Source organism: Burkholderia cepacia (genome assembly GCF_001718835.1).
In the GTDB taxonomy this organism is placed as follows: Bacteria; Pseudomonadota; Gammaproteobacteria; order Burkholderiales; family Burkholderiaceae; genus Burkholderia; species Burkholderia cepacia_F.
The window spans coordinates 1-57,671 of sequence record NZ_CP013442.1 but is presented as its reverse complement, the minus strand read 5'-3'; the positions used below and the strand labels follow the sequence as shown (position 1 = coordinate 57,671).

Annotated in this window: 39 protein-coding genes and 1 pseudogene (1 of these 40 running past the window's edge); 22 read left to right on the top strand and 18 right to left on the bottom strand. The window is 66.9% G+C overall.

Features of this window, described 5'->3' with window-relative positions; all coding sequences use genetic code 11:
- From WT26_RS00195 to WT26_RS00165, 7 genes are all read left to right on the top strand, one after another.
- Positions 1 to 6,897, top strand: partial view of a non-ribosomal peptide synthetase gene (locus tag WT26_RS00195; RefSeq protein ID WP_069269435.1) — the 3' portion only. The gene continues 2,136 nt to the left of window position 1, outside the view; only the last 6,897 of its 9,033 coding nucleotides appear in the window; its start codon lies off the left edge, out of view; its stop codon occupies positions 6,895 to 6,897.
- Positions 6,898 to 6,923: 26 nt separating this feature from the next.
- Complete coding sequence (locus tag WT26_RS00190; protein WP_069269434.1) at positions 6,924 to 16,430, top strand: non-ribosomal peptide synthetase; 9,507 nt, start codon at positions 6,924 to 6,926, stop codon at positions 16,428 to 16,430.
- Positions 16,427 to 17,083 carry a glycosyltransferase family 25 protein gene (locus WT26_RS00185; protein WP_042585410.1) on the top strand — a complete coding sequence of 219 codons (657 nt, stop codon included), beginning with the start codon at positions 16,427 to 16,429 and terminating at the stop codon, positions 17,081 to 17,083. Before WT26_RS00190 ends, WT26_RS00185 begins: the two co-directional genes overlap by 4 nt.
- A 53-nt stretch (positions 17,084 to 17,136) precedes the next feature.
- A complete protein-coding gene (locus WT26_RS00180; RefSeq protein ID WP_060154051.1) occupies positions 17,137 to 17,616 on the top strand; it encodes a hypothetical protein in 480 nt (159 codons plus the stop codon).
- A 48-nt stretch (positions 17,617 to 17,664) separates the two neighbouring features.
- Positions 17,665 to 18,195, top strand: a complete 531-nt coding sequence (locus tag WT26_RS00175) for a YbaK/EbsC family protein (RefSeq protein ID WP_010095740.1) — start codon at positions 17,665 to 17,667, stop codon at positions 18,193 to 18,195.
- Between the two features lie 6 nt (positions 18,196 to 18,201).
- Positions 18,202 to 19,905 carry a cyclic peptide export ABC transporter gene (locus tag WT26_RS00170; protein ID WP_069269433.1) on the top strand — a complete coding sequence of 568 codons (1,704 nt, stop codon included), beginning with the start codon at positions 18,202 to 18,204 and terminating at the stop codon, positions 19,903 to 19,905.
- Positions 19,906 to 20,110: 205 nt separating this feature from the next.
- The gene (locus tag WT26_RS00165; RefSeq protein ID WP_069269432.1) at positions 20,111 to 21,076 is read left to right on the top strand and encodes a hypothetical protein; all 966 of its coding nucleotides are present in this window, start codon (positions 20,111 to 20,113) and stop codon (positions 21,074 to 21,076) included.
- A gap of 42 nt (positions 21,077 to 21,118) precedes the next feature.
- On the opposite strand, the gene WT26_RS00160 is transcribed toward WT26_RS00165, so the two are convergent.
- On the bottom strand, positions 21,119 to 21,856 hold the full coding sequence (locus WT26_RS00160; protein ID WP_059529588.1) for a BON domain-containing protein: 738 nt from the start codon (positions 21,854 to 21,856) through the stop codon (positions 21,119 to 21,121).
- Between the two features lie 372 nt (positions 21,857 to 22,228).
- Here WT26_RS00160 and WT26_RS00155 point away from each other — a divergent pair, with 372 nt between their 5' ends.
- The 3 genes from WT26_RS00155 to WT26_RS00145 all read left to right on the top strand — a co-directional run bounded on the left by WT26_RS00155 (position 22,229) and on the right by WT26_RS00145 (position 25,491).
- On the top strand, positions 22,229 to 22,489 hold the full coding sequence (locus tag WT26_RS00155) for a hypothetical protein (RefSeq protein ID WP_060120485.1): 261 nt from the start codon (positions 22,229 to 22,231) through the stop codon (positions 22,487 to 22,489).
- A gap of 231 nt (positions 22,490 to 22,720) precedes the next feature.
- Entirely contained in the window at positions 22,721 to 25,105 is a 2,385-nt protein-coding gene (locus WT26_RS00150) for a xanthine dehydrogenase family protein molybdopterin-binding subunit (RefSeq protein WP_069269431.1), read from the top strand.
- Entirely contained in the window at positions 25,033 to 25,491 is a 459-nt protein-coding gene (locus WT26_RS00145) for a (2Fe-2S)-binding protein (RefSeq protein WP_059953273.1), read from the top strand. The genes WT26_RS00150 and WT26_RS00145 overlap by 73 nt, the downstream gene beginning before the upstream one ends.
- Positions 25,492 to 25,512: 21 nt before the next feature.
- On the opposite strand, the gene WT26_RS00140 is transcribed toward WT26_RS00145, so the two are convergent.
- A complete protein-coding gene (locus WT26_RS00140) occupies positions 25,513 to 27,600 on the bottom strand; it encodes a serine/threonine protein kinase (protein ID WP_069269430.1) in 2,088 nt (695 codons plus the stop codon).
- A 579-nt stretch (positions 27,601 to 28,179) separates the two neighbouring features.
- Between WT26_RS00140 and WT26_RS00135 the strand changes: the two genes are divergently transcribed.
- Positions 28,180 to 28,398 (top strand): hypothetical protein, encoded by a 219-nt coding sequence (locus WT26_RS00135; protein ID WP_059953271.1) that lies wholly within the window; start codon positions 28,180 to 28,182, stop codon positions 28,396 to 28,398.
- Positions 28,399 to 28,437: 39 nt separating this feature from the next.
- Here the strand turns inward: WT26_RS00135 and WT26_RS00130 are convergent, their stop codons facing one another.
- Positions 28,438 to 28,671 (bottom strand): hypothetical protein, encoded by a 234-nt coding sequence (locus tag WT26_RS00130; RefSeq protein WP_045565566.1) that lies wholly within the window; start codon positions 28,669 to 28,671, stop codon positions 28,438 to 28,440.
- Positions 28,672 to 28,713: 42 nt separating this feature from the next.
- Complete coding sequence (locus WT26_RS00125) at positions 28,714 to 29,235, bottom strand: lecithin retinol acyltransferase family protein (protein ID WP_069269429.1); 522 nt, start codon at positions 29,233 to 29,235, stop codon at positions 28,714 to 28,716.
- A 480-nt stretch (positions 29,236 to 29,715) separates the two neighbouring features.
- Here WT26_RS00125 and WT26_RS00120 point away from each other — a divergent pair, with 480 nt between their 5' ends.
- Together WT26_RS00120 and WT26_RS00115 are read left to right on the top strand one after the other, a co-directional pair.
- On the top strand, positions 29,716 to 30,000 hold the full coding sequence (locus WT26_RS00120; RefSeq protein ID WP_059805898.1) for a hypothetical protein: 285 nt from the start codon (positions 29,716 to 29,718) through the stop codon (positions 29,998 to 30,000).
- A gap of 34 nt (positions 30,001 to 30,034) precedes the next feature.
- Positions 30,035 to 30,805, top strand: coding sequence for a PP2C family protein-serine/threonine phosphatase (locus WT26_RS00115; RefSeq protein ID WP_059954818.1), 771 nt, complete (start codon positions 30,035 to 30,037; stop codon positions 30,803 to 30,805).
- Positions 30,806 to 30,830: 25 nt separating this feature from the next.
- Here WT26_RS00115 and WT26_RS00110 read toward each other — a convergent pair whose 3' ends face one another.
- From WT26_RS00110 to WT26_RS00075, 8 genes are all read right to left on the bottom strand, one after another.
- A complete protein-coding gene (locus WT26_RS00110) occupies positions 30,831 to 32,153 on the bottom strand; it encodes a sigma-54 interaction domain-containing protein (protein ID WP_069269428.1) in 1,323 nt (440 codons plus the stop codon).
- Positions 32,150 to 35,221: a peptidase domain-containing ABC transporter gene (locus WT26_RS00105; RefSeq protein ID WP_059865616.1), complete on the bottom strand. Its 3,072-nt coding sequence runs from the start codon at positions 35,219 to 35,221 to the stop codon at positions 32,150 to 32,152. The genes WT26_RS00110 and WT26_RS00105 overlap by 4 nt, the downstream gene beginning before the upstream one ends.
- 18 nt (positions 35,222 to 35,239) lie before the next feature.
- A complete protein-coding gene (locus WT26_RS00100; protein WP_042585396.1) occupies positions 35,240 to 35,992 on the bottom strand; it encodes a peptidylprolyl isomerase in 753 nt (250 codons plus the stop codon).
- Positions 35,993 to 36,014: 22 nt separating this feature from the next.
- Positions 36,015 to 37,424, bottom strand: a complete 1,410-nt coding sequence (locus tag WT26_RS00095; RefSeq protein WP_059529543.1) for an HlyD family efflux transporter periplasmic adaptor subunit — start codon at positions 37,422 to 37,424, stop codon at positions 36,015 to 36,017.
- Positions 37,402 to 39,267, bottom strand: a complete 1,866-nt coding sequence (locus WT26_RS38780; protein ID WP_069269695.1) for an FHA domain-containing protein — start codon at positions 39,265 to 39,267, stop codon at positions 37,402 to 37,404. The genes WT26_RS00095 and WT26_RS38780 overlap by 23 nt, the downstream gene beginning before the upstream one ends.
- 191 nt (positions 39,268 to 39,458) lie before the next feature.
- Positions 39,459 to 40,886, bottom strand: a complete 1,428-nt coding sequence (locus tag WT26_RS00085) for an efflux transporter outer membrane subunit (protein WP_069269694.1) — start codon at positions 40,884 to 40,886, stop codon at positions 39,459 to 39,461.
- A gap of 338 nt (positions 40,887 to 41,224) precedes the next feature.
- Positions 41,225 to 41,650 (bottom strand): DUF4399 domain-containing protein, encoded by a 426-nt coding sequence (locus WT26_RS00080; RefSeq protein ID WP_045565985.1) that lies wholly within the window; start codon positions 41,648 to 41,650, stop codon positions 41,225 to 41,227.
- Positions 41,651 to 41,692: 42 nt separating this feature from the next.
- Positions 41,693 to 42,121, bottom strand: a complete 429-nt coding sequence (locus tag WT26_RS00075) for a DUF4399 domain-containing protein (protein WP_042585394.1) — start codon at positions 42,119 to 42,121, stop codon at positions 41,693 to 41,695.
- 241 nt (positions 42,122 to 42,362) lie between these two features.
- Between WT26_RS00075 and WT26_RS38975 the strand changes: the two are divergent.
- Positions 42,363 to 43,073 (top strand): annotated as a pseudogene (locus WT26_RS38975) (caspase family protein); the annotation flags it as partial.
- 6 nt (positions 43,074 to 43,079) lie between these two features.
- Positions 43,080 to 44,333, top strand: coding sequence for a formylglycine-generating enzyme family protein (locus WT26_RS00070; RefSeq protein WP_418219973.1), 1,254 nt, complete (start codon positions 43,080 to 43,082; stop codon positions 44,331 to 44,333).
- 80 nt (positions 44,334 to 44,413) lie between these two features.
- Here WT26_RS00070 and WT26_RS00065 read toward each other — a convergent pair whose 3' ends face one another.
- The 3 genes from WT26_RS00065 to WT26_RS00055 all read right to left on the bottom strand — a co-directional run bounded on the left by WT26_RS00065 (position 44,414) and on the right by WT26_RS00055 (position 47,804).
- The gene (locus WT26_RS00065) at positions 44,414 to 44,602 is read right to left on the bottom strand and encodes a hypothetical protein (protein WP_059821096.1); all 189 of its coding nucleotides are present in this window, start codon (positions 44,600 to 44,602) and stop codon (positions 44,414 to 44,416) included.
- A 32-nt stretch (positions 44,603 to 44,634) separates the two neighbouring features.
- On the bottom strand, positions 44,635 to 46,371 hold the full coding sequence (locus WT26_RS00060) for an AMP-binding protein (protein ID WP_069269427.1): 1,737 nt from the start codon (positions 46,369 to 46,371) through the stop codon (positions 44,635 to 44,637).
- Between the two features lie 284 nt (positions 46,372 to 46,655).
- Complete coding sequence (locus WT26_RS00055; protein WP_080485584.1) at positions 46,656 to 47,804, bottom strand: porin; 1,149 nt, start codon at positions 47,802 to 47,804, stop codon at positions 46,656 to 46,658.
- Positions 47,805 to 48,049: 245 nt separating this feature from the next.
- Here WT26_RS00055 and WT26_RS00050 point away from each other — a divergent pair, with 245 nt between their 5' ends.
- From WT26_RS00050 to WT26_RS00020, 7 genes are read left to right on the top strand one after another with little or no spacing between them, the layout of a single operon-like run.
- Positions 48,050 to 48,547 (top strand): bacteriohemerythrin, encoded by a 498-nt coding sequence (locus WT26_RS00050; RefSeq protein WP_080406160.1) that lies wholly within the window; start codon positions 48,050 to 48,052, stop codon positions 48,545 to 48,547.
- Positions 48,548 to 48,575: 28 nt separating this feature from the next.
- Positions 48,576 to 49,562 carry a PDR/VanB family oxidoreductase gene (locus WT26_RS00045; RefSeq protein WP_080485607.1) on the top strand — a complete coding sequence of 329 codons (987 nt, stop codon included), beginning with the start codon at positions 48,576 to 48,578 and terminating at the stop codon, positions 49,560 to 49,562.
- 33 nt (positions 49,563 to 49,595) lie between these two features.
- The gene (locus tag WT26_RS00040) at positions 49,596 to 50,897 is read left to right on the top strand and encodes a Rieske 2Fe-2S domain-containing protein (RefSeq protein ID WP_059983910.1); all 1,302 of its coding nucleotides are present in this window, start codon (positions 49,596 to 49,598) and stop codon (positions 50,895 to 50,897) included.
- A gap of 24 nt (positions 50,898 to 50,921) precedes the next feature.
- The gene (locus tag WT26_RS00035) at positions 50,922 to 52,190 is read left to right on the top strand and encodes a Rieske 2Fe-2S domain-containing protein (RefSeq protein WP_042585388.1); all 1,269 of its coding nucleotides are present in this window, start codon (positions 50,922 to 50,924) and stop codon (positions 52,188 to 52,190) included.
- An 11-nt stretch (positions 52,191 to 52,201) separates the two neighbouring features.
- Positions 52,202 to 53,029 (top strand): SDR family NAD(P)-dependent oxidoreductase, encoded by an 828-nt coding sequence (locus tag WT26_RS00030; protein WP_045565554.1) that lies wholly within the window; start codon positions 52,202 to 52,204, stop codon positions 53,027 to 53,029.
- The gene (locus tag WT26_RS00025) at positions 53,026 to 53,982 is read left to right on the top strand and encodes an alpha/beta hydrolase (RefSeq protein ID WP_231130434.1); all 957 of its coding nucleotides are present in this window, start codon (positions 53,026 to 53,028) and stop codon (positions 53,980 to 53,982) included. Before WT26_RS00030 ends, WT26_RS00025 begins: the two co-directional genes overlap by 4 nt.
- A 6-nt stretch (positions 53,983 to 53,988) precedes the next feature.
- On the top strand, positions 53,989 to 54,837 hold the full coding sequence (locus WT26_RS00020) for a MarR family winged helix-turn-helix transcriptional regulator (RefSeq protein ID WP_230461538.1): 849 nt from the start codon (positions 53,989 to 53,991) through the stop codon (positions 54,835 to 54,837).
- A gap of 18 nt (positions 54,838 to 54,855) precedes the next feature.
- Here the strand turns inward: WT26_RS00020 and WT26_RS00015 are convergent, their stop codons facing one another.
- From WT26_RS00015 to WT26_RS00005, 3 genes are all read right to left on the bottom strand, one after another.
- Positions 54,856 to 55,776 carry a hypothetical protein gene (locus WT26_RS00015; protein ID WP_069271943.1) on the bottom strand — a complete coding sequence of 307 codons (921 nt, stop codon included), beginning with the start codon at positions 55,774 to 55,776 and terminating at the stop codon, positions 54,856 to 54,858.
- 50 nt (positions 55,777 to 55,826) lie between these two features.
- Positions 55,827 to 56,150 (bottom strand): TfoX/Sxy family protein, encoded by a 324-nt coding sequence (locus WT26_RS00010; RefSeq protein ID WP_069271942.1) that lies wholly within the window; start codon positions 56,148 to 56,150, stop codon positions 55,827 to 55,829.
- Between the two features lie 225 nt (positions 56,151 to 56,375).
- Positions 56,376 to 57,671, bottom strand: a complete 1,296-nt coding sequence (locus WT26_RS00005; RefSeq protein WP_069271941.1) for an NAD(P)/FAD-dependent oxidoreductase — start codon at positions 57,669 to 57,671, stop codon at positions 56,376 to 56,378.

Below are 57,671 nucleotides of genomic sequence, written 5' to 3'. Positions count from 1 at the left end.
CGGCACCTGCTCGTCACTGGCGAAATGGTCAGCCCGGCCCTGGTGAAACAGTGGTTCGACGTGTTCCCGGACATCGCGGTGGTGAACGCGTATGGCCCGGCGGAAGCGTCCGACGATGTCGCGCAGCACCGCATGGCGCACGCGCCGAACACGCCCTACGTGCCGGTCGGCAAGCCGATCCGCAACGTGCGCATCTATGTCGTCGACCCGCAGATGAACCTGTGCCCGATCGGGATTCCCGGCGAGCTTTGCGTGTCCGGCGTCGCGGTCGGCCGCGGCTATCTCAACAACGAAGCCGGCACGCGGGAGGCCTTCGTCGAGGACCCGTTCCATCCGGCCCGCGGCGTGCGCATGTACCGCACCCGCGACATCGGCTGCTATCTCCCCGACGGGACGCTCGTGCTCCACGGTCGCAAGGATCATCAACTGAAGATTCGCGGCTACCGCATCGAGCTCGGGGAGATCGACAACGCGCTGGCCGCCATTCCGGAAATCCGCCAGGCGGCCGCGCTCGATTATCGCGACGAGGCCGGCCGCGCCGCCCTGTGCGCGTATGTCGCGTTCCGCGACGGCGCGTCGCTGAGCGACGCCGAGATCGCCGCCGCGTTGTCCGCCACGCTGCCGGCCTACATGGTGCCGGGCATCTACGTGGTGCTCGACGCGCTGCCGTTGAGCGGCAACGGCAAGATCGACCGCAAGGCGTTGCCGCCGCTGGACCGGTCGCGGCTCTCGGCCGCGGGACAGGGGCCGGCGCTGCCGCGCACGCCCACCGAGACGCTGCTGTGCCGCATCTGGGGCGAAGCGCTGGGCATTCCTTCGCCCGGCATCCACGACAATATTTTCGCGCTGGGCGGCGATTCGATTCTCAGCATGCGGATCGTGGCGCTGGCCGCCAAGGCGGGCCTGAAGATCACTACCCGGCTCATCTTCCAGCATCCGACGGTCGCCGAGCTCGCCGCCGTGGCCACTCGCGGCGAAGCCCAAGCGGCGGAGTTCGTCGCGTCGTCCGGCCCGCTGCCGCTGACGCCGATCCAGAAGCGCTTCTTTTCGCAGCGCAAGGACGATCAGGACCAGTACAACCAGGCGGTGCTGCTCGATGTCCCGCCGGACCTCGATCCGGTCGCGCTGCGCCAGGCCCTCCGGCACGCGGCCAAATGGCATGACGCGCTTCGGCTGCGCTTTCGCGCGGACGCGTCCGGCTGGATTCAGGAAGTCGTCGACGATCCGGAGATCCCCGTCGGCGTGCTCGACATCCGCGCCGATCAGCTCGCGCAGCACGTCGCGCACGCGCATGCGAGCCTGAATCTGGCGGACGGCCCCGTCTTGCGCGCGAACCTGTTCCGCGTCGACGAAGGAAGATCGCTTCGTCTGCTGCTGGTCGCCCATCATCTGGTGATCGACGGCGTGTCATGGGGCGCGCTGCTCGAAACCGTGTACGACGCCTATACCCGCCTGCGCAGCGGCAAAGCGCCCGAATTCGCGGGCAGCGGCGCGTCGTGGACCGCATGGACCCGGGCCCTGTCGAACTGGGCCGGCTCCGGCGCCGCCAACGCCGATCTCGCCCATTGGCAGGCCCTCGCGCGTTCGACGCCGCCCGGCCTGCCGCTCGATCGCGCCGCAACGGCCGACGCCAATACGGTGTCGTCCGCCGAAACGATCGTGGTCGAGCTGGGCGAATCCGCGACCGCGGCCTTGCTGGCCGCCGCGCCCCGCGCCTACGACGCCCGGATCAACGACTTGCTGCTGGCCGCGCTCGCGCGCGTGGTCAGCGACTGGAGCGGATGCGCCGACGTCCTGCTGGATCTCGAAGCGCACGGGCGCGAGGAACACGTCGCGGACCTCGACGTCTCGCGAACGGTGGGCTGGTTTACGTCCCTCTTCCCGGTCCTGCTGAAGGTCGATGCGGGCCCGCACGATCCGGCGCGCCTGGTTGCGTCGGTCAAGGCGCAGCTGCGCGCCGTGCCGGCCGCGGGCATCAGCTACGGCGTGCTGCAAGACCGGCTCGACGGCCCGGCTCCGCAGCCCCGGCTGCTGTTCAACTACCTGGGTCAGATCGACCAAGTGCTGACCGCCGCACGCGACTGGAAGCAGGCCGCCGAGCCGAGCGGAGACGGCCGCAACGCGAACCAGCAGCGCGAGCATCTGCTCGACATCAACGCGTACGTGACCGGCAACCGTCTGCACGTTGCGTGGGAGTTCAGCCGGGCCTGTCACGAAACGGACAGCATCCGGCGCGTCGCGCAGGCGTACATCGCGGCGCTCGAATCCCTCGTCGTCGACCATGTCGAGCAGTCCGCTTCGGGTCTGCCGCAGGCGCTGGCCTCGGTCATCCCGGACGAGATCGACGGCGTCTACGCGCTGACGCCGACCCAGCAGGGCATGCTGTTCCACGGCCTGTACGAACCGGCGTCGGATGCGTATTTCAGCAGCCTCGATTTCCGCATCGACGGCGCACTCGACGTCGAACGGTTCCGCCGCGCGTGGGATGCGGTGATGCACCGGCACGACATCCTGCGAACCTCGTTTCACTGGGAAGAACTCGAAAGCCCGGTACAGGTCGTGCATCGGCGCATCGACCTGCCCTGGCATGAGGAGGATCTGAGCGCGGCTTCCGCCGAGGAAGCAGAACGACGTTGGGACGCGTACCTGACGCAAGACCGGGCGCGCGGCTTCGACTTTACCCGCGCGCCGCTGATGCGCGTGGGGCTGTTCCGCGTGGGCCCGCAGGCATGGCGCTTCTACTGGAGCCATCACCACATCCTGCTCGACGGGTGGAGCTCCGCCCGGCTGCTGAGCGAAGTGGCCGCCGCCTATCAGGCCCTGTCGGCCGACGCCGCCACGCGGCGGCCCGCGCCGCCGGCCTTCCGCGATTACGTGCGCTGGCTGGAGCGTCAGGACGCCGGGGCCGCGGAGCGCTTCTGGAAGACGAAGCTCGAGGATTTCCCGACGACGACGCCGCTCGTGCTCGGTCGCCCCGAACTCGACGGAACGGCCGCACCGGGCGCCTATCTGGAGGAGCAGCTTCTGCTCTCCGAGCGCGACACGCAGCGGCTCGTCGCGTTCGCGCAAGCCAGCCGCATCACGCTCAACACGCTCGCCCAGGGCGCGTGGGCACAGTTGCTGGGCCGCTATAGCGGCGAAGCGGACGTCGTGTTCGGCACGATCGTTTCCGGTCGCCCGGCGTCGCTGCCGGACTCGGACGAGATGGTCGGGCTGTTCATCAACACGCTGCCGGTGCGGGTCCGCATCGACAAGCGCCCGACGGCCGCGTGGCTGGCCCAATTGCAGATGGATCTCGCGCAGCAGGAGGACTATGCGCACTATCCGCTCGCCGACATCCAGAAATTCGCCGGCCTGCCGCCCGGCGTGCCGCTCTTCGAAAGCCTGCTCATCTTCCAGAACTATCCGGTCGAGGAAGCGCTGGCCGATGCGCTTCCCGGTCTGCGCATCGGCGCATTCCACGTGTCCGATCCGAACAACTACCCGCTGACGCTGGTCGTGACGCCGGGCAAGCGCCTGTCGTTGCAGGTGCTGTACGACGATGGCCGCTTCGACCGCGAAACGATCGTCCGCCTGCTGCGCCATGTCGAAACCCTGCTCGTCGGCCTTGCGTCCGAAGAGGATCGCCCGACCGGAGGCATTCCGCTCCTCACCACGGCCGAGCGGGACGAGATCCTGCTGGACTGGAACGACACCTTCGCGCCGGTCCCGTCCGACCGGACGCTGCCCGAACTGATCGAGGCCGCCGCCGCCGCGCACCCCGAGCGCATCGCGGTCCGCTGCGGCACGGTGGTCCGCACCTATCGGGAACTCGTCGAAGGCGCCGACCGGATCGCCCGGCATCTGCTGCAGGCCGCGCCGATTCAGCCGGACGACCGGATCGCCGTATGGATGCCGCGCTCGCACCTGATGCTGGAAACGATCCTGGCGATCTGGAAGTGCGGCGCGGCGTACGTGCCCGTCGATCCGGCCTATCCGGCCCGGCGGGTCGAGGCGATCCTCGCGTCGGCCCGGCCGACGGTCATCGTCGCCACCGACTGCGTGCCGCCGCCGGCGCTGTCGTCCATTCCGACGGTCGATCCGTCGCGCCTGCCCGACGATCGCGGCGCCGACGCGCCGGCGCCGTCGGCGCCGCGTTGCCGGCCTGCGGACCTCGCCTACGTGATCTTCACGTCGGGCTCGACCGGCCAGCCCAAGGGCGCGATGGTCGAGCATCGCGGCATGCTCAACCACGTGCTCGCGATGGCGCGCAGGGTCGGGCTCGGCGCGCACAGCGCGGTCGCGCAGACCGCTTCGCACTGCTCCGACATTTCGGTCTGGCAATGCTTCGCGGCGCTGGTGTCGGGCGGCACGACGGTGATCTATCCCGATGCCGTGATCCTCGAGCCTGCACTGCTGATCGACAGCCTGCACCGCGACCGCATCACGGCGATGCAATTCGTCCCGTCGTATCTGGCGACCTTTCTCGTCGAGCTGGAACGGCACGCGGCGCCGGCTTTCCCGCACCTCGACACGCTGCTGACCATCGGCGAAACCCTGCAGCCCGCGTCCGTGCGAACCTGGTTCCGGCTGAATCCGGCGGTCCGGCTCATCAATGCCTACGGGCCGACCGAGGCTTCGGACTCCGTTGCGCATTACAGCATGGAATGCGCGCCCGACCTCCCCGCGATTCCGATCGGCCGCCCCATCGAGAACCTGCGCCTCTACGTCGTGGACGCCGACATGAATCTCTGCCCGATCGGCGTCAAGGGCGAAATCTGCATCGGGGGGGCCGGCGTCGGGCGCGGCTACCTGTTCGACGAAACACGCACCCGCGCGGTGTTCCGCGACGATCCGTTCAATCCGGAACCGGGTGCGCGCCTTTATCACACCGGCGATGTCGGCTGCTTCGGGCCGGACGGCAACCTTCACTTCTTCGGACGCCGCGACTTCCAGGTCAAGGTTCGCGGCTATCGCATCGAGCTGGGGGAAATCGAAGCCGCGCTGACCGATCTCGAAGGCATCTCCAACGCCGTCGTGGTCGCCCGCAATGCTGCGGATGCCGAAACGACCCTGTGCGCGTACGCGTCGGGAACCGGCTGGACGCCCGCAAGCTTGCGCCAGGCGCTGCGCGAAAAACTGCCGGCCCATATGGTGCCCGACACCGTGATGCTGCTGCCGGCGCTTCCCGTCACGCCGAACGGCAAGATCAACCGCGCCGCGCTGCCGCTCCCCGATGCCGCGTCCGCACCCGACGGCGTGCCGGCGGAACCGCGCACGCCCACCGAAGCGGCGCTGCTGCGCATCTTCGCCGAGGTGCTCGGCCGCCAGCCGAACGGTGTCGACGACAACTTCTTCGAGCACGGCGGCCAGAGCCTCAAGGCGATCCAGATGGTCAGCCGGATTCGCCGCGAACTGAAGCTGAACGTCGCGGTCGCCGATGTTTTCCATGCGCCGACGCCGCGCGAGCTCGCGAAGAAGCTGGTTTCCACCGCCACCGCCGGCGCGGAGGAAATCATTCCGGCGCTCCCTGCGCAACCGTCGTACGCGGTGTCTCGCGCGCAGAAGCGCATCTGGCTCGCGAGCCGCAGCGCGGACCCGTCCACGTACAACATGGCGGGTGCGCTGCAACTGGACGGCGCCGTCGATACGGCGCGCCTCGTCCATGCGTTCGACGCGCTGGTCGATCGCCACGAAAGCCTGCGCACCGTGTTTGCGATGATCGAAGGCGAGCTGCGGCAACGCATCCTCAGCCGCGAAGCGTCCGGATTCCGGGTCGAGCAGACGGAGCTCGCGGAAGAGGCCGGGCCGGACGCGATCGATGCGCTGATCCGCGCGGAAAGCGAGCAGCCCTTCGATCTCGCGTCGGGCCCGCTGTTTCGCGTCAAGCTGGTCCGGCTCTCGCCGGAGCAGCATCTGCTGTTGCTGAACATGCACCACGTGATATCGGATGCGTGGTCGATCCGCGTGCTGACCGACGATCTGCATGCGCTTTACGCGGGACGCGACCTGCCGCCGCTTGCCATCCAGTACCGCGACTACGCCGCGTGGCACAACGCCTGCCTGGACGATTCGCGCGCCGCCGCGCATCGCGCGTACTGGCTCGAGCAACTGGCGCCGCCGCTGCCCCGCCTGCAACTGGCGCCGGATTACCCGCGCCCCGAGCGGCTGAGCCACGCCGGGCAGACGCTCGACGTGGAACTGCCGGACCTGCACGCGGCGGAACTCGCGAAGCTGGCCCGCGCTCACCATACATCGCTGTACGCGGTGATCCTGTCGTCGTTCTGCGTGCTGCTGCACCGCTACACGGGGCGTGAGGACATCGTCATCGGCAGCGTGTCGGCCGGGCGCGACAGCGAACAGCTCGAATCGCAGATCGGCGTGTTCCTCAACACCGTCGTGCTCCGTGTGCCGCTGCGGAAATCCGCGACCGTGGACGAGGTGATCGACGCCGTGGCGAAAACCTCCGCGCAAGCCCTGGAGCACGCGTCCTATCCGTTTGACCTGTTGCTCGAAGATCTCAAGATCCGCACCCCGGCGAATCATTTCCCGATCTTCGACATTCAAGCGAACTACATTTCGGCGCCGGCGCCGCAGCCCGGCCTTCGCATCACGGACCTGTCGCCGGCGGACACCACCGCCAAGTTCGACCTGTCCTTCCAGATCGTCGAAAGCGAAGGCCGGCACCGCATCCAGTTGATCTACAACACCCGCCTGTTCCGCCCCGCGACCATCGCCGCGATGCGCGATCGGCTGCTCGAGATATTCGACGTCTTCGTGCGTGATCCGGGCACGCCGGTCGATCGCATCGCACTCTCCGGCAGTGCGCCCGCAGCCGGCCCGAAGGTCCGGGTCGGCCTTCGCCTGAAGACCGCGCCCGAACCCACCGCCGACGACGCCGTCGAGGAGAACACGTGAACAACACGTCTCAAGGAGTTTTCCCTGTGCAAGACAATAACGTCCTGGTCACCGACCATCGCTATGCGCAGACCGCGAGCTTCTGGCGCGAATGTCTTTCGTTGGTCACCGGCGTCTACCGCATCGCATCGCACGCCCCCGGCCCGCAGCCGGGCGGCCTGCTTTCCCGCACGGTGCCGCTCACGCCCGCGTCGCTCGACCTGCTGCGGCGCATCAGCGACGACGAGCTCGCCGAGTTCGCGGTCACGGCCGCGGGCATCGCGTTCCTGCTCTGGAAGACCTTCCGGGTCCCGGTCACGGTGCTCGGCACGCCGGGGCTTGCCGGGCATCCGCCGGCCCGTGCGGCCACCATTCCGCTGATCATCGACGTGCGTCCCGACGAGCGCGTCGACGACTACCTGTCGCGCGTGGCCGGAATCGTGGAAGACAGCTACGCCGAGCACCAATTCCCGCTGGAAACGCTCGTGCGCAACGAGAAGGACATGGATCTCGCGCAGCTCACGAAGGTCAGGCTGGTGGACGATCGGGTGCACCACGCGCTGTCCGGCCAGGACGACGACTTGCAGTTGCACCTGAGTCTCGCGCGCGGCGAAATCGAGATCCGCTACTCGGGCGCCATCGAACCTTTCCTCATCGACGGTTTCGCAAGCAGCCTCGGCGCGGTCCTGCAGGAATTCGAACATCTCGACAAGACGGTCGGCGACATCGAATCGATCCCGGCGGAAGAGCGGCGAATGCTGGCCGCCTTCAACGAAACCGCGGCGGCCGGGCCCAGCCACCCGACGGTCGTCGGCATGTTCGAAGCCCAGGTCGCCCGCACGCCCGATGCGCCGGCCCTGGTCACCGACAGCTCGCTGATGACCTACGCCGACCTGAACGCGCGAGCCAACGGCCTCGCGCATCAGCTGGTCAACCACTACGGCGTCGGGCCCGAATCGCTGGTCGGCATCATGCTCGACCGATCCGAAGCGATGATCGTCGCGATTCTCGGCGTATTGAAAGCGGGGGCGGCGTTCGTGCCGCTGGACACGGCGTACCCGGCCGAACGCATCAATCACATCCTCGGCGATACCGGCCTGTCGCTGCTGCTGACCCAATCCAGCCAGCTGGCGCAGTGGTACGAATACGCCGGCGTGACGCTGCTGCTCGATCAGGAACTCCCCGGCTGGACGCCGCTGCCGGACAATCCGCCTTGCCGCGCGGCGCCGGAGCACCTCGCCTACGTCATCTACACGTCGGGCTCGACCGGCAAGCCGAAAGGCTGCCTGCTCGAACACCGGAACCTGGCCCACTACATCTCGTGGGCCGTCGGGCATTACTTTCCGGAAGGCGAGACCGGCAGTTTCGGCCTGTACAGCTCGCTGTGCTTCGATTTCACGCTGACCAACGTGTTCTGCCCGCTGGTGCGCGGGAAATCGCTGCGCATCTATCCGCAATCGGAAAGCATCGACACCATCCTGGCCCGGATGTTCCAGCCCGGCAGCGGCGTCGACACGCTCAAGCTCACGCCCACCCACATTCACCTGCTCGAATACATGAACCTGGGGCGCTCCGGCGTGCGCAAGGTGATCGTCGGCGGCGAGGAGCTGACGCCCCAGCACATCGCGACGCTGCGGAAAATCGATCCCGCGATCGAAATCTACAACGAGTACGGCCCCACCGAGGCGACGGTCGGCTGCATCGTCAAGCTCGTCGAGGACGAGCCGTCCACGGTGCTGATCGGCCGGCCCATCGCCAACACCCGGGTCTACATCGTCGACGAAGCGCTGCGGCCGGTCCCCATCGGCGTGCCGGGGGAAATCTGCATCGCCGGCCACGGCCTCGCGCGCGGCTACCACAAGCGGCCCGACGTCACCGCCGCGAAATTCGTCGAGAACCCGTTGCCCGGCGAGCAGCGCATCTATCGCACCGGCGACATCGGCCGATGGCTGCCCGACGGACAGATCCAGTGCTACGGACGCGTCGACGACCAGGTCAAGATCCGTGGCTACCGCGTCGAGCTCGGCGAGATCGAGGCCGCGCTCACCGCGCACGAGGACGTCGTCGGCGCGGCCGTCATGCTGCGTGAAACCGCCCATGGGGTGCGCAAGCTGGCGGCCTACGTCAAGGGCTCCGCGAGCCTGAGCGTGCCGGACCTCCGGGCCTTTCTGGCCGGGAAGCTGCCCGACTACATGGTCCCGTCCGACATTTTCCCGATCGCCGAATTCCCGCTCAACGCCAACGGCAAGCTGGATCGCCCGGCGCTCCTCGCGATGGAGGCTGCCTCCACGCCCGACGATGCCGCCGATCTCGACGCCACGCCGATCCAGCGCGAGCTGGTGCGCATCTGGCGCGACGTGCTCGACAATCCGGCCGTCGATCTCGCCGGCCGCTTCTTCGACTACGGCGGGGATTCGCTGCAAGCGATGCAGCTGGTCTCGCGGATCTGGAGCAGCTTCTCCGTCGAGATCGGCATCGACGCGATCTTCGAACTCCAGACCATCAGTGCGGTTTCCGACCTGATCGAGGCGTCGTCGCCGCTGTCCGGCTCGATGGCCGGCACCATCACGCCCCGATCGCGCGCGAACGACCTTCCGTTGTCCTTTCCGCAGCAGCGCCTGTGGTTCCTCGCGCAACTGGAAGGCCCGTCGGCGGCCTACAACATCTCGAGCGCGCTGCGATTCGAGGGCGACCTGGACGTTCAGCGCCTGCGGGCCGCCATATCCGAAATCAGCCGGCGTCACGAGATCCTGCGCACCACGTTTCCCGCCATCGACGGCCGCGGCGTTCAGCGCATCGCCCCGCCCGCGCCGGTCGCGCTTGCCGTCGTCGACGTCGCCGGCGAATCCGACGCGCTCGCGCTGCTCGCCGACGAAACCGACCGCCCGTTCGATCTCGCCGTCGGGCCGCTCTACCGTGTCGTGCTGTATCGCGTGGATGCGCGCGTGCATGTGTTCGGCGTCGTGATGCATCACATCATTTCGGATGCCTGGTCATCTGGAACCCTCATCGGCGAACTGGCCGCGCTCTACGCGGGCCAGCACCTGCCGGAGCTGGCCGTGCAGTACGCGGATTACGCCGTCTGGCAGCACGAGCGCCTGGCGTCCGCCGACACGCATCGGGAGCTGGCGCTGCTCAGCGCGTCGCTGGCGGACGCGCCGGACCAGATCGAGCTTCCCACCGACCGCCCCCGGCCCGCCATCCAGCGTTTCGACGGCGCGGTCCTGCCGTTCCAGTTGAACGGCGAACTCGCCGACGGCGTGCGTGCGATCGCGCATGCGTCCGGCACGAGCACGTTCATGGTCGTGCTCGCCGCGTATGCGCTGCTCCTTTCGCGGTACAGCAACCAGCAGGACATCGTCATCGGCTCCCCGATCGCCAACCGGCGCTCCAGCATGACCGAGCCGCTGATCGGCTTCTTCGCCAACATGCTGGCGCTGCGCGTGGACCTGTCGGGCAATCCGGGCTTCGGCGAACTGCTGGCGCGCGTGAAGCGCGTCGCGCTGGACGGCTACAGCCGGCAGGAGATCCCGTTCGAGCAGGTGGTGGATGCCCTCAAGCTCGAACGCAATCTGAGCCGCACGCCGGTGTTCCAGGTCGTGTTCGCGTACGAGAAGGCGTCGTCCCAACCGGTGAACTTCCCCGGTCTCGTAGCCACGCCGGTGTCGGCGGAGACCCACACCGCCAAGTTCGACCTCACGCTCCATGTGCAGGATTCCGACCACGGCCTCGCGGGCTCGCTGGAATACAACCTGGACCTGTTCGACGCCGCCACGATCGAGCGCATGGCGGAGCACTTCCGCCATCTGCTCGAAGCCGTGATCGCCGATTCGAACCGGCCGCTCGGCGAGCTTTCGCTGTTGAGCGATGCGGAACGGAACACGCTGACCGTCGAGTGGAACCGGACCGACACGGATTTCGGCGCAGACGCCGAGCAACCGCTGCACCGGCTGTTCGAGCAGCAGGCCGAGCGCACCCCCGACGCCGTCGCCGCCGTTCATGACGACGCGTCGCTCACCTACGCCGAACTCAACCTGCGCGCCAACCGCCTCGCCCACCACCTCATCGCGCTCGGCGTCGCGCCCGACTCCCTCGTCGGCGTCGCCATGGAGCGCTCGCTCGACATGATCGTCGCGCTGCTCGCCATCCTCAAGGCCGGCGGCGCCTACGTCCCCGTCGATCCCGACTACCCCGCCGAGCGCGTGCGCTTCATGATCGACAACGCCCAGCTGCGCTGGCTCCTCACCCAGCAGCATCTGCTGCCCGCGCTGCCCGACACCGACGCCCGCCTGATCGTCGTCGATCGCGACGCGCACGAGTTCGCCGCCGCGCCCGCGGCCAACCCCACGCCCGCGCTGAGCGGCGACAACCTCGCCTACATGATCTACACCTCCGGCTCGACCGGCAGGCCCAAGGGCGCGCTCAATACCCATCGCGCCGTCACCAACCGCATCCTCTGGATGCAGCACGCGTACGCGCTCGGCGCCGACGATGCCGTGCTGCAGAAGACCCCGTTCAGCTTCGACGTCTCGGTCTGGGAATTCTTCTGGCCGCTCGTCACCGGCGCGCGCCTCGTGTTCGCCCGGCCCGGCGGCCAGCGCGAGACCGACTACCTCGTCGATCTCATTGCACGCGAAGGCATTACCACCGTCCATTTCGTGCCGTCCATGCTGCGCGCCTTCCTCGACCATCCGGACCTCGACGCGCACTGCGCGTCGCTGCGCCGCGTCGTGTGCAGCGGCGAGGCCCTGCCCTACGACCTGCAGCAGCGCTTCTTCGAGCGCCTGGACACCCGGCTGTACAACCTCTACGGCCCGACCGAGGCCGCCGTCGACGTGACCGCCTGGGAGTGCCGGCGCGACGACGCGCACCGCAACGTCCCGATCGGCCGGCCGATCGCCAATGCCCGCGTCTATATCGTCGACGCGCAGATGCAGCCCGTGCCGGTCGGCGTGGCGGGCGAGCTGCTGATCGGCGGCACGCCGGTCGGGCGCGGCTATCATGGCGAGCCCGAACTGAGCGCCGCGAAGTTCATCGCCGATCCGTTCTCCGCCGATCCGCACGCGCGCCTCTATCGCACCGGCGATCTCGCGCGCTACCGTGCCGACGGCAACATCGAATTCCTCGGCCGCATCGACCATCAGGTCAAGCTGCGCGGCCTGCGCATCGAACTCGGTGAAATCGAGACGACGCTGCGCGAGCATCCGTCGGTCGCCGACTGCGTCGTGATCGCGAAAACCGACGGCGACCGGACCTTCCTGATCGCCTATGTCGCGACCGCGTCAGCGGACGTCGCCGAACTTCGCGGCTATCTGAGCGGCCGGCTTCCGGGCTACATGGTGCCGTCGAGGTTCGTCGCGCTGCCGTCCCTGCCGCTGCTGCCCAACGGCAAGATCAACCGCAAGGCGCTGCCGGTGCCGGCGGACCCCGTCGACGAGGCCCGTCCGGATGCGCCTGCCGTCACGCCCCGCGAAATTCTGCTGGCATCGATCTGGAAAGACGTGCTGCAACTGCCGTCCATCGGCATCCACGACAATTTCTTCGAACTGGGCGGCGACTCCATTCTGAGCATCCAGGTGATCTCGCGCGCCAATCAGGCGGGACTTCGCTTGACGGCGAAACAGCTGTTCCAGTATCAGACGATCGCCCAGCTCGCCGCCGCGCCTGAAGAACGGGCAGCGCACGCACCGACCGTCAGCCCGCTCGGAGAGGCGCCGCTCACGCCGGTCCAGCACTGGTTCTTCGATCAGGATGTCGATGCACCTTCGCACTACAATCAAACGGTCCTGATCCAGGTGCCGGCGGACATCGACGAATCGAGGCTCGCCGACGCGATCCGGCAAGTCTATGAACATCACGATGCGTTGCGCTTGCGTTTCTCGCGCAGCGCGGGCCGCTGGACTCAGAAAGTCGTCGCCGTCGGCGATACGCCGGCGCTCTTCGCGAAGCAGGCGATAGCCGGCAACGCCGGCGAGCGCATCGCGGCCATGCGCGCCGCCGCCGCGGAAGCGGAACGCGGCATCGACATCACGCATGGCCCGTTGCTGGCGGCCCGTCTGTTCTGCTTCGACGACGAGCCGTTCGCGCGCCTGTTCGTGTCGGTTCATCACCTCGCGGTGGACGGCGTCTCATGGCGCGTGCTCCTTGAAGACCTGCATGCCGCATACCACGGCCGGCCGTTGTCCGCGAAGACGACTTCGTTCCGCGAATGGGCCCTTCATCTGCAGCAACTGGCCCGGTCGCCGGCCATCGGCGACGAAGCCCGGCACTGGCAAGCGCTGCTGTCGCAGCACGTCGAGCCGATGCCGGTCGATTACCCGGCCGCGGGCGCGGCCAACCACGTCGGCGACACGGCATCCGTTTCGTTCGAGCTGGACGAAGCCGACACCACGGCCTTGCTGCGCCGGCTGCCCCGGGCCTACGACACGCGCATCAACGACGTGCTGCTCGTCGCGCTCGCGCAGGCATGCGGGATGGTCACGGGCAACGCCCGCACCCGGATCGATCTCGAAAGCCACGGCCGCCACGTGTCGGATGCGCCGCTCGACCTCACCAGGACGGTGGGCTGGTTCACGTCGATTTACCCCGTCGTGCTCGACGTCGACGCCCTGCAAGCGCCGGAGGACGCGCTGCGCGCCGCGCGGCAGCAGTTGCGCGGCATTCCGGCCGACGGCCTCGGCTATTCGCTGCTCCGCTACCTGAGCCCCGACGACGCCGTGCGCGACAGTCTCGCCGCCCTGCCGAGCGCCGACATCCTCTTCAACTATCACGGGCAGCTCGATACCGTGCTGCAGCGCTCCGACGGCTGGAGCCCGGCTGCCGAAGACCTCGGTTCGCTGCGCTCCGAGCGGTCGCTGCGCACGCACCTGTTCGAGATCGTCGCCGCCGTTTCCAACGGCAGGCTTCACGTGGACTGGAGCTACAGCGAGCGCATCCACCAGCGGCAGACCGTCGAGAACCTGGCCGCGCACTTCAAGGACCGGCTGATCGACTTCGCGGCGTCGGTCCCCGACGCCGGCTGGGACAACGTCGAGGACAGCTATCCGCTCTCGTCCCTGCAGCAGGGCATTCTGTTCCACTCGCTGTACGACCTGGACCCTGCCGCCTATTTCCAGCAGTTCAGCTTCGTCGTCAACGGCCCGCTCCAGGTGCCGGCGCTCCGGCAAGCCTGGGCCAATGCGCTCGAGCGCCATGCCGTGTTGCGCACCGGGTTTGCGTGGACCGATCGCGATCATCCGGTCCAGACCGTCCTGCACACCGTCGACCTGCCGTGGACGTTCGTCGACTGGCGGTCCCGCGATGCGTCCCGCCGCGCGCAGGACTTCGATGCATTCCTCGCCGACGACCGGCGTCGCGGCTTCGATCTTCAAAAGGCGCCGCTGTTCCGCTGCACGCTGATCCAGGAGGCGGAGGACCGCCATCGCTTCTGCTGGAGCGCGCACCACATCATCCTCGACGGCTGGAGCACCGCGATCCTGATGAAGGAAGTGTTCGACGATTACCTGTCGATCGCCCGCACCGGCGTGCCCGCGCTCGCCTCGCCGGCGCCGGGATACCGCAAGTACATCGACTGGCTCGCGCGCCATCCCCGTTCGGAGGACGAAGCGTGGTGGCGCGCCGAGCTGGCGGGGTTCCATGCCGCCACGCCGATCGTGGCCGAGCCGGTCCGGCAAGGCGCCGGCGACGCCGCGCGGCAGGACAAGCGCAGGGAGCAGCGTTTCCTGCTGGATGAGGCGCTGACCGCGCGGCTGCAAGCGCTCATGCGCACCCATCGCCTCACCCTCAACGTGCTGATACGCGCGGTCTGGGCGTTGGTGCTGCGGCGCTACGCCAGAACGGACGACGTCGTGTTCGGCGTCACCGTGTCCGGTCGCCCGCCGCTGCTCGACGGCGTCGAATCGATCGTGGGGCTGTTCATCAATACGCTGCCGTTTCGCGTGCGCATCGCGCCGGAGCGCCCCTTCACCGAATGGCTGGCGGCGGTCCATACGGCCCAGACGGCCATGGAGCCGCATTCGTACAGTTCGCTGGTCGACATCCAGTCATGGAGCGAACTGCCCGCGCGCGACAGCCTGTTCGACAGCCTGCTGGTGTTCGAGAACTTCCCGGTTGCGGCCGCGCCCGATCTCGGGCCGGACGGCATCGACATCGTCGACACGCGCGCCTTCGCCGAATCGAATTACCCGCTGACCCTGACCGTGCACCCGGATACGCGCCTCGCCTTCCGCATCTCGCACGATGCGCACCGCTTCGCCCCCGACGTGGTGCGGCACATGCTGGGCGCCATCCGCGAGCTGCTCGAACGATTCGCCGAAGACCCGGCCCAGCTTACGGGCCAGCTCGCCGATGCGCCGGCTCCGGCCGATCGTGCCGGCGGCCAGCAGCACGCGACGGACGGCGCGGCCAGCCCTGCCGTCGAACCCGCCGCCGTTCCAGCCACGACGGCACGCGCCGTCGCGCCGACGGCGGACGAAAGCACGTTGCTGGAGATCTGGCAGCGGATCTTCAAACGAGACGACATCAAGCTCAGCGACAATTATTTCGACCTTGGCGGACACTCGATCATCGCCATCCAGTTGATGGCCAATGTCGAAAAGGCGTTCGATCGCCGGCTGCCGATATCCTGCCTCTTCGAGAATCCGACGATCGAAAAACTCGCGGCGGCGCTCGCCAGCAAAGAGTCGTCCGCCCCCGCCGGCGGACTCGTGCCGATCCGGGACGGCGGTCCCGCCGCGCCGCTCTTCCTCCTTCCGGGCGCCGGCGGCAACGTGGTCTACTTCCACCCGCTCGCGAACCACCTGGCCGAGACCCACGCGATTCACGGGCTGGAAGCGCTCGGCCTCGACGGCGCGTGCCTGCCGCTCACCCGCGTGGAAGACATCGCGGCCCGCCATATCGAACGCATCTGGCCGCTGGTGGGCGCGGGCCCCTACTACCTGGCGGGCCACTCGTTCGGTGCGAAGGTGGCGCTCGAAATGAGCCGGCAGCTCGTCGCCAAGGGCGCCGCGGTGAAACTGCTGGCGATCTTCGACGCATCCGCGCCGGTCGACAGCTCGGCCGAGACCTACTGGCAAGACTGGGACGACACCGAGTGGCTGGTCGCGATCGCCCACGAAATCGGCACCTTCCTCGGGACCGACCTTCAGGTAACGCGGGCAGACCTCGTCGATCTCGACCCCGACGGCCAGGCCGGCCTGATCCTCGAGCGCATCGGCGACCGCGGCAGCTGGTTCGCGGATGCCGGCTCCGACCGCCTGCGCGCGTATCTGCGCGTCTACCAGGCCAACTTCAAATCGCGCTACGCGCCGGAAGCCGCCCCGCTTCCCGTGCCGATCGCGTTGTTCCGCAGCACCGAGCGGGACCCCGGCGACTACGATCCGTCACCCGAGGTCGCGCAGCTCCGCCTGGACCCGACCTGGGGATGGTCCCGCTTCTCGGCGCTCCCCGTCGACGTGATGGACGTACCCGGCGACCACCTGACCATGCTGCTCGATCCGCACGCCGGCGTCCTCGCGACCCATGTCAATCAGTTTCTGGAGAAAAGCCGCTCATGAAAGCAACACCGACAATCGACAACACGTTCGCGCGCAAGGTCTGCATCAACCTGGACCGGCGTCCCGATCGCTGGGAAGCCATGCAAAGAAAATTCGCCGAGCAGAACATCCTCACGGTGGAGCGCCTGTCCGCCGTCGATGCGAAGCAGGTGGCCGTGCCGGAGCACTTGAGCCATATGCGCCCGCAGGACTACGGCTGCACCATGAGCCATCTCGCCGCCGTGAAGCAGGCCAAGGCCGCCGGCGCGAGCGAAGTCCTGATCTTCGAGGACGACGCGTTCTTCGACGCCGACTTCACCGCGCGCTTTCCTGAATTCATCGCGCAAGTGCCGGACGACTGGCACATGCTGTTCCTGGGCGCCTATCACTTCACCCAGCCGATTCCCGTCGCGCCCAACATCGTCAAGACGGTGGAGACGCTCACCGCGCACGCGTACGTCGTCAGGGACTCGCTTTACGACGCATTCATCGAGATCAACGAGAACCCGCCGGCGATCATCGACCGCAACAACCTCGTGCTGCAGCAGACGTTCAATTGCTACTGCTTCGAACCGAATCTGGTCGGACAGGAGTCCGGCTACTCCGACATCATGGAAGAAGTCATGCCGGAAAAGCCGCTGACCTATTCGTTCCCGATTCCGGACGGCTGGTAACGCCTGCGGCCGGTGCTCACCGCGATCAATCTCTCGACAGGCCATTGAAGATCATGCAAATCACCACCGTTGACCTCGAAGCGGAGTTCGTACAGTCCGTGCTCGATTCGCTCCACCAGGATGGCAAGCTCGGCGAGGCAATCTCGCTGGCATATGGAAAATGCGAATCGCCCGCCGGCGTGATGGACCTGATTTTCCCGTTGATCACGAAGAAATTGCGGATCGATTACGTTCTTTTGTGCAGCATAGAAAGCAATCCTCGCACCCTCCTGCAATTTCTTCGACTGGCCGAAGCGCGGCTGGCACAGAAAGACAGCTGGACCGTCGCGTCGGTCGACGCATCGCTGCGCAGCGTGGCCGACGCGTTGAATCTCCGCTGGGACCATGCGCAGCGCCTGCTGAAGTGCTGCATCCTGTTTTCCGATTCGCCGCTGGAGATCGTGGAAAGCATCGCGTGCCTGGGCAAGCCCGAAACCTCGTTCAGGTTGAGATCGGCGGCCAAGAACATCGAGCTCAGCCACCTGATCAACTGAGCAAGCCCGGCTCGACATCGGCAGCATGCATGATCGCGGAGAGAAATCATGTCTCAAGCCAACGAAACAGCAATCGTTCCCTGGGTGCCCGGAGAAGATCCGGGATTTTCCTTCAGGCGGATCATGGATTTTCTGATCGCCGAAAAAATCAATCACCGGGTCATGGTGCATCCCCCGGAAGGGCAAACCGTTGCCGCCAGCCTGCTGCGTGGACACAGCGTCGAACAGGCCGCGAAATGCATGGTGGTGGAAGTCAAGCACGACAACGGCGAGCTTTCCTATGCGCTGGCGGTCGTATCCGGACACAGGAGAGTGGCCTTGAAAAAGGTGGCCGACTGCTTCAGAGGGGTCAAGGCCAAGCTGGCGCCGAGCCATGTGGCGTCGCAATTGACCCGGTGCATGATGGGCGCCGTGCCGCCCATCTCTTTCGACGACCGTCTTCAGGTGGTGGTCGATCGCGACCTGCTCCCCACCCCGGAAATCGTATTCAGCGCGGGACGGCTCGACGTATCGATCGGCGTCGACACCGGCATCTATCTGAATGCGATACGACATCAAATCGGCAGTATCTCCGAATAGCGACAAATGGACTTCGCTCAAAACCAATCGCCGCCGTGGCATTCGGCCGTCACCCTGATGTGGCGCAGTCATCCCTGGCTGACTTTAGGCACGGTCCTGACCGGCCTCATCAGCGGCATCGCGTCGATCGTGGGCGTCGGTTTGATCAGCAGGGTGCTTCATGACCAGAACGATCGACAGACGCTGTTGCTGATCTTCATCGCGGTGAACGGCATTGCGGTGTTCTGCAGGAGCGCGGCCGCCGTGATGCCGTCCTACGTCTGCATGAAAGTGATGACGAGACTGCGCGTCAACCTGTGCAAGAGGATCCTCGCGACCCCACTGGAGGAAATCGACAGACGCGGCGCGCCCAATGTCCTGACCATGCTGACGCAAGACATTCCGCAGCTGAGCCAGACACTGCTCACCATCCCGACGATCATCGTTCAATCCGTCGTCCTGATATGCAGCATCGTCTATCTGGCCTATCTCTCGTGGGTCGTTTTTGCTTCGACGATGATCCTGACGATCGCCGGCCTGGTGCTCTATCTGTCTTTCTACCGGAGGGCCGTCGATTTCACTGAAAGAGTGCGTGACGAGTTCGTCCAGTTCAATGAGTACACGCATAGCCTCGTGTTCGGCATCAAGGAACTCAAGCTCAACCGGGCCAGACAACGCTGGTTTACCAAGGCGGCGATCGAACTGTCGTCGCGGCGCGTCGCGGGGTACAACTACATCGAACGCTTCTGGTTCATGAGCGGCGACAGCATCGGTCAGATCACCGTGGCGGTCCTGCTCGGATCTTTGCTGTTCGGCGTCCCTTCGCTCGGCGTCGTCGACCCCTCCGTACTCACGGCGAGCATTCTGGCCGTGCTTTACATGATGGGGCCCTTGACCATGCTGATCAATATTCTGCCGATCATGGCCGAAGGCAAGACCGCGCTCGCCCGGCTGGCGGAATTCGGTTTCCTGATCGATGACACGCAAGACTCGCCCGGAAAACTTCGCCATCCGGGCGCAACGGAATCCTCACCGACGGAGTCGTGGCGACGCATCGAGTTGAAGGACGTGAAGATGAATTACCACGACCATGAGTCGTCGTCCGACTTCGTGCTTGGCCCCATCAACATGACGATTCATGCGGGGGAGCTCGTCTATGTGATCGGCGGCAACGGCAGCGGCAAGAGCACGTTGGCCAAGATACTCAGCGGCCTCTACGCGCCGACCGAAGGCCATATCGCCCTTGACGGGAAAGTGATCGACGACGATTCGAGGGAACGGTACCGGAATCTGTTTTCCGCCGTGTTTACCGATTTCCATCTGTTCAATCGCATCATCGGTCCGGACCAGAAAAATACGCGCATCGAACTTGCCCAAAAGTATCTTGAAACCCTGAAGCTGGCCGACAAGATCGAGATTCACGGCAAGACCTACTCGACGACCAAGGCCTTGTCGACGGGGCAGCGCAAAAGACTGGCGCTGCTTTGCGCGTACATCGAGGATCGTCCGATCTATATCCTGGACGAATGGGCGGCCGATCAAGACCCGGTGTTCAAGCGATTCTTCTATGAGGTGCTGGTTCCCGATCTGAAATCCCGTGGGAAATGCGTGATCATCATTACCCACGACGATCAGTATTTCAAACTGGCCGATCGCGTCATTCGCCTGGATAGCGGCCGCATTTTCTCGGATACGGCCATGAATGACGTCCGATCGACAGTCGCGGGGTGAGCTGGCGGCGGGTCAACCCGTGAGGCCCGCTTGGTCAAACCCGCAACGGTCGTCTCGAGTGCGGGCGGCGTGGGTTTCGTGGTCGAGATAGAATGCCGCTGTTTCCGCTCGGCGCGACGTATCGTCCGTCTTCATCCGACGATGACGCGCGTCGCGCCGGAAACCGAGCAGGCCGGCCCGATAGACAATCACGACAAGAACACGCATGACGACAGACTCCCCCACTCCCGTCCAGGACCTCCTCAACTGGCGCGCCGCGTCGCGGCGCACGCTGCTGCGCTGGCCCGGATGGATCGGCCTGGCGATGCTGATCGTCGGCGCATTCAACCACATTCTCGCGATGGCCTGTCTGGGCGGCTGCGTGTTCTTCGCCACCCTGCCCATCTGGTACGTCACCACCCAGCGCATCGTGCAGGACCGCCCCAGACCGCCCGTGCCCGTGCAAGCGCTGGCCTGGATCGCGTGCTTTCTGCTCGCGCTGATCCTGAGCCCCACCTTCACGCTCGACAGCCGGCAATTCGACGACACGCACGACACCACCACGACCTGGATCAAACGGTCCCTCGTCGATTCGATCAAGGAGCCCCGCTACAGCCAGGACGAACTGGCCTGGGGACAATCGAACTACGACGTGCGTTTCGTGCCGGCGTCCGTCGTCTGCCCGCGATACAGCACGCGGCTCTATCCGCTCTTCGGTGTCGAGCGTGAAACCGACTGGCTGAACATGCTGGCCAGATCGGTCGACGACTGGCAGGCCGCCAATGCCAGGCCGCCCAAGGACATCCTTCAGCGCTTTCTCGACCAGTGCAAGACTGGCGCGGACGCGATGCTCAAGGCCGGCCTGACCAAGGAATCCGCGCTAATGCACGGCGACGTCGATCTGTTCTTCGCGCGTGCCGAACGCGAACACACCAGCCCGTCCCGCGCCGAAGTCGTGCTCGAGGACGCGCAGATCCCGCCGGACATCCTGAAGAAAGTCGAAGCGCTGATCGCGAACGACCCGGATTACGGCTTCCGCTTCGTCAGCTTCAACGCATCCGTGGATCTTTCGACAATCGGCGCGAAGGCCACCGTTCCGGGCGAGCCCGACGTGGTGCGCCGCCTGAACCCGCTGGCCATTGCGGCCGCGCTGGGCCGCGACAAGGACGTGGCCTATTTCAAACGCGAATGACGCGTGCCGGCGCCGCCTCCTGCCCACCCCGACGCCGCGGCATCACGCCCTCACTTCGATGCGATTCACGACACCCGCGATCGCATCGAGGCACCAAGCGTCCTGTTCGGCCATCAGCCGTTCCGCATCGGTCGGGACCCAGCCCGCCAGCGTGATCTGATGATTCTTCACGCTGACGGTGATCTGGTCGGCCCGCACTCGGGGGTCCGTCTCCAGCACGAGATGCATCACTTCGGAAATCTCCTCGTCGCCGTCGGCTTCTGCGGGCACCAGTTCCAGCAGGTTCTCCACATCGCGGCAGCCGCCTGTCCACCACGCGATCACGCCTGCGAGGCGCCGGTGCGACAGGCTGATCACCTGCCCCGTCAGCCTCACGACGCCATTCTCGACCGTCACCTCGATCGCGCCGCTGCCCTCGTTGCCGGCCTGATCCATGGTGCCGCGCAGCACCTCGAGCTGCCCTTTGACGCGTGCGCAAATCACGCAGTTGCGGAAATCGACCGCCTGCGCGAGCCGCTCGCAGATGCGCGTGCGCAGCTCGCCGTCACCGATCGGCGGATTGGCCGCCACGCGGAGCTGATCGACCAGCGGCATCCCGCCGCCATACGTCTGGGTCAGCGCGAGCAGGCGCTTCTTCGATGCGATATCCGGCACCTCGCCCGACACGGTCAACGCGTGGCCGTCAAAACTCATGTGAATGGGATGATGGTGTAGCTTCAGGTGAGATTCGTGTTCAAAGGCCGCCATCACCTGCTTCAAGACCATGTCGCTGCGTTGCATGATCTGCCTCGCGCAAAGGTTGAATGAAGCAGCGCCGTCGGTCCCGGACTGAACAGGTGCCTGCTGCACCCGGCGGGCGCTGTATCGTCAATTATAGGAACCGTGCCGCCGGCACCACGCCCTTTTCCTGTTGGGTGAGAGGAAACAGCCGCCGGGGAAATGGTTTGGGAAAACCAGACATCGTGATTCTTCAATCCTGCCCGGCGGGCCATGTGAAATGGCGGCGACAAGATTAAATGTTGTTTGTTTTCATGAGGTTGCGCGACGCCCGTGCGCACATGAGCCGGCCCTGGCACGCCCCATGCGTTTGTTGCTGCGAGCGCGACGAAAAGTGCTCTTTCCCAAACCGCAGCAAACTCAAGGAGATTTATCATGTCCGCACTGATGATCAACGACCTGTCCCGTGCCCACGAACTCAGCCGCAAGGAAATGGCTTCCGTCAGCGGTGGCAGCGTGTTCCAGAACTTCGGCGTCAACGCCATCGAAACTGGCGGCGGATTCTCGTTCGCGAGCCCCAGTACCATTACCGCCCCGGTGACGCAGGTCGATGCATCGACGCACCTGGATCTCACCAGCGTGACCAACACGATCGACAACCTCGGCGGCAAGGTCATCGGGAAGCTGGGCCTGTAAGTTCCACCCTGCTTCGTCGCCGTGGCAGCCGTATTCGATCGCGTTGTACCGAAGCGCTCCAGACCGCCGCGAGTTTGTCCTCGCGGCGTTGAAGCCCGCCAAGCCGTTCTCCGTTGGCGGGCTTTCTTGCATGGTCAAACCACATTCAGGTTCTCAGTCGCCGATGCCAGTGACTAATATAGGTGACTGCGGCTGCAAGGACTCGATCGCCACATGTCGACAGGCCACATCATGTTGAAGCGCAGAACCTTCCTGTTGGGCAGTGCGGGCGCGGCGGGCGTGCTGGCGATCGGCTGGGCATGGCGGCGTCCCGACGACCGGCTCGCGACACCTGCACAGCTGGCGATGTCGCGCGTCGACGTGCCGTTGAACGGCTGGGTGATGATCAGTTCCGCTAACGACGTGACGATCGTCATGAGCAAAGCCGAAATGGGCCAGGGCGTCCATACGGGCGCGGCCATGCTGCTGGCGGAAGAGCTCGATGCGGACTGGTCCCGGGTCCGCATCGTCATGTCCCCGCTCGACACGATCTACAAGGACCGTGAAACGCTCGCCGAGGGCCTGCCGTTTCGCCCCGATGACGACAGCCTGCTCGCTCGCGGCATGGAGGCGCTGGCGCACCGCGCTGCACGCTATGCGGGTTCGATGGCGACGGGAGGCTCGACGAGCATGATCGATCTGTGGGGGCCCATGCGCGAGGCGGGCGCCACGGCCCGCGTCATGCTGCGCGGCGCCGCGGCGAAGCTTTGGGGCGTGCCCGTCGCGGAATGCGAGACGAACGCCGGCCGGGTGCTGCATCGATCGGGACGCTCGGCGACGTATGGCGAACTCGTCCAGCTCGCGCGCGACGCGCCGCGCCCGACGCACGTCGATCTCAAGAACCCGAAGACGTTCACGCTCGTCGGCAAACGGCTGGGCCGCATCGAGGCGCGCACGAAGCTCGACGGCAGTGCGCGTTTCGGCATCGATGCGCTTCCGGACCCGCTCCTGTATGCGAGCGTCACGATGTGTCCGACACTCGGCGGAAGGGCGCTGGATTTCGACCAGCACAGGGTCGCCAGCCTGAAAGGCGTGACGGGCATCTTCAGGGTCGACCCATACCACGGCGGAACGGGAGGCGTTGCCGTCATTGCGGACAATCCGTTCATCGCGATGCGGACGTTGTGCCAGTTGTCGGTCACCTGGGACCACGGGCCGGCCGCCGGCGTGAATTCCGCGGATGTCCGCGCGGCGTTGACGCGCGCCCTCGACGGCGACGCGGGCCGCTACGTGTTCTACGCCGCCGGCGACGCCGATGCCGTGCTGAGCCGCGCGAAGCCGTTCGTCGCGCAGTACGAAGCACCCTATCTGGCTCACGGGCCGCTGGAACCCATGAATTGCACGGTGCGGGTCGACGACGACGCGGCGACGATCTGGGTCGGCACGCAGATTCCGATGCTGGCGCGCAAGGCGGTCGCGGCGCTGCTGGGTCTCGAAGAAGACAAGGTGGTCGTGAATCAGCAATTGATCGGCGGGGCATTCGGCCGCCGGCTCGAAGTCGACTTCATCGCGCAGGCCGCCGCCATCGCACGCCATGCGAAGGGGCGGCCCGTGCAGACGATCTGGTCGCGCCCGCAGGACATGACGCACGACTTCTACCGCCCGGCCTGCGTGGCGAGATACAGCGGTGCAATCGATGCGAGCGGCCGGCTGGTCGCATGGAAGGGCATATCGGCGAGCCAGTCGGTCAGCGCGCAGGCGATGCCCCGCACCTTCGGCATGCCGGGCATCGCGGCGAAGCTGCTGCCCGACGCCACCACGGCGGAAGGCGCGTTCGACCAGCCCTATGAATGCGACAACGTTCACGTCCAGCACAATACGGTGGCGCTCCCGGTTCCGGTCGGCTACTGGCGCTCCGTCGGGCACGCGCATCAGGCGTTCTTCGTCGAGAGCTTCATCGACGAGATGGCCGTGCTCGCACGGAAAGACCCGATCCGGTTTCGCCTCGACATGCTGAAGCAGTCGGCGCACCAGCGCCATGCGGCCGTGCTGCGGGCGCTCGTCGCGCTGTCCGGCTGGCGTTCGCCGCCGGCATGGCGCGACGAGACCGGCGCGCGGCGCGCGCGCGGCATTGCGATGCACGAAGCGTTCGGCAGCGTGGTCGCGCAAGTCGCCGAAGTGCGGCAGGAAGGTGACGGCTTTCGCGTGACGCGCGTGTTCTGCGTGATCGACTGCGGGCTGGCCGTGAATCCGAACCTCGTCGAGCAGCAGATGGAAAGCGGGATCATCTTCGGGTTGTCGGCCGCGCTCGAGCAGGCGATCACGATCGAGAACGGACAGGTCGCGCAGCATTATTTCGACAGCTACCCGCTGGTCAACATGGAAACGTGTCCCGAGATCGTCACGCAAGTCATGACAGGCGGGACCGAACCGCACGGCGTCGGCGAAGCGGGCACGCCGCCGATTGCAGCGGCCGTGGCGAATGCGCTGTATGCGCTCACGGGCGTGCGCCATCGCACGCTGCCGCTCGTCAAACCACCCCCGCCCCAGCCAGGAGACGACCGATGGTGTCAGTCCGTATCAACGGGGAGACCGCTCACGTCGATTCCGAACCCGACACCCCGCTGCTCTGGGTGATTCGGTGCGAACGGAAGCTGACCGGCACGAAGTTCGGCTGCGGCGTCGGGATCTGCGGCGCCTGCACGGTGCTGCTGAACGATCAGGCCGTGCCGGCCTGCCAGATCCCGGTCGGCACGCTGAACGGCGCGCGCATCACGACCGTCGAAGGACTCGACAGCGCTGAAGCGCGGGCGCTGAAGGACGCGTGGCTCGCCGTCGACGTCGTGCAATGCGGTTATTGCCAGAGCGCCCAGCTGGTCGCCGCCACGGCCCTGCTCATGCGCTGCCCGCGCCCCGACGACCGCCAGATCGACGAGGCGATGAAGAACATCGCATGCCGGTGCGGCACGTTTCCCCGCATCCGCAAGGCCATTCACAAGGCGGCGGAGTCGGTAGGCCGTTGATATACGGATGAATCCGCCCGATCAGTTGCCGCTCGCGTGCGTCGTGATCTGGACGAAATCGGCGGCGATGCGCCCCGCGCCGTATTTAGCCTCGAACTGCTTCAACTGTCGATCGATTGCCGCGAGATAGGCGGCGCGCGGCTCGGAGGGCGGGCGCATCCCGTCGAACAACGGCGCCGGCGTGACGAGGAGCACGATCAGCTCGGTCCCGAAAGGCTTGCCGATCACCCAGTCGCCCATGCTGCCGATCGTGGCGGAGTAATTCGGCGGCGCCTGGTTATCGCGTGCGTGGCTGCTCGGCACGAGATGCACGACGCTCCCGTTCAGCACGTAATAGTCGACGTTCACGTACGAGTCGTAACCGGGTGTCGTGATGTCGATGACCAGCGGGTTGCCTTCCGTGAGACGCGCATCGGGCGCGCGCGTGCGGATCGACGCGGTGTGCGGCGACGCCCGATTCGATCGCCAGTACGGCGCGAGCGCGGTCACGACCTCGCAATTGTGGGCATCGATCGGACGCACGTCGAGATTCGCCGCCTGCCCGCCCGGCATGCCGCCGAGCGCAGTGCGCACCCGCGCGACACCGACACCGGATTCCACATACCCCCGCACCTGCAGCACGTGATCCTGCACGGAGGCATCCAGCGCCGAACACGGGATGCGCGCCAGCACAGCCATCACGGACGCCAGCGAAATCGCCGGCGGCGGCGACGGCGCGCTGGCAGCGGCAGGGACGGCGGCCGCGGGCGCGCTGCCGGCTCCGGCGCCCGTCTTCGCGGCATTCCCTCCGTTTGCAGGCGCCTGCGCGAGCGTGTCCGCTGCGGCATGCCTTTCGCCGCTGCGCGAAAGCGCGTGGTAGCCGTACCAGAGCGCGGCGATCGCCGCCAGCGCGCAAGCGCCCACGGCCACCCCGACGCGCGCGCCCGATGCCGGCGTACGGCGCTTGAACACGCCCATGCCCTCCAGGAACGGGGTGACGCCGGGCGTGCGCGTCGCACGGTCGAACGACAACGCGGCGCTCAAGGTTCGCCATTGCGTGCGATCGAGGCCGGGCGGGCGCGCGGGCCGCAAGTGGTCATGACGCGCCTGGGTGGCCGACAGCCGATCGAACGGATGGCGTCCGGTCAGCAATTCGTAGGTGACGCACGCGAGCGCGTAGACGTCGTCGCGCGGGTCCGGTTCGAGATGCTCGAACATCTCCGGGCTCGCATAGGCCGGCGTGATGCCGCCGAGGCTCGCCGGGTCGAACACGGTCACGTCGGGGTCCTCGTCGCGCCGCTGGAACGCGCGGGCAATCCCGAAGTCGATCACCTTCACTTCGCCCCGGTCGGTGAGGAACACATTGGCGGGCTTGAAATCGCAATGGACGAAGCCGCGTTCGTGCGCATACGCCAGCGCCTGCCCCATCCCGGCGATGATCGGCAATGCGGCATCGAGCGGCATGCCCGCAAAGCCCGGCGCACGCAGCACCTTGCTGAGCGGCTTGCCCGACAGATACTCCATCGTGAGGTAGACGAGCGGGCCGTCCCGATCGAAGTCGTAGACGGTGACGATGTTGCGATGGGCGAGCGTCTGCGCCTTGCGGGCTTCACGCTGAAGCGCGATCAGCGACGTCGGCTGGCCGCGAAACTGCACGTTGAGCACCTTGATCGCGATGTGCGGCTTGCGATCCGACGCCTCCAGCTTGCGGAGGTCGAGCGCCTTGTACACGGTGCCCATCCCGCCGACACCGAGGCACTCCTCCAGCACGAAGCGCCCGTTCAGCGTATCGCCGATGCCTTTCACGCGCTCGCCGTCGACGAACGTTGCGCCGCTCGACGGCCCGGGCGGGGTACCCGGACGAACCTCCGCGTGAAGCGGGCTCTCCTGGACCCGGGTTGCGTCGCCGGCGGATGCCGTCTTGTCGCGACACCGTTCGATGCGCGTCAGCACTTCCGCGTAGATCTCGTCCGACAGCGGCTGCGTGGTTTGCGTCTGGTCGAGCACTTCGCGCAGCTGCGCGCAATCGACCTGGTCGGTCGCCAGCACCCGGTCGATCTCCGAGAAGAACGCGTCCCGCGACAGCGCCCCGCTCTGGAAGGTTTGAATCAGCTGCGTAAAGCTCATCATTCGTATGCCGTCTACTCAGCTTCAGCTTGCCGACCCGCTTCGGCGCCTCGCGGCGCCACCACGCCATCGTCAGACGAATTCGGCTGCGCGCCGCACCGGCCGCCGGCCTTCCGACAGGATGTCTAACAAATCATACTAGTCTGCGCCAATGCCCTGTGCAATCAGTGCCGGGACTAGGGTCTGTTTACATACGGAACGTACATGCGAATGCCCGAAATCGCCCGCAGGGCAAGGAGGAAGGAGCGCCGTTTGGCCGAGCCAAACAAGCGACGCGCGACGCCGCCATGCGGGCGATTTCGGGCATTCCCCTGGAATGAATTTTTTAATTAGGGGTTGCCACGAGAACGGCCGCTCGCCGCGTTGCGCTCCTTGCGAATACGTCAGTATTCGCGGCGTCGCGCGCCTCGCGAGCGGCCGTTCTCGTGGCAACGCATGCGCGTTCCGTATGTAAACAGACCCTAGGGCAGAGTGCGCGCTCCTGTGCGGCGAAACCTATACTGGACAGAAACCCGGCACGCCGGCACATCGCATGATGCCGCGCGGCTGCCCTTCCCCCCATCCGATTTCGCGGAGCCAACCATGGGCGTACTCGTCATCAACGATCTTCCCGAAAGCGTCGACCTCGACCGGCAGGCGATGGCCGCCATCACGGGCGGCGCGATGGTCCGCGCGCATCAGACGATGCTCGCGCCGCGGACTTTCCCGTTTCTTCACACCGACGCACAAGACGCTGCCTCGACGCGTGCGCCGGCGGCCGACGCAGTACCATCCCGCGCGCGTCCGACGCTGTTGCGTTGATCGACAACCCCCTGGGCTCGGCGCGCACGGTCGGGCCGCTCACATCGTCATCGCGAGCCGCCGGTCGGCCGGCGGGAACACGCACCATGAGCCGTCGTCGTGACGAAAGAAGAAGATCGCGATCGTGCCGGCCGGATGCGCGGCCTCGACGCAGACATAGCGACGCCGTTGCGCAGCCATGCGGCTGAAACGCACGACGCGTGCCGGCACGAACGCGCTCGGCGCGAGCCACTTGTCGACCTGCATGCGCAGGGATGATCCGGTTCCGTTCATTTCACCCCCCTGGTGGCGATGTCGAACGCGTCGGGACGTCACTCATGCGGCTGCAATCGCGGCCGCCGCACACCGTCCGCCTGCCCGCCGCGCCACGATCACCGCGCGGCAGAAGGACAGCGCGAATCGAAGCGCCGTGCGCGGATGCATGACGCACGTGCGAACCTGCTCGCTGTGGCCCGTGCCTTCCACGCACCACGTGCAGAAGTGCTCGCAGTTATTCGTCAGCAGGCGGTAGTGGTTTTCGCCAAGGCGGGAGCGCGCGCGCAGCACCGCGGCATGCCCCGCGTAGGCCGCGTGCGGATGCGGCACGATGCGCACCGCGTGACCGGCGGCGAAACGTTCGAGCGTGACTTCCTCGATCGGGCCGCGATGCAGCGACGCGCAAAGCCCCGCGTAGTGGACGACGCGCCCGCCGCCGACATGGATGCCGTGATGGCTGTAGCCGGCGCGATCGGAAACCAGGTGCGCGCCGATCGGCAGTGCCGCGTGCACGATCCCTTGAGCAGCACCAGCGGCCGTGCGGGACACTGCGCTGTTCACTGGTTGAAGGTCGCGTTCCATGACTGGCTCCATCTGCGGGTTGGCGGCCGCCCGTGTTGCCGAAGGGTTAGCCGGTTGCCAACTAACCTGCATCAGGCGTGCCAGTCATCCGGAGCCCGTCGCGCCAGGCGTGACGGGAAACGCGCGGCGCGCCGGGCGCCGCGCTGTCGTCGCGCGGCCAACCATTCGACGGGGATTTCGTTGGTGCGACCGCACCAGTTGGCGCGCCGGACAGCCGTCCGCGTCCGCCGGCGCAGGTGTCGGTTTCGCGGCGACGTCGGCGCGCGCAACTGTTGGCCTGCGCACGACCATTGCAGGACCGGGCCGCGACGCACTAGCATGCAAGCAGCGCGTGTCGATCACGCGGTGCCTTGCCGCGTGCGGCGCTCGCCGGATCGACGCACGCGCCCGGGCAGCGCATGCGGGTTGCGTCATGCATGGCACGAGGTTTGCACGTATCGGGTACCGGTCCGTCGGCCAGCCCCCATTCGGAGACGCATCATGACCTCGCTCGCGATTACCGACCTTCACATGCAGCGCGACATCGACCGCAAGACGATGTCGTTCATCCGCGGCGCCGGCGCGCCGTGGGTATTCGGCTGGATCCAGCCCTACGCGCCGCCGGCTCCGGCGTTCGGGCCCGTCGTCAATCTCTATCAGACGTACAACACGTTCTACGCGAACCAGGTTCTCAACCAGATCCAGAACATCGACGTCACGAACTCGGCGGCCGGCGCGAACATCGTGGTCGGCGTCGGCGCGGACGGCAGGAACCGGCTCGCCTAGTGGCTGTTCACGCTAATGAAAGGAATGGCGCGCCGTGAGCGCAGAACTGCAATGGACTTCGGCTTCACGCACTGACGTTGGCCGGGTTCGCGAGATCAACGAAGACGACTGCCTCGCGTTGCCGCAGCGTGGCCTGTGGGCCGTTGCGGACGGCATGGGCGGCCATTCGGCCGGCGACCTCGCGAGCCGGACCATCGTGCGTGCGCTGGAACAGCTGGCCGCCCCGGTCACGCTGGCGGACTTCATCGACGCCGCGCGCGCCGCGCTCGATACCGTCAACGCTCGCTTGCGCGAATCGGCGGCCCAGCGCGGCGTACGCATGATCGGCAGCACGGTGGCGGTGCTGCTCGCGAGCGGCCGTCAATGCGGCTGGCTCTGGGCCGGCGACAGCCGGATCTACCTGTACCGCGACGCGCACCTGACGCAGCTCACGCTCGATCACAGCCACGTCGCGGAACTGCAGGCGCAGGGCCACCTGAGCGCGCAGCAGGCGCGCCATCATCCTTCACAGCACCTGATCACGCGCGCCGTCGGCGCCGCCGAGCGGCTGCATCTCGACGAGCGACGCATCGACGTGCGCGACGGCGACATGTTCCTGCTGTGCAGCGACGGCCTGAGCAACGAGATGGACGAAGCCGACATCTCGGCCGCGCTCGCGTGCGGCGACTGCGCGCGCGCCACGGACGCGCTCGTCGATCTCGCGTTGCGCGAGGGCGGACGCGACAACGTCACCGCCGTCGTGATCCGCGCCGACGATCCCGATGCGTCGGACCACACGCTCGCCAATCCTGCCGTGCGACGCTGAACCGGCAAGCGGGCGCGCGTTGCGTTCACGCGTCCTTGTCGGGCGTCGTGCCGTCCGGATGACGAAACGCTTTCGAACGGATGCCGTGCTTCTTGAGCAGCATCTGCAGGTGCGACCGGTTCATCTCGCAACGGCGCGCCAGTTCGGCCACGGTGCCGCCGGTCTCCTGCAGCCCGCGTTCGAGAAACGCGCGCTCCGCCTCGTCGCTCGCGGCGCGCTTCGCGTCGCTGAGCGACAGCGGCCTGCCCGGCGTACCGTCTTCCGTCGCACGAATCACCGCCGACGCGGCTTTCGGACGGATGTCCTCGGGCAGGTGCTCGATGTCCGCGACCTCGCCGGCCAGGCACGACAGACGGTAGACGAGATTGCGCAGTTCGCGGATGTTGCCCGGATACGCGTACGTCAGCAGGAAGTCGCGCAGCTTCGGCGTCGTCCTGACGGGCCTGCGCTTGAGCGCCCCCGCCGCCTCGTCGCCGAAGTAGGCGAGCAGCAGCGGAATTTCGTCGCGACGCTCGCGCAGCGCCGGCAACGTCAGGTGAATGACGCTCAGGCGGTAGAACAGGTCCTCGCGAAACAGCCCCTGTTCGCTCAATTGCCGCAGGTTCTTGTTGGTGGCGGCGACGATGCGCGTATCGACGGAAATCGGCTCGTCCGAGCCGACCCGCTGGATCTCGTGCGATTCCAGCACGCGCAGCAGCTTGACCTGCCCCGACAGCGGCAACTCGCCGATTTCGTCGAGGAAGATCGTGCCGGTGTGCGCGCTCTCGAACTTGCCCTTGCGATCGTTCGACGCGCCGGTGAAAGCGCCGCGCCGATGCCCGAACAGCTCGGATTCGAGCAGGTTGTCGGGAATCGCGCCGCAGTTCACCGAGATGTACGGCCGGCCGGCGCGCGCCCCGTTCGCGTGGATGACTTTCGCCATCAGCTCCTTGCCAGTGCCGCTCTCGCCGTCGATCAGCACGGGCAGATCGGTCGGTGCGGCCTTTTCGGCGATTTCGAGCGCGGCGAGCAGCTTCGGGTTGTCGCCGAAGATCCCCTCGAAGACGAAGCTGCGCTCGATCAGCGCCTGCCGGCGCCGGTGCGCCGCAGGCGCGGCCGGTTCCGTCGCGTCGTCGGGCGCGTCGGACGTCTGCGGCGTGGCCACGGCCGCCTCGACGAAGCGTTCCTTGCGCGACATCTGCATCACTTCGTCGCGCAGCACGTTCGCCTGGTTGAGCAGCTTCTCGATGTCCGCGCGCTCGAGCCTGGGCGCCCAGCGCAGCATCGAGCGCAGGATCTCGATCTTCTCGAGCAGGCCGGCATACGAGATCGCGGAGTTGCCGAATCCGTGCGGGTCGAAGAGTTTCATGTTGCGCCCAGTTGTTTCTGCACGAGCTGGTAATACATGCCCTTGAGGGCGACCAGCTCGTCGTGCGAGCCCTGTTCGACGATCGCGCCTTCGTACAGGACGAGGATCTTGTCGGCGCGCATGATGGTGCTGAGCCGGTGCGCGATGATCACCGCCGTGCGCCCTTGCAGGATCTCGTGCATGTTCGCGAGGATGTTGCTCTCCGACTGCGTGTCGAGCGACGACGTCGCCTCGTCGAACACGAGCAGGCGCGGGTCGTGATACAGCGCGCGCGCGATGCAAAGCCGCTGGATCTGGCCGCCGGACAGGCCCACGCCGCGCTCGCCCACCACCTGCTCGTAGCCGAGCGGCAATTTGCTGATGAAGGCATGCGCGTCGGCCATCCGCGCGACCTCCTCCATGCGGCGCCAGTCGGGGCTCGCGTCGCCGCATGCGATGTTCTCGGCGATCGATCCTGAAAACACCAGGTTGGACTGCATCACGTAGCCGATCTGCGCACGGTAGCAAGCCTTGTCGATCGCGCTCATGTCGTAGCCGTCCACCACGATCTTGCCGTCCGTCGGCGCATAGAAGCCGACGAGCAGCTTCGCCAGCGTGGTTTTCCCCGAACCGCTGCGCCCGACGATCGCCACCATCTCGCCGCGCTTGATCGTGCAGTTGATGTTCTCCAGCACGTAAGGCGTTTCGTTGCCGCCATAGCGGAAATACACGCCGTCGAAGCTGATGTCGCCCTGCAGGTCGGGCAGCAGCACGCGCGAGGCCAGTTCGGACGGCGGCTGCTCGGGCTCGATGTCGAGCACGTCGCCGAGCCGCTCCATCGCCACCGCCGCGTCGTTCATCAGGCTCCACATGCCGACGAGCCCCATCAGCGGCGCCAGCACGCTGCCCATGAACGCATTGAAGGCGATCAGCTGCCCGATGCTGAGTTCATGCGCGAGCACGAGGTTCGCGCCGACCCACAGGATCACGATCGTGGTCGCCGCATTCAGCAGCTGGCCGCCGAGCGCCACCAGGATATTGAATGCCTGCGCGCGGTACTGGACGTCGAGCGCCTTCGCGTACTTGCGCTCCCACTTCAGCCGCACCGACCGCTCGATGCCCATGCCCTTCACGGTCTCGACGCCGCCGAGCGTCTCCATCAGCAGCGACTTCGCATCGGTGGACGCGGCAAACACCTCGCGCGCATAGCCTTTCAGCTTCGGGGTCGCGAGCGCCGTGAGCGCCATGATCGGGATCACGAAGGCGATCAGCACCAGCGTCATCTTCACGTTGTAGAGAAACATGATCGTGAAGTAGATGAAGATCATCAGGAGATTGAGCGCGGTAGTCACGGTGGACTCCGTCAGGAACGCCCGGATCGTCTGGTTTTCCTGGAAGCGCGCGAACACGTCGCCGCTCTTGCGGCGCGCGAAGAACGAATACGGCAGCGACATCGTGTGCTTGTAGAACTGCGACATCATCGCGAAATCGAGACTGCGCACCATGAAGTTGGACAGGTGGGCGCGGATCGTGGTCATCAGCTGGGTAAACACGTGCGAAATGACGAGCCCGGCAATCAGCAGGTGCAGCAGGCTGACGTTCTGGTGCACGATCACCCCGTCCAGCACGCTCTGGATGATCAGCGGCGGAATGACGCCGAGCACCTGGATCACGAACGTCGCCAGGAACAGGTGCGCGAGAATCTTCCTGTAAGGACGCAGGTAGCCGATGAAGCGCACCCACGGCGAACGTGACTCGACCGGCGGCGCGGCCGTCGCGCTCGCGGTGAACAGCAGGCAGGTGCCGCTCCAGCCGCGCTCGAACGCCTCGACGCTCAGCTTCCTGAAGCCGAGCGCCGGATCGGCGATCCGCACCCACGACTTCGACACGCCGTACACGACGACGTAGTGGTAGCCCTCCCAGTGCACGATGAACGGCAGGTCGAACCCGAGCAGCGCCTCGTACGTGCACTGCACGCCGCGCGTCGCGAAGCCGACCGCCTCGCCGGTGCGCGCGAGACTGTCGAGCGTCGCGCCCTGCGTCGTCACGTTCGCGAGATCGCGCAGCTTGCCGAGCGTCATCGCGATGCCGTAGTGGCGGCAGATCATCGCGAGGCACGCCGCCCCGCAATCCATTTCCTCCGCCTGCTCGACCAGCACGAAACGCTTGATCATGCGCTCGCCGAACGCGGCGTCGGCGCCGATGTCGATCTGCAGCGGGTGGCGGCGCCGCTCGGCGAGCTTCTTCTGCCGCTGCAGCTCCTGATCCACGAAACGGATGCGCTCCTCGAGCACCTCGCGCAGTTTCGGGTTGCGCTCGAGCATGAAGTGCACGGTCTTTTCCGGAATGACGAGCAGGCGCGTATCGGTGACGGCGGTGACGGTCGCCGCCTGCTCCTGCCGCAGCAGGCACGCGCGCTCGCCGAAGATCTCGCCTGCGCCGAGCGTCGCGAGCGGATAGTCGTTGCCGTCCTCGCGGCACGACACGCTCACCTCGCCCTGGCGCACCACGTACAGCCGCAGGTCGCCGCCCGGCCCCTGCCGCACGATCTCCTTGCCGGCCGCGACGCGCTTCACGCCGACGCTCGACACGTATTCCTCGAGCTCGGCGCGCGTCAGCTTGCCGCGCAGGTCGAACAGCCGCGTCACGAAACCGCCGGCCGAGCTGATCGCCACATAGCTCGTCACGAATGCCTGCGCGGCGGGGTTGTCGCGCAGGATCGGCTCGATCGCGCTGCGCGGGATGCACAGCACCTCGGTCTTCTTCGACGCGCGCACCGACACCTCGTGCCAGCAGTCGCGCAGCATCGCCATTTCGCCGAATACCTCGCCTTCCTTGCGCACGCCGACGCTGGTTTCCTTGCCGCGCTCGTCGGCGATCAGGCGCACGGCCCCGCTTCGCAGCACATACAGGCCCTCGGCCGGTTCGCCGCGGTTGCAGACGGTGTCGCCGAACGCGTAGGTGCGCACCTGCGCATGCGCGGCCATGCGGTCGAGTTCGTCGCGCGAGAACAGCGACAGCGGCTCCACCGACGCGAGAAACGCCGCGAGCGACGGGGTGCTGGCCGGAGCGGGGGCTTGGGCGTCCATCGGTGCGGTTCTCCGTGTTCAGCGTGCCTCGATGATGTGTTCCTGCGCGCGCTCGGCGAGCCATTCCTCGCGCAGCAGGCGGCGCACCTCCGACGCGACGTCGGCGTCGAGCGCGGCCGGGTGTTTCGCGGTGACCGAGAAGATCTCGAAGAACGAGCCGTCGGGCGCCGCGAACGGCCCGAGCAGGTCGCCCACGTGCGCGTTGAACACCTTGGCCTCGATGTCCGTCTTCAGCGAGCCGCGCAGCACCTTGCCGATCACGCCGCCGCGCTCGCTCGTGTCGGCGATCGAATGCTCGCGCGCCATGTCGCCGAAGCAGTCCGGGTCGTCCTCCAGGGTCGCCATCATCTCGCGCGCCTTGCCTTCCGAATCCAGCACGATGTGGCTGACCTCGATGCTGTCGAACTTCGGCGAATTGAGCTTGAAGTACGCTTCGACGGCCGCGTCGCTGCACACCGTGTCGAACGTCTTCTCCTGGTACAGCGTGTCCGTGATGAACCGCTCGAACTCGTCGAGACTGATGCCGAACACGTCCAGATAGCGGTTCATGTCCGCGGCGCGGTGCAGGCCGCGCACGCGGCGGAACTGGTCGGCGCGCGCCTGGATTTCCTCCGGGCTCACCTGCATGCCCATCTTCCTCGCCGCGATCACCGTCAGCCGGTCGCGGACCTGCTGTTCGACGAGGCCCTCGAACTGCCCGGTGAGCTTCAGCACGCGGATGAAGTCGTCGGTGCCGATCACGTCATCGTCGATACGCACTATTGCCGTCATCTCGTTCCCCTTCCCTTGTCCATCAGCCCGCGATCTGCCTGAACGGGTCCAGCGCGAACCCGATCAGCCGCCGCTCGCGTACGACGATTTCCGCCGTGGCCGTCATCCCGTAGCGCAGCGGATACTTCGTGCCGGCGATCAGGTACGCGTCGCGCGCAAGCGCCACGCGGCCTTCGTAGACGGGTTCCTTCGTCTGCGCCTGCGGCTTCGTCGCCGGCGAGATGTATTCGAGCGTGCCGTCGATCACGCCGTAGCGCTGATACGGAAACGCGTTGAACTTGAGCTTCACCGGCAAGCCTTCGTGCAGGAACGCGCGGTCCTGCTCCGCGATCGCGACCTTCACCACCGGCCGCGCATCGGACGGCGCGATGCTGCCGAGCGGCGTGTTGGCGAGAATCTTGTCGCCGGGCTGCGTCGTGGTCACATCGGTGATCACGCCGGACACGGGCGCCAGCACGAGCAGGAAATTGTCCTTGTCGATGTTCTCGAAGCGGATGCGCGCGGCGGCATCCGCGGCAAGGCGCGCCGTCTGCACCTGCAGGCGCAGCTTCTCCTCGGTGTTCGCGATGTCGCGCACCGTCGCGTCGTACTGGATGCGCAGCCCGGCCAGCGTCTCGCCGCTGCCTTCGAGTTGCGCCTTCGCCTGCGCGAACTCGTGGCTCTGCTGCGCCTCGAGCTGCGTGAGCCGCGCCTGCGCGACGCGGTAGCTGTCCTGGGCCTGCAGGTACGCGCTGCGCTTCTGCTCCACCTGGCTCTGCGACACGCCGCCGCCGCCCGGCAGCGCGAACAGGCGCGCGTACTTGTCCTGTTCGTCCTTCGCGAGATCGAGCGCGTGGCGCGCGTTGTCGATGTTGCTGCGCGCTTCGTCGACCTGCGCGCGCTGCGATTGCGCGAGCTTGCTGGTGCCTTCGGCAATGCGGTTCTGGTGCAGGTGCTCCTCGACCTCGATCTGCTGCTTCAGCGCGTCGGCCTTGCGCTCCATCAGCTGCTTCTTGTCCGGAAACTGCTTCCATTCGCGCTCCGCGTCGTCGAGCTTGAGCCGCGCATCGAGCGCGTTGGTCGCCGCCTCGATCGCGCCGCGCGCGTTGATCCGGCCGATCACGTCGTTCTTCTCGACCGGCTGGCCTTCGGCAATGTAGATGTCCACCAGCTCGCCGTCGACGGGCGCGTAGATGCGGCGCACCTCCGACTCCGGCGCGAGCGCGCCCTGCGCGGTCACGATCACGTCGGCGCGGCCGACGAACGACCACAGCAGCGCACACACGACGAGCCCGACCATCGCGAGGATGGTCGCCTGCGTGAGCCGCCACGGCCGCGCCGTCAGGATCGCGATCCCTTCGGCGCTGTGATCCTCCAGCGCCTCGCCGAGCGAGCGCGGCGGCTCCGGCGGCGCCGCCTGCCGCGCGCGCTTAAGGAGACTGTCGAGCTTCACCGCGCCCTCCCGAGGAAGCGAGCCGTTCCAGCGTCGCGGCATGCGCGGCGAACGGCGGCGTCGCGAAGCGGAACTGCCTGAGGCGATCCAGCACGGCCGGCCCGCGCCCGGCCCGCGCGTCGCTCTCGAACTGCGTGTACTGCTGCAGATCGGCGCGCACCGCGTCGAAGCCGCCGAGGCGCGGATAGCGCTGCTCGTAATCGGCGAGCAGCGCCGGGAGACCGTCGAGCCGGTCGTCGTCGAGCGCCGACGCGATCGCGCGCTGCAACCGTTCGAGCGCGGCCACGTAGACGGAGTTGTCGGTTTGCAGCTTGCGCACCTGGCTGAGCGCGTCGGCATACGGCACGGCGAACGCGGGAACGTATGACGAAATCCGGTCGAGCAGCCGCTGGTGCGCGCCCGGGTCGTCGTTCCAGCGGCCGGTCAATGCCTTGATCGGCGCTTCGTCGCGGTAGATGCGGATCGGCGCGTCCGGCCCGCCGCGCCCGGCAACGAACGCCTGCAGCTCGCCGATCCACGCGACTTCGTCGACGAGCGGCCGTGCGTCGGGGTTGTGGCGCGCCAGCGTGCGCATGTCCTGCACGACGGCGCGGGCGCGCTCGAATGCGCGCACGTTCATCGCGGCGATCCAGTCCGGCACCGTCGAACGGACGAGCGCCTCGGTGCCCAGCGCGAGGAACGCCGTGTCGTCCGGATGGTTCGCGAGATGGCGGTCGGCGAGTTGCGCCGCGTGCACGGTGTCGCCGCGCGCCAGCAGCGCGCGCATCTCGCGCAGCGGCGCGTCCTGGAAATACAGCGTCGCGAGCAGCACGACGACCGCGGCGAGCAATCCGCCGCTCCACCAGCCGAGCCGGCGCAGGTTCACGTGCCCGCTGCCGCCGAACGCCTCGCTCAACTCCGACAGGAAGACTTCGAACCTGCCGCGCCGGCGGCGCGCATCATGCACGGTTTCGGCGGCGCCATGCGCGGCGTGCGGGTTGACTTCGTCGTCCTGCTGAACGGCCGGAACCGTGCAGAAGATGTCGAGGAACGAATGCGCGGTATCGACGAAGGTCGTCCGGTCGGCGTCCGCGGCGGCCGCATTCGCGCCGGTTCCGGGCGACGCGGCCGTCACCGTGGAGTCCGGTGCCGGCTCGCGCCGCACGCCGACGCGATAGACGAAGTGATCGCCGCCGAACGCGAGCAGCGCGCCGTCGCCGAGCGGCACCGCATGCTCGTCGAGCCGCCAGCCGTCGACGAACGTGCCGTTCGTGCTGCCGAGATCTTCGACGTAGACGTCGCCGTCCTGCATGTAGATATGCGCGTGACGCCGCGACAGGTAGTTCACCTGATGCGGATACGCGTTCCGGTAGCACGCGAACGTGTCGTCGGTCTTGCTCACGAGGAACGGGAAGGCGGTAATGATGACCGGTTGCAGGCCGAGATCGCCGCGCTCCGGCGACAGCGTGACGACGGCCGGCCGCGCCGGCTGATGCGTCGCGCGCGGCATGAACGCGACGCGGTACGCCAGCGTGCCGGCGAAGCGCAGTTCGTCGCCGTCGCGCAGCAGGTGCGGCTTGTCGCCGACGTCGACGCCGTTGACGGCCGTCCCGTTCTTGCTGCCGAGATCGGCGACATAAGCCGCGCTGCCTTCGAAGAAGATGCGCGCGTGTCGGCGCGACAGGTCGGCCACCAGCTCGGGCCGCGCGGACGCGAACGGCGTGTTCGTCCGCCCGACCGCGAACAGCGCGTTGTCGATCCGGATCTCGCCCAGCTCCGGATGGGAAACCGGCTTGAGCACGATGTCGAACTGCCGATCGAGCGCGGCCTGTTTCTCGGCAATCGGAGCGGCGTCTGGAACCATGATTCGGCCAACGATCGACATGCGCCTGCCAATGGGCACGCGGCGCAGGAAACGCGACGCGCTTGCGAACCACCCTGGTGAAGCCGCGCCGCCAACGCACCTGGCGACACGCGCGTGAAAAAAGTTTAGGCGACCGATGACGGTAGTCAATCGGCCGGCGCCGATTGCGCGGCCGCGCAGGACTGGCGTGTTCATTGCATCGCGTGGCCGGCCGGCTCGCTGCTTGCATTCGAGATTTCGACCGCGCGCCAGCCGCCGCCGATCGCCTTGTAGAGCGTGACCGTGTCGCTCAGAATCTGCTGATGATTGGCGAGCAGCGCGAGCTCCGCGGACGCCACCGAACGTTCCGATTCGAGCACTTCGAGTTGCGACACGAGCCCTTCCTTGAGCTGTGCCTCGACCTGCGCGGCGACGGTACGCAGGCGCTCGCCCTGCTGCTGAAGCTGCACGCGCTGCCGCTTGTGCGCGTCGAGATCGACGAGTGCATTTTCCACCTCCTTGAACGCGGTGAACACGGTCTGCCGGTACTGCTGCTCGGCGACCTTCGTCTGCGCGTCGGTCGTCTTGATGTGCGCGCGCACGCCCGGGTCGAACATCGGCAGGTTGATGCTCGGCAGGAAGCTGAACGTGAACGCCCTGAACAGGTCCGACAGCGCGAACGCCGCGGTGCCGCCGCGCCCCGTCAGGCTGATCGACGGCAGTTGCGCCAGCTTCGCCGCGCCCACTTCGTCATACGATTCGAGCACGCGATACTGCGCGGCGACGACATCCGGCCGGCGCGCGAGCAGTTGCGCGGGCAGCCCCATCGGCACGTCCGGCAGCTTGACGCGCTGCCGCAGATGCCCGGCAGGCATCCTGAATTCGCCGGCCGGCACGCCCAGCAGCGTCGCGAGCGCGTTTTCGGCGTTGTCGCGCGAACGGTGCAGCTCGATCAGCTCGTTCGCCAGCCCGTTGATCTCCGCGCTTTGCCGCAGCACTTCCGTCTGCGGCGCGACGCCGTTCGCGAACATCGACTGGTAGATCGCGAGGATCTGCCGGTTCTTGTCGAGCGTGCGCTGTTCCTGCTCGATCTGGTCGTCGAACTGGAGGATCCGGAAGTACGTGCTCGACACGTCGGCGACGAGCGTCAGGTAGCCTGCGCGCCAGTCGGCCTCGGTCGCGTGAAATTCGGCCTTCTGCGCCTGCACGCCTTTCTCGACCTTGCCCCAGACGTCGATGTCCCAGTTCACCTGGCTGCCGAGGTTGTAGGTCTTCGACAGCTTCTGATGCGTGCTCTTCTCGAAGTCCGCGCCCGCGCCGAGGTCGACGCTCGGCAGCGCGCCCGCCTGGACTTCGCCGACCTGCGCGCCGGCCACGCCGATGCGGGCCGCCAGCACCTTGATGTCGACGTTGCCCGCGATGGCCTTGTCGATGAGCGTGTCGAGAGTCGGATCGTCGAAGCTCTTCCACCATTCCGGATTGACCGCGTCCGACGCGGATACCGGCCCTTGCGCGTGCGCCCACGTGGCCTTTGCCGGCATTTCCGGGCGCTGGTACGCGGGTATGTTCAGATCCATGCAGCCGGACAGCAACGCCGCGCATGCGCCGGCGGAACCGGCCATGCGGGCCAGCGAACGCATCAGACCACGGCGGTTGCGCGCGACGGTCGGCGACAGGCGGGTGTTCACGGTCGACTCCTTCGGAGGAACGCGGCGCATCTCATACTGCATAGGCTGTGCCAGCCGCTCGTGGAATCGGCGGGAATCATGCCGGGCGGCATTGCCGATGCGGGTCCGGGCGATGAAGAAGGTGGTGGCGGCGACGCGTTGGCGGCACGCGGATCAACGATGCGTGACGGGTCGCCGCCGACAGTTCCGGCTCGGCATGTCGGGAATGCACAGACACTCGCGCCATTCATGCCATTGGCGACAGCGTCGCCGCGCGCACGCAACGCGACCGTGGCTCGACGTGCGCGACGTCACTTCACGTAGATCGTGATCTTCTTCGAATAGACGGGGGGATTTTGCGGCACGTGGTTGGCGTCGCCCATCAACAGCTGCAACGTGTGCTTGCCCGGGGGAAGCTCCAGCGTGGTTTCGGTCTCGCCCGCGCCGAAATGCAGGTGATTCCGGTCGGACGGAATCGGCTGGTCCAGCGGCGGCAGGTCCGTATCGATCAGCAGGTGATGGTGGCCCGTGTTCGGAAACTGCACGTGCGACGGCGCGACACCCATGTCTCGCAAGCCGAACCACACGCGGAACGGACGTCCGGCCGGCAGCACCTGGCCATCGTTGGGCCATCCGATATAGGCGATGGCCTTCGCGGAATGCGCGCCGGTCTCGGCGGTCGTCGCACCCGTCCATAGCAGCACCACGGCAGCGGCGAAGAGGATGAGCTTGTTCATGGCTTCAATTTCCGGTTCGTGCGGCGGGCGCGGCATGCCGCGCTACTTGACCGTGATCGTGATCTTCTTCGAATACACTGGCGGATCGTGCGGCACGTGATCGTGGTCGCCCATCAGCATCTGCAGCGTGTGCTTGCCGGGTGGCAGCTCGATGCGCGCCTCGGTTTGACCGGCGCCGTAATGGAGGTGATTCCGGTCCGACGGTATCGGCTGGTCCAGCGGCGGGAGATCGGCATCGATGAGCAGATGATGATGGCCCACGTTGGGCCGCTCGATGCCTTTCGGGCAGATGCCCATGTTGCGCAGCCCCATGCGCACCCAGAACTTGCCGCCCGTGATCGTTGCACCGTCCGACGGCCAGATGATGTACGCCTCGGCGCCGGGCGGCGAAGGCGTGCGCCCCGCGGCAAATACGATCCTCGGCGCCAGGACGGTGGCGGCCATGACCAACAGCGTAGCCCTTCTTCGCATCGTATTGCTCCTCGCGTTGGTGGCGGCGCGCGGCGTCGGACAGTGGAGCGTGTCTAACAGCTTAGGACGTAATCGACGGGAAGGCGTGCGCGCATGTCTGCTTTTTTTGCAAGACCCTCGGGTGGTTCCGGTGATCGCCGCCGAATGCGCGTGCTATCTTGAATGTGTCCTGGCCGTGCCCGTGCCCGCCGCAGGCCGGCATCGTGGCAACGCATGTGCGTTCCATATGTAAGCAGACCCTATGGGGCTGAATATGTGGCGAATACTCTTGCCCGCATGCCTGTTTGCGTCGATCGCGGTGACATCGAGCGTCTGCTCCGGCGAGGACATGCATCCGTTTGCCGCGCCACCCGCAGCGTCCGCGCGCCCCCCGTCCGTCGAACCGCGTCGCGTCGCGCTCGTGATCGGCAACAGCGCGTATCGCGGCCATCCGCTCGCCAATCCCGTCCATGACGCCGATGCGATGCACGATGCGTTGCGGGCCCTCGGCTTCGACGTCGTCACGCTGCGCAACGCCACGCGGCAGCAAATGCTCGACGGGCTTGCCGCGTTCGAGCGCCGCATCGCGGCCGACGGCACAGGGCTGGTCTATTTTGCGGGCCACGGCGCCAGCGTCGGCGGCACGACGTGGCTCGCGCCGATCGATGCCGACGTCGCCTCTCCGGCCGGCCTGTCGCGAACGGGCATCGACCTGCAAACCGTGTTCGATGCGACGTCGCGTCGGCATGGCGACCGGATTGATCTGATCATTCTGGATTCCTGCCTGAGTGCGCCACCCGGCGCCGGCAACATGGCGGCCCGCCAGCCGCCGCCGCCGCACACGCTCGTCGCCTACGCGGCAGCGCCCGGCGCAAACGCGGCCGACGGTGCAACGCATGGTGTCTACACGGCGGCGCTGCTGCAAACGCTCGCGTTGCCGGGACTCGGCATCGCCCAGGTGTTCGACCGTGCAGGCGCGATGGTCGAAAGCGCCACCGGGCATCGGCAGATGCCGTGGGTCGCCTCGTCCCTTTCCGCCCTTTCCGATGCGGCGACGACGTTAGCGTTCCCCGGGGCCCGTCGCGCAGGAACCGGCGCGGGGCATGCCGGCGACGAAGTGTTGACCGACGTCGGCGTCGTCGCGTTCGACAGCCGTGGCGTGATGCCGAAAGACAGCGCCGAGCAGTACGAAATCACGTTCTGGGAATCGATCAAGGACAGCAAGGAGGCGGGCGACTACGAAGCCTATCTGAAGACCTACCCGAACGGCCGCTTCGCGTCGTTGGCGCAGGCCCGTCTTGCGCGACTGCGAGCCGCCGCGCCCAAGGCGCCCGCGCCTGCACAGACGGCGAGCCCCACGCCAGCCCCCGTTCCGGCGCTAGCGCCGGCATCAGCAGCGCCCGCATCAGCAGCAGCGGCACAGCCTGCGCACACGCCCGGCTCGCCGGCGAAAGCGCCGCCTCCCGCCGCAGCGGCGGCCCCGTCGGCCCCGCAGCAGAAAGGCGTCGCGACGGCCGCCAATGAAATCCGGGATTGCCCTGCCTGCCCCGCCATGCTGGCGGTCAGCCCGGGGACATTCGCGATGGGCAGCAATTCGGGCGATCCGTCGGAAAAACCCGCGCATCGCGTGACGCTCGATCATTCCTTCGCGCTCGCGAAGTACGTGGTGACCGTCGCGCAGTGGAACACGTGCCGCGATGCGGGCGCCTGCCCGCGCCTGCCCGGCGACAGCAACACGGCGCCGAACGCGCCCGTGCGCGACCTGAGCTGGGACGATGCGCAACAGTACGTAAAGTGGCTGTCGAAAATCAGCGGCAAGTCCTACCGGCTGCCGACCGAGGCCGAATGGGAATACGCGGCGCGCGGCGGCACCGCGACGCGCTACTGGTGGGGCAACGACATGCGCCCAGGCAACGCGAACTGCAAGGACTGTGGGCCGCCGTGGCACGCCGAGGCGCCGGACAACGTCGGGTCGTTCGCGGCCAATCCGCTCGGCTTCTACGACATGGGTGGCGGCGTATGGGAATGGGTCAGCGATTGCTGGCACAACTCGTACAAGAATGCGCCTGCCGACGGCCGCTCGTGGGACGAGCCGAATTGCCAGGTACGCGTCATCCGCGGCGGCTCGTGGCGGGATGGGGCGAGCTACATGCCGGTTTCTACACGCTTCAAATACGACAGCAGCGTGCGGTATTCGGCAAACGGGTTTCGCGTGGCCAGGGACATGAAGTAGAGCGATATCGCTCTGGCCGGCAAATGGCACGGAAAGACTGGAAGGGCCGGAGCTCAGCCCTCCCGGCGGTTCAGGGCACGTCACGCGCGGGTTCGTCCGACCGAGGCGACATGATCGATAACGAGGAGCGCGCGGATTTCCGATTCGCTGGCCTCGTGGACGGCCTCGCTCAGGCGTTCGGAGAACTCGGTGGCGATAAGGTTGAGCGGCGGATTCGCCAGCACGATGTGGCCGACGGAATCGTGACGCTCGAAACGGATGGATTTCATGTTCGTCTCCTGGCTATGGGTGGTGCGGGGGCTCAGGCAGTCTTGCTTGCGTGCAGATCGAGTTCCCGGATCATGCTTTCGCGCATGGCGAACTTCTGCACCTTTCCGGTCACCGTCATCGGCATGTCTTCGACGAAGCGGATATAACGCGGGATCTTGAAGTGCGCGATCCGGTCTCGGCAGAAGGCACGGATCTCGTCCTCGGAGGCATCCTGGCCCGGCTTGAGCACGATCCACGCGCAAATCTCCTCGCCGTATTTCTGATCAGGCACCCCGAATACCTGCACGGCCTGCACCTTCGGATGGCGAAAGAGGAACTCTTCGATCTCGCGCGGGTAGACGTTCTCGCCTCCGCGAATGAGCATGTCCTTCACACGCCCGACGATATTGCAGTAGCCGTCGGCATCGATCGTCGCCAGGTCGCCGGTGAGCATCCAGCCGTCGCGGATCGATTCCCGGGTTCGCGCGTCGTCATCCCAGTAGCCGAGCATGACCGAGTAGCCACGCGTGCACAGCTCGCCCGTCTCTCCAACCGGCACGACATTCCCGTCCTCGTCGACAACCTTGCACTCGAGGTGCGGCTGGATGCGCCCGACCGTCGAGACCCGCTTGTCGAGCGGATCGTCGGTGGCGCTCTGGAACGACACCGGACTGGTTTCCGTCATCCCGTAGGCAATGGTGACCTCCGCCATGCGCATGTCCGCCACCAGCCGCTTCATCACCTTGATCGGGCACGGCGCGCCGGCCATGATGCCGGTGCGCAGGCTGGAGAAATCGTATCGATCGAAGTCCGGGTGGTCGAGCTGCGCGATGAACATCGTCGGGACGCCATGCAGCGCGGTGCAGCGCTCCTCGCTCACGGCCGCCATGGTGGTCAACGGATCGAACGCCTCACCCGGAAAGACCATGCACGCGCCGCTGACGGTACACGCCAGCACCGACATCACCATGCCGAAGCAGTGATACAGCGGCACGGGCACGCAGAGCCGATCCTCTTCCCGCAGGTTCATGGCCGCGGCCACGAACCGTGCATTGTTGATGATGTTCCGGTGCGTCAAGGTGGCGCCCTTGGGCGCGCCGGTGGTGCCACTGGTGAACTGGATGTTGATCGGGTCGTTGGCATCGAGCCCCGCGGCAATCGCATCCAGCTCGCCCACCGATACGCCCGCGCCACGCTCGAGCACCTGCCGGTACGTCAGCATGCCCGGCGTGGATACGTCCTCCATGCGAATCACCCATCGCAGCGCGGGCAGCTTTGCCGCACGCAAATCGCCGGGTTCGCAGTGCCGCAGTTCGGGAGCCAGGGTTTGCAGCATTTCCAGGTAACGGGATGTCTTGAATGACTCGGGCGCGACGATGGCCTTGCAGCCCACCTTGTTCAGCGCATATTCAAGCTCCGCAAGCCGATAGGCCGGATTGACGTTGACCAGTATCAGACCGAGCCGGGCGGTCGCAAACTGTGTCACCGTCCACTCGAACCGGTTGGGTGACCAGATGCCGATACGGTCGCCTCGGCGCAGCCCCATCGCATGAAGGCCGGCCGCCATGGCATCGACCTCGTCGGAAAACGCCTGCCAACTCCAGCGAACGCCCTGCTCGCGAAATACGACGGCGGGACGTTTTCCGTGGCGCTCCACGGTCTCGGCCAGCAGTGCCGGCACCGTCAGTTCGCTCAGCGCGGAGCCGGTGTCACCTTTGACGTAGGACAGCCCACTGACCGGCAGCGTCGCGCCGGCGGCAGGCCCGGATGTTCCAGACGGCATCTTCATGGTTGTCTCCAGAGTTTCACCGGCGAAAGGTCGCCACGCCTGTCGCGTGGGTCTCTCTCCGATAGGTTTCCAGAGCGATCCTCATATCTTCCTTGGAAGACGTCAAGTCGGGATTTTACTCACATACCGCCGCTCATCTCGTCCAACAAACAGCGGATAATGATGCACAGACACACTATTGGCGGTCGACACTACGTCATCCGAGGAAGGAATTCCGGTAGCACAAGGATTTCCCGATGGACGTCCTTCGACGTCACACGCATCGCAATGGGTACGCCGATTCTTCAGAACGTATGGCGAATGCCGAGCATCACCCCGGTCTGATCCACGCCCGGCGCCGGCCACGAAGAAGTGCCGGCGGTGCCGCCGTCGATCGTGAGCACGGAGCTGCGCTGATTGAATATGTGCCCCGCGGTCACGTACACCGCGCTGCGCTTCGACAGCAGATACATCGCGCGCGCCGCGATCACGGAAGCGCCGGCATCATGTCCGCTCACGGTCAGATGGCCGTACTGCGCGTCGAGGACGATCTGCGGAACCGGCAGATAGGTCGCCCCGAGCCACCAGAAATTGCTGTTCGCATCGACGACGCCCGGCGCCAGCTCCCCGTGATTGATGCGGTGCAGGAAACCGCCACCGATCGTCGCCGTGCCGAACTTCACGTAGCCGTTGATGACGGCTCGCGTATCGGTCTGCGCGCTGCTCGGCAGCGGCGAGCCGGCCCCGCCGCCGCCGTAGTTCCGATCGAACGCGCCCGCGATACCCCAGCTCGCCGCCTCGTACTTCACCATCGCGGATATCGTCTTGCACGCGCGGTAATCGGCCGGCGACTGGCCCGCGCATCCGCCGGCGGCGGCCGGCGCCACCGCGTCCCGCCCGAGCGAGTAACTGACGCCGAAAGTCAGGCCCGACGACGAATAGCTGTAGACGATCGCGTTGTCGAGACGCGCCTGGGCCAGATACGTGTCGAGCAGCCCCGCCGCATAGATGTTCGGCCCCATCGTATCGCCCGGCAGCGCCAGATAGATCTGGGAATACTGACGACCGAACGACAGCGTGCCCCACGGCCCCGACAGCCCGACGTACGCCTGCCGGCCGAATAGGCGGCCGCTCTGGTTCAGCGTCCCCTGCCCCGGCGAGAAGCCCGACTCGAGCACGAACACCGCGCTCCAGCCGCCGCCCAGATCCTCCTTGCCGCGAATGCCCCACCGCGAAGGCAGCGACCCGGTGAGTTGCGGCACCTTCACCACACTCTGCTTCCGGGGCCCGACGTTCGTCACGTATTCGACGCCGGTATCGATGATCCCGTACAGCGTCACGCTCGATTGCGCGTGTGCCGCTCCCGACGCACACGCCGCGAGCGTCGAAAGACCGCACCAGAACGCCGTGCGCCGCGCAAACCCCTCTCCAAACCCTTTTATCCGAAGATTCATTCCGCAACCTCCATGTAGTTATCATCTTCCTTGGAAGATACAAATCCATCATCTTCCATGTCAATCGACAACCGGGTCGTGAGTTACCCCTATGCTTATCTCAGAACGGCGCATTTGCGGGCACATTCCCAGAAAATGAGCGCCGTCATAGTTTTCCCTACCTCGACATCCATCGCCCGGGCATTTACCTTCCATGGAAGACGAATGTGATTCGTCTGATCCGTATCATGGAACGAGGCATGGAAATGAAAGAATCAGGAGATCACCAGGCGGCCACCCGATCCCGGGGCACGCCGTTGCCGGCCGAAGCCGCCGGCTTCGTCTGGACCGACGACTACGCGCTCGGCCATCGGTCGATGGACGACACGCATCACGAGTTCGTCGAATGCGTCGATACGCTGCTCACGACGGCCGACGCCAACCTCGCGGCCGCGCTCGAAGCGTTTGCCGAGCACGCATGCCGCCACTTCGGCGAAGAGGACGACGCGATGCGCGACACGGCCTACGGATCGGCCGGCTGCCATATCGACGAGCACGCCGCCGTGCTCCGGTCGCTCGACGCGGTGCGCGCCGCGCTGGCCGAAGGCCGCCCGCAGGTCGTCCGCGCGTTTGCGAGCGCGCTCGCGGACTGGTTTCCCGAGCATGTGCGCGTCATGGACATGGGCCTTGCGCGCTGGCTGATTCAGCGCCAACTGGGTGCGGCCCCGGTCGTCATCCGGCGCCACCTGCAGCGTGCCGCCTGAAATGTCCGTCATTTATCCGGAAGTCGTCATGGAAACGTCCCACACCCCCATCAACGCCACGTTGCAAGTCTGCGTCTGCGCGAAGACGTGGCTGGCCGAAGACATCTACGGCTACGAGCTCGCACCGCTGTCGGACACGCCGTTGCCCCGCTTCGAGGCCGGCGCGCACATCGACGTGCATCTGCCCGGCGGACTGGTGCGCCAGTATTCCCTTTACGACCTGCCGGACGACCGGCAGCGCTACCGGATCGGCGTGCTGCGCGATCCGCAATCCCGCGGCGGCTCCGTCGCGTTTCACGACAGCGTGCGGGCCGGCGATACGCTCACGATCAGCGCGCCGCGCAATCACTTCGCGCTGCACGACGGCCCAGACCGGTCGATCCTGTTTGCCGGCGGCATCGGCATCACGCCGATCCTCTGCATGGCCCGGCAACTGACGCGCGAGAACCGGCCGTTCGAGATGCACTACTACGGCCGTTCGCTGTCGCGGATGGCGCTCGTCGACGAGGTGCGGCAGATCGGGGACGGCACGCAGGCGCACGTGCACGCCGACGACGGTCCGACCGAGCAGCAACTGGATGCCCGCGCCGCGATCGGCGCGCCGTCCGGGGACCGGCACCTGTACGTGTGCGGGCCGACGGGCTTCATGGATCACATCCTGCAGGCCGCGCGCACGCTCGGCTGGGACGACGCGCATCTGCATCGCGAATATTTCGCGGCGGCGCCGGTCGAGTCGTCGGACGAAGACGCACCGTTCGAAGTCGAAATCCACAGCAGCGGCAAAGTCATCGAGGTAGCGGCCGACCAGAGCGTCGCGCACGCGCTGCTCGATGCCGGATTCGACCTGCCGCTGTCCTGCGAGCAAGGCGTCTGCGGCACCTGCATGACCACGGTGCTGGCCGGCGAACCCGACCATCGGGACCTTTACCTGACCGACGACGAGCGCGCGCGCAACGATTGCTTCATGCCGTGCTGCTCGCGTGCCAAATCCGCGCGATTGGTCCTCGATCTTTGACGCCGCCGCGCGCGCTCTCCTGAGGAGATTGACATGTTGACCAAGCAGGACAATGAACTGATGTGCCGCACCGGCGCGGGCACCGCGATGGGCGGTGCGATGCGCCGCTTCTGGCTGCCCGTGATCCAGTCGTCCGACCTCCCGCGGCCGAACGGCGACCCGAAAACGATCGAGCTGCTCGGGCAGCGGTTCGTGGTCTGGCGCGACCAGGACGGACGCCCCGGCCTCTACGACGAGGGCTGCCTGCACCGCGGCGCGTCGATGCAGCTCGCCCGCGCTGACGGCGATGGTCTGCGCTGCATCTATCACGGCTGGAAATTCGCGGTGGACGGGACAGTGCTCGAAACGCCGAACGTCCCCGATCCGAAATTCAAGGAGCGCCTCAAGGGCCGCACGTACCCGGTTCGCGAAGCGGGCGGCCTGATGTGGGCCTATCTCGGCCCGCGGGACAAGGAGCCGCCGTTCCCGCACCGGGCATTCATGGACCAGCCGGATTCCCATCGCATCAACGTGTGCGCGATCGTCAACTGCAACTTCGTGCAGGTGATCGAGGGGCTCGTCGACTCGTCGCATCTGAGCGTGCTGCACAGCTCCGCACTGGCCCAGACCAACCACTCCAACCTGGACTACGCGGGAAAGATCACGCACATGCAGTTCGACGCCGCCCCGACGATCGAGGCGGACGAAACGGATTTCGGCTTTCACTACGTCGCGATCCGTCAGGCCGGCGAAAACCGCATCGCCCGCGTCACGTCGTTCATCGCGCCGAGCTTCATCGCCAACGCGAACGGCGACGTGTGGCTTGCCGCGGTCCCGATCAACGACGAGCGCTGCTACTTCTTCCACGTGTGGTGGGATGCCGAGAAGCCCATTGGCGAAGAGCCGCTGCGCAGCGCGCAGCTCACGTTCGTCGGCCTCGACGAGCCGACGCTGCGCAAATACGGGATGACGCTCGACACCTGCGACTCGCCGGCGGCGATGTCGTTCGTCAATGGCTACCGGCAGGATCGCCAGTCGCAGCGCAACGGCCACTTCACCGGCTTCGACGGCATCACGCAGGAAGACGCCGCTTGCAGCATCTCGAGCGGCCCGATCCGCGACCGGTCGCAGGAAATGCTGTCGAGCGCGGATCTCGCGATCAGCCGCCTTCATCGCACGCTGCTCGCGTGCGCGCGCGCGCAGCGCGATCAGCAGGACATTCCGGCGCTGCGCGCGGAATCGGGCCGCGCGATCGGCATCTCCGCAGAGGTTGGTCCGGGCGAGGACTGGCGGCAACTGGTTCCGCACCACCGGATCGTTTCGCCGTCCGGCGCGCGCACGCAGCGCAACTCATAACCCGGCTTTGAAGAGGAGTTCGATATGTTGAGCCATGAAGAAAACGAGATGCTGTGCCGCGTCGGCCCAGGCACGCCCGGCGGCGCATTGATGCGGCGTTTCTGGCATCCGGTCTGCACGTCCGCGCAACTGCCCGGCGCGGACTGCGCGCCGCTGCGCGTGCGGCTGCTCGGCGAGCAATACGTCGCGTTCCGGGACACGAACGGCCAGGTCGGCCTGCTCGAGGAGCTGTGCATGCACCGCGGCGCATCGCTCGCGCTCGGACGCGTCGAGGAAGGCGGCATTCGCTGCCTGTATCACGGCTGGAAGTTCAGTGTGGCCGGCGCCGTGATGGAAACGCCGAACCATGCCGATCCGAAGTATGCGGCGCGGATGAAAGCGCCGGCGTTCCCGGTGCGCGAAGCCGGCGGGATCGTCTGGGCATACGTCGGCCCGAAGGAGCAGGAACCCGTGTTCTCGCGCTACGCATTCATGGATGCGGAACCGAGCCATCGCGTCGTGCTGCGCATCAACGTCGCGTGCAACTACCTTCAACTGGTCGAGGGCGGCGAGGACAGCTCGCACGTAGGCGTGCTGCACACCAATATGGCGCGGCCCGGCTGGAAGGACGACGCGTTCACGCGCAATCCGGACGTCGTGAATCCGGCCGCGCTCGCGTCGAACGATCTCGAACCGTCGCTGAAGATCGAGGACACGGCGTTCGGCTTCCACTACGTCGCGCTGCGCAAGACCGACGAGCCGGGCGTGCGCAACGCGCGCGTCGTTCCGTTCATCGTGCCGTACGGCCGCATCATTCCCGCGCCGGCGTTCCTGTTCACGGTGCTCGAGGTTCCCGAAGACGACACGCACACGAGCACCTACATCGTCGTGCACGGCGACTCGCCGGTCACCGAGGAAAAGATCATCGCGCTGCTCGGCCTGGACGATCCGAAGTATTACGATCGCAAGAACTGCACGTTCAACGCGAGCTGGGCGGATTCGTTCGGCCAGAGCCGCGCGCTGATGAAGGAAAACTGGACCGGCCTGCGCGGCGTCGAAGTCGAAGACGCGACGATCGGGCTGTCCCAGGGCCCGCTCTACGACCGTTCGCGCGAGCATCTGGTGCCCGCGGACCAGGCCGTGGTGCGCGTGCGCCGCGTGCTGCTGGCCGCGGTCAGGCGCGTGATGAACAACGAGCAGCCGGTGGCGCTCGGCCTCGATCTGCGCGGCGTCAGCGCGTGCGACCGGCCGCTCGCCGAGGGTGCGGCCTGGCAGGATCTGCTGCCGGCGCATCGCGAAACCATCGAAGCCTGAGGAGAACCCTGATGACGAACGATCAAACGGGCAGCCGCACACCGGACTACCTGTCGCTGCTGCGGCTCGACGGACGCGGTTTCGTGGTGCTCGGCGCCGGCCGGGGCATCGGCGAGCAGGCGGTTCACGCGCTTGCCCAGGCCGGCGCGCGCGTGCTCTGCGTCGACTGCGACGAAGCGCTCGCCCACCGCATTGCCGAAGCCGCTGGCGGCATTCCCTGCGTGGCCGACGCAACGTCGCGCACCGACATGCAGCGCGTGTTCGACACGGCACGCAAGCACTTCGGCCGCATCCACGGCGTCGTCGACATCATCGGCGTTGCGGGCATCAAGCCGCTGGCCGCCGTCGACGATGCATCGTGGGATCAGCAGTTCGACATCGTCGTGCGCCATGCGTACCTCGCGCTCCAGATCGGCGGCGAGATGATGAAGGCCGACGGCGGCGGCACGTTCGCGTTCGTCGGCTCGCTCGCCGGCGATCGCTCGGTGCCGAACGAGGTCGCGTATGCGGCATCGAAGGCCGCGCTGCATCATCTCGTGCGCTGCGCGGGCGTCGAGTATGCGCCGTACAACGTGCGCATCAACGCGGTGTCTCCGGGGTTCGTCCGCACACCGCGACTGAATCAGCGTCTGGACGAAGCGACCTGGACGCGGGTCGGCGATGCGATTCCGATCGGGCGCGCAGCCACGCCCGCCGAAATCGCGGGCCACCTGTTGTTCCTCGCATCCGACCTGAGCGCCCACATGGCCGGCGAAATCGTCACCGTCGATGGCGGCCTCAGTGTGAAAGCCGCCATTCCCGCCATCACGTTTGCCCCGTCGGCAACGCCCACCCCATGACCACGATGACACATTCGTCCCTACGCGACCGGATTCATCCGTCGCTGCGTGCACTCGCCGACGCGGCCGCCGCGCGGCCGAGCCTCGCGCAGATCAGCGCCGGCGAGGCACGCGCCGGCATCGCCGCGCGCACCGCCTCGCGGGCGCCCGGCCCCCGCATCGACAAGGTCTTCGACCTCGCGATTCCCGGCCCGGGCGGCGGCATCCCGGTGCGCATCTACCATCCCGGCGGCGCCGTTGGGGTGACGATGGCCTTTCACGGCGGCGGATGGCGGATGGGCAATCTCGACAGCTTCGACGCCGTCTGCCGGCATCTGGCCAACGACTCCGGGCTGGCCGTGATCAGCGTCGACTATCGGCTCGCACCCGAGCATCCGTTCCCCGCCGCGCTGGAAGACGTGTGGGCGGCGACCCTGTGGGCCGCCGGGCACGGTCACGAGCACGGGCTTCCGACCGGTCGACTGACGGTGTTCGGCGAATCGGCCGGCGGCAATCTCGCCGCCGTCGTGTGCCTGCTCGCGCGGGAGCAGGCCCGGCCGCGACTGCTCGCGCAGGCGCTCGTGTATCCGGCGACGGACGCTCGTCAGCAGCGCGCGTCGTTGTCCGTTTATGCGGAAGGCTTCGTGCAGCGCACCGCCGACGTCGCGCATGCGTTCCGCGAGTACGCGCTCGATCACGGCATATCGCCGTCGACCTGGACCCTGTCTCCGTTCCATGCGGACAGCCACGCGAACCTGCCGCCGGCCCTCGTGATCACCGCCGAGTGCGACGTTCTGTGCGACGACGGTGAAGCCTACGCGCGCAAGCTCGCCGAAGCAGGCGTTCCGACGACGTGCGTGCGTTATACGGGCATGCTGCACACGTTTTACGGCATGCGCGGCGAGGTCGACGCCGCCGCGCTGGCCCAGCGGCAGGTTGCCGACGTGCTGCGTGCCGCCGTGCAGGCCGGTTAGCGATGCATGCGGTCGTGCGATTGCACTCGACGGGCGGGGTATCCGGGCATACCGGCGTGGGCGGCCGGCGCAAGCGCTGCGACGCCGGGAAACTTACGTACAATGGCGGACAGCGATGCCGGCCGCCCCTTTACGATCGATCCGGTCGCACGCCCTTCCAAGGAAGTCATCGAGATGAGCACCGCAGACGCGAAGCAGCCCGCCCGCCCCCGAACCGGGGCAAAAAAAGCTTCGACGCAGACAGAATTCGCCCCCAAGCCGAGTCTTCCGCGTAACAGCCTGATCGAGCTGATCACGCTGCAATGGCAACACGAGCGCAGCGATCTCGATCTTTCGAATTTCCTGCTGGCGATCTACTTCATGCGGCTCGGCACGCTCGTCGAGCAGTCGTTCGACAAGATGTGCCAGCGCATGTGGGGCATCAGCGGGTCCGACATGCGCGTGCTGCTCGCGTTGCGCCGCAGCGGGCACCCGTACGCGAAGCGTCCGACCGATCTGTACCGCGCGCTGCTCGTAACGTCGGGCGCGATCACCAAGAAGATCGACCGCCTCGCGAGCCTCGGGATGGTGGAACGTCAGCCGGACCCGAGCCACGCCGGCGGATTCATCGTCCACTTGACCAGGAAAGGGCTCGACGTCGTCGAGAAGGCCGTCGTGAAGCTCGCGAACGAATCGTCGATCGCACCGGCGATGGCGCATTTTTCGGATGCCGAGCGCGCAGCCGGCAACGAATTCTGCCTGCGCACGCTGGCGTTGATGGAAGAAACCGCGCTCCAGGAACTCGACGACGCGCCAAGCGTGCCGTCTGCGCCGCGAACCAGGCAAACGCGGCGCACGCCGCGCAGCCGCAAGTAAGCGGCGGGCCGGCGGCGCCTACCGCGCGCTCTGCTGCCGCTGCACCTCCTGCGCTTTCATCTGCAGGTAGTCCTGCCGGTCCAGCTCGTGAAGCTGCCGCGCGTACTGCTCGGTCGCGTCGAACCAGCGTGCGAGGCGCTGGTCGAGCGGCTTGTCGAGCGTCGCGAGATACGCGTCGATCGCGAGGTAGTAGCGCATCGTGTTGCGCTCCAGCAGCCCGCGCACGCCGCCGATATACGCGGGCGGCGCTGCGGCGGGCGTGCTGGCGACGGTAAAGCCGACCTTGTCGCGCCCGATGGTGCCCAGATAGGCCTTCATCGCCATGCGGCCGACCGTGCCGAAGCCATACGAATACGTGAGGTGCAGGAACGTGCGCGACGCGCCGACCGGCACGGCCTCCAGCGCGATCCGGTAATCCTTCGTGCCCATCGGGCCGCTGTCGGCATCGAGATCGACCTGGAAATAGCCCGGCGTCGCGGGCGCCGCACGATAACGGAACGTCACGCGATAGGTGGCGTCCAGCTTCTGCTCGACCTTCCTGCCGAGGTTGACGTCGAGCATCGCGCCGTCGCTGCTCGACGATGCGCGGCAGTACTTGACGTTGAGGTGCAGGATCAGGACGTCGCACCAGTTGGCCGGCCCCCGCGCGGGGTCGTTGAGCCTGCCGTTGACCACCGCGAACGGAAAGTCGACCACCGCGTAGATGTCGCCCCGCAGCGTCGAATTTCCCTCCGACGACTCGAGGTAGAGCGGACGTCGGAACGGATTGTGCTTCAGTTGCTCAGACAGGTCGTGGTATCGGTCGAGCAGCGTCGCCGCATCGTCCGCGCCGAACGACAGCGCGCACCAGCACAGACACCATGCGGCAAGGATGGCGCGGCATCCCGCCCGGAACGGTCGGAACGATCGGTTCACTTCGGTATTTTCAGCGGTCGACATTGGCATGCTCCGGCGGCGGCGCCGGTCTGATCAAGCTTACCCCTTTTGCGTCAGCGCTTGCGCGGCTTGGGCGGCGGCAACTGCGCGGCGGTGATCCGGATCAGCGCCGACAGCCATTCGCGATCGTCCCACCGTTCGCCCGAAATGACGAAACACGGCTTCGCGCCCGGATACGGCGCGCCTTCCTCGCACGCGCCGAGAAACGCACGGCCTTCGGGCGTCGGCTTGACGAACAGCCGATCGTCGCAAACGAGCGCGGCCATCTTGCCGTCGCAATAGATACCGTACTCGCCGAACATCTTGCGCGCCGATACCGCGCCGGCCGCCGCCATCTGCTCGACGATGAAATCCACGGTGCTTTGGCTCGATGCCATGCGTTTCCTCGAAAAAACAAGCCAGGTTGATGCGACGCGCTCGCGCCGCCGTCACTTTTCCGCCGAGAACGCGTCCGACAGCTGGCGCGCCCGTTTCACGTCGTCGCCGTGCGGTAGATCGACGCGTGACGCAGATTATCCCGCACGGTCGTCAGCTTGGCGCCGCGCGCGAGCGCGTGGGTCGCGTGCGTGTGGCGCATCCCGCACCCGCGAGGCGCCGCACACTCATGAAAACCTGTCGAGCAACCCGTACCACGCGACCCCGGCCGCGATATAGAAGCGCTGCAACCCGTGCAACGGGATCGGGCGGATCGGCGTGACGCCAAGCGGCAGCGGCATGCACGCGTCGCCCGACAGATGCGCGGCCAGGTGCTTGCCGAGCGTCGTCGCCATCGCGATGCCGCGGCCGTTGTAGCCGAGCGCGATCGTCACGCCCGGCGCGGGCTCGTGCACGTGCGGCAGGAAATCCGCGGTGATCGCGACGCGCCCCGCCCAGCGGTATTCGAACCGGACGCCCTTCAGTTGCGGATACAGCAGCGTCGTCGCGCGTTCGAGGTGGCGCCAGTCGCTCGGCGCGCGCGGGTCGGCGAACGGGCCGCGGCCGCCGATCAGCAAACGCCCCGCCTTGTCGCGGCGGAAGTACAGCAGCAGCCGACGCGAATCGGACGCTACTTCGCCGCCCGCGAGGATGCCGCTGCCGACGTCCGGCGCCAGTGGCCGCGTCGCTGCGATGAAGCTGTTCGCGGCGATCACCGACCGGTGCAAGCCGGGCCACAGCCCGTCCGTGTAGCCGTTGGTCGCGATCACGACGCGTTCGGCCGACAGCGTCGCGCCGCATGCCGTGGCAACGCGCCAGCGGCCGCCGTCGCGCGTCAGCGCGGTGGCCTGCGTGCCGCCGTGCACGGCTACGCCGAGCGACTGCGCGGCGCGCACGAGGCCGCGCGTATAACTGAGCGGCTGCACGCTGCCGGCGCGGCGATCGATCCAGCCGCCCGCATACGCCGGCGTGCCGAGCCGACGCGCGACTTCATCGCCGTCGAGCACCTCGACAAACGCTCCGCGTGCGGCCCACTGCCGGGCGCGGCGCGCAACCGCGTCGAGCATCGCGGCGGTCGGCGCCGGCTGGATCCAGCCGCTGCGGCGCGCGTCGCATTCGATCTCGTAGCGGCCGATCAGGTCGAACACCGTGTCGGCCGCGCCGCCGACGATCTCGACGAGCCGCTGGCCGGCCGCGTCGCCAAAGCGCCGCACCAGTTCGTCGGGGTCGTATTTCAGCCCGGGAATCACCTGCCCGCCGTTGCGGCCCGATGCGCCCCAGCCCGGCTGCGCGCCGTCGATCACGCGGACGTCGGCGCCGCGTTCGGCCAGATGAAGTGCGGTCGACAGGCCCGTGAAGCCAGCGCCGACCACCAGCACGTCGCACTGCGCCGGCGCGTCGAGCGCGGGCGTATCGGGCGCCGGCGCGGCGGTTGCCGCCCACAGCGAATCCGGCCATGCCGGCCCCTTCTTCATTTCGTTCAT

Excerpts from the sequence above, each read along its gene's own strand:
- WT26_RS00035 (WP_042585388.1), top strand. The coding sequence starts at position 50,922 with ATGTTGAGCCATGAAGAAAACGAGATGCTGTGCCGCGTCGGCCCAGGC.
- WT26_RS00110 (WP_069269428.1), bottom strand. The coding sequence starts at position 32,153 with ATGAAACTCTTCGACCCGCACGGATTCGGCAACTCCGCGATCTCGTAT.
- WT26_RS00005 (WP_069271941.1), bottom strand. The coding sequence starts at position 57,671 with ATGAACGAAATGAAGAAGGGGCCGGCATGGCCGGATTCGCTGTGGGCG.
- WT26_RS38780 (WP_069269695.1), bottom strand. The coding sequence starts at position 39,267 with ATGGTTCCAGACGCCGCTCCGATTGCCGAGAAACAGGCCGCGCTCGAT.
- WT26_RS00175 (WP_010095740.1), top strand. The coding sequence starts at position 17,665 with ATGTCTCAAGCCAACGAAACAGCAATCGTTCCCTGGGTGCCCGGAGAA.
- WT26_RS00125 (WP_069269429.1), bottom strand. The coding sequence starts at position 29,235 with ATGGAACGCGACCTTCAACCAGTGAACAGCGCAGTGTCCCGCACGGCC.
- WT26_RS00165 (WP_069269432.1), top strand. The coding sequence starts at position 20,111 with ATGACGACAGACTCCCCCACTCCCGTCCAGGACCTCCTCAACTGGCGC.
- WT26_RS00045 (WP_080485607.1), top strand. The coding sequence starts at position 48,576 with ATGGAAACGTCCCACACCCCCATCAACGCCACGTTGCAAGTCTGCGTC.
- WT26_RS00010 (WP_069271942.1), bottom strand. The coding sequence starts at position 56,150 with ATGGCATCGAGCCAAAGCACCGTGGATTTCATCGTCGAGCAGATGGCG.
- WT26_RS00160 (WP_059529588.1), bottom strand. The coding sequence starts at position 21,856 with ATGCAACGCAGCGACATGGTCTTGAAGCAGGTGATGGCGGCCTTTGAA.
- WT26_RS00105 (WP_059865616.1), bottom strand. The coding sequence starts at position 35,221 with ATGGACGCCCAAGCCCCCGCTCCGGCCAGCACCCCGTCGCTCGCGGCG.
- WT26_RS00020 (WP_230461538.1), top strand. The coding sequence starts at position 53,989 with ATGCGGTCGTGCGATTGCACTCGACGGGCGGGGTATCCGGGCATACCG.
- WT26_RS00040 (WP_059983910.1), top strand. The coding sequence starts at position 49,596 with ATGTTGACCAAGCAGGACAATGAACTGATGTGCCGCACCGGCGCGGGC.
- WT26_RS00050 (WP_080406160.1), top strand. The coding sequence starts at position 48,050 with ATGAAAGAATCAGGAGATCACCAGGCGGCCACCCGATCCCGGGGCACG.
- WT26_RS00015 (WP_069271943.1), bottom strand. The coding sequence starts at position 55,776 with ATGTCGACCGCTGAAAATACCGAAGTGAACCGATCGTTCCGACCGTTC.
- WT26_RS00130 (WP_045565566.1), bottom strand. The coding sequence starts at position 28,671 with ATGAACGGAACCGGATCATCCCTGCGCATGCAGGTCGACAAGTGGCTC.
- WT26_RS00120 (WP_059805898.1), top strand. The coding sequence starts at position 29,716 with ATGACCTCGCTCGCGATTACCGACCTTCACATGCAGCGCGACATCGAC.
- WT26_RS00025 (WP_231130434.1), top strand. The coding sequence starts at position 53,026 with ATGACCACGATGACACATTCGTCCCTACGCGACCGGATTCATCCGTCG.
- WT26_RS00085 (WP_069269694.1), bottom strand. The coding sequence starts at position 40,886 with ATGCGTTCGCTGGCCCGCATGGCCGGTTCCGCCGGCGCATGCGCGGCG.
- WT26_RS00030 (WP_045565554.1), top strand. The coding sequence starts at position 52,202 with ATGACGAACGATCAAACGGGCAGCCGCACACCGGACTACCTGTCGCTG.
- WT26_RS00155 (WP_060120485.1), top strand. The coding sequence starts at position 22,229 with ATGTCCGCACTGATGATCAACGACCTGTCCCGTGCCCACGAACTCAGC.
- WT26_RS00080 (WP_045565985.1), bottom strand. The coding sequence starts at position 41,650 with ATGAACAAGCTCATCCTCTTCGCCGCTGCCGTGGTGCTGCTATGGACG.
- WT26_RS00065 (WP_059821096.1), bottom strand. The coding sequence starts at position 44,602 with ATGAAATCCATCCGTTTCGAGCGTCACGATTCCGTCGGCCACATCGTG.
- WT26_RS00135 (WP_059953271.1), top strand. The coding sequence starts at position 28,180 with ATGGGCGTACTCGTCATCAACGATCTTCCCGAAAGCGTCGACCTCGAC.
- WT26_RS00145 (WP_059953273.1), top strand. The coding sequence starts at position 25,033 with ATGGTGTCAGTCCGTATCAACGGGGAGACCGCTCACGTCGATTCCGAA.
- WT26_RS00185 (WP_042585410.1), top strand. The coding sequence starts at position 16,427 with ATGAAAGCAACACCGACAATCGACAACACGTTCGCGCGCAAGGTCTGC.
- WT26_RS00070 (WP_418219973.1), top strand. The coding sequence starts at position 43,080 with ATGGTCGAAAGCGCCACCGGGCATCGGCAGATGCCGTGGGTCGCCTCG.
- WT26_RS00170 (WP_069269433.1), top strand. The coding sequence starts at position 18,202 with ATGGACTTCGCTCAAAACCAATCGCCGCCGTGGCATTCGGCCGTCACC.
- WT26_RS00075 (WP_042585394.1), bottom strand. The coding sequence starts at position 42,121 with ATGCGAAGAAGGGCTACGCTGTTGGTCATGGCCGCCACCGTCCTGGCG.
- WT26_RS00180 (WP_060154051.1), top strand. The coding sequence starts at position 17,137 with ATGCAAATCACCACCGTTGACCTCGAAGCGGAGTTCGTACAGTCCGTG.
- WT26_RS00150 (WP_069269431.1), top strand. The coding sequence starts at position 22,721 with ATGTTGAAGCGCAGAACCTTCCTGTTGGGCAGTGCGGGCGCGGCGGGC.
- WT26_RS00140 (WP_069269430.1), bottom strand. The coding sequence starts at position 27,600 with ATGATGAGCTTTACGCAGCTGATTCAAACCTTCCAGAGCGGGGCGCTG.
- WT26_RS00060 (WP_069269427.1), bottom strand. The coding sequence starts at position 46,371 with ATGAAGATGCCGTCTGGAACATCCGGGCCTGCCGCCGGCGCGACGCTG.
- WT26_RS00100 (WP_042585396.1), bottom strand. The coding sequence starts at position 35,992 with ATGACGGCAATAGTGCGTATCGACGATGACGTGATCGGCACCGACGAC.
- WT26_RS00055 (WP_080485584.1), bottom strand. The coding sequence starts at position 47,804 with ATGAATCTTCGGATAAAAGGGTTTGGAGAGGGGTTTGCGCGGCGCACG.